This is a genomic window from Microcoleus sp. Pol12A5, from assembly GCF_036701435.1.
Classification (GTDB): Bacteria; Cyanobacteriota; Cyanobacteriia; order Cyanobacteriales; family Microcoleaceae; genus Microcoleus.
On sequence record NZ_JAUBQU010000054.1, the window covers coordinates 1 to 41,735 of the forward strand.

49 protein-coding genes and 2 pseudogenes are annotated in these 41,735 nt (G+C 46.4%); 10 read left to right on the plus strand and 41 right to left on the minus strand.

Going from position 1 to position 41,735, the window contains the following annotated elements; translation table 11 throughout:
- Positions 1–296 precede the first annotated feature (296 nt).
- The gene (locus QUA45_RS15775) at positions 297–842 is read right to left on the minus strand and encodes a phosphatase domain-containing putative toxin (RefSeq protein ID WP_333100637.1); all 546 of its coding nucleotides are present in this window, start codon (positions 840–842) and stop codon (positions 297–299) included.
- 57 nt (positions 843–899) lie between these two features.
- On the opposite strand from QUA45_RS15775, the gene QUA45_RS15780 reads away from it, so the two are divergent.
- Positions 900–1,538, plus strand: coding sequence for a pentapeptide repeat-containing protein (locus tag QUA45_RS15780; protein WP_333100636.1), 639 nt, complete (start codon positions 900–902; stop codon positions 1,536–1,538).
- Positions 1,539–1,551: 13 nt separating this feature from the next.
- Here QUA45_RS15780 and QUA45_RS15785 read toward each other — a convergent pair whose 3' ends face one another.
- Together QUA45_RS15785 and QUA45_RS15790 are read right to left on the minus strand one after the other, a co-directional pair.
- Positions 1,552–1,770: a hypothetical protein gene (locus tag QUA45_RS15785; protein WP_333221475.1), complete on the minus strand. Its 219-nt coding sequence runs from the start codon at positions 1,768–1,770 to the stop codon at positions 1,552–1,554.
- Between the two features lie 623 nt (positions 1,771–2,393).
- Positions 2,394–2,759, minus strand: a complete 366-nt coding sequence (locus QUA45_RS15790; RefSeq protein WP_333149641.1) for a helix-turn-helix transcriptional regulator — start codon at positions 2,757–2,759, stop codon at positions 2,394–2,396.
- Between the two features lie 227 nt (positions 2,760–2,986).
- Here QUA45_RS15790 and QUA45_RS15795 point away from each other — a divergent pair, with 227 nt between their 5' ends.
- Complete coding sequence (locus tag QUA45_RS15795) at positions 2,987–3,424, plus strand: hypothetical protein (protein ID WP_333095873.1); 438 nt, start codon at positions 2,987–2,989, stop codon at positions 3,422–3,424.
- Positions 3,425–3,439: 15 nt separating this feature from the next.
- On the opposite strand, the gene prfA is transcribed toward QUA45_RS15795, so the two are convergent.
- The 31 genes from prfA to rplC all read right to left on the minus strand — a co-directional run bounded on the left by prfA (position 3,440) and on the right by rplC (position 22,905).
- Positions 3,440–4,534: a peptide chain release factor 1 gene (gene prfA / locus QUA45_RS15800; protein ID WP_333095874.1), complete on the minus strand. Its 1,095-nt coding sequence runs from the start codon at positions 4,532–4,534 to the stop codon at positions 3,440–3,442.
- 344 nt (positions 4,535–4,878) lie between these two features.
- Positions 4,879–5,187 carry a 50S ribosomal protein L31 gene (gene rpmE, locus QUA45_RS15805; RefSeq protein ID WP_333039633.1) on the minus strand — a complete coding sequence of 103 codons (309 nt, stop codon included), beginning with the start codon at positions 5,185–5,187 and terminating at the stop codon, positions 4,879–4,881.
- 317 nt (positions 5,188–5,504) lie between these two features.
- Complete coding sequence (rpsI, locus tag QUA45_RS15810; protein WP_006634975.1) at positions 5,505–5,918, minus strand: 30S ribosomal protein S9; 414 nt, start codon at positions 5,916–5,918, stop codon at positions 5,505–5,507.
- Entirely contained in the window at positions 5,918–6,373 is a 456-nt protein-coding gene (rplM, locus tag QUA45_RS15815) for a 50S ribosomal protein L13 (protein ID WP_015178725.1), read from the minus strand. Before rplM ends, rpsI begins: the two co-directional genes overlap by 1 nt.
- Before the next feature lie 150 nt (positions 6,374–6,523).
- The gene (gene truA, locus QUA45_RS15820) at positions 6,524–7,366 is read right to left on the minus strand and encodes a tRNA pseudouridine(38-40) synthase TruA (RefSeq protein ID WP_333221477.1); all 843 of its coding nucleotides are present in this window, start codon (positions 7,364–7,366) and stop codon (positions 6,524–6,526) included.
- 29 nt (positions 7,367–7,395) lie between these two features.
- Positions 7,396–7,746, minus strand: a complete 351-nt coding sequence (rplQ, locus tag QUA45_RS15825) for a 50S ribosomal protein L17 (protein ID WP_333095876.1) — start codon at positions 7,744–7,746, stop codon at positions 7,396–7,398.
- A gap of 125 nt (positions 7,747–7,871) precedes the next feature.
- Positions 7,872–8,816, minus strand: a complete 945-nt coding sequence (locus QUA45_RS15830; protein ID WP_202798589.1) for a DNA-directed RNA polymerase subunit alpha — start codon at positions 8,814–8,816, stop codon at positions 7,872–7,874.
- Between the two features lie 174 nt (positions 8,817–8,990).
- Positions 8,991–9,389 carry a 30S ribosomal protein S11 gene (gene rpsK, locus QUA45_RS15835; RefSeq protein WP_006634980.1) on the minus strand — a complete coding sequence of 133 codons (399 nt, stop codon included), beginning with the start codon at positions 9,387–9,389 and terminating at the stop codon, positions 8,991–8,993.
- A gap of 84 nt (positions 9,390–9,473) precedes the next feature.
- On the minus strand, positions 9,474–9,857 hold the full coding sequence (rpsM, locus tag QUA45_RS15840; RefSeq protein ID WP_006634981.1) for a 30S ribosomal protein S13: 384 nt from the start codon (positions 9,855–9,857) through the stop codon (positions 9,474–9,476).
- A gap of 83 nt (positions 9,858–9,940) precedes the next feature.
- Positions 9,941–10,054, minus strand: coding sequence for a 50S ribosomal protein L36 (rpmJ, locus tag QUA45_RS15845; protein WP_015178722.1), 114 nt, complete (start codon positions 10,052–10,054; stop codon positions 9,941–9,943).
- A gap of 368 nt (positions 10,055–10,422) precedes the next feature.
- Positions 10,423–10,647, minus strand: a complete 225-nt coding sequence (gene infA, locus QUA45_RS15850) for a translation initiation factor IF-1 (protein ID WP_006276978.1) — start codon at positions 10,645–10,647, stop codon at positions 10,423–10,425.
- A gap of 293 nt (positions 10,648–10,940) precedes the next feature.
- The gene (locus QUA45_RS15855; RefSeq protein ID WP_333221479.1) at positions 10,941–11,516 is read right to left on the minus strand and encodes an adenylate kinase; all 576 of its coding nucleotides are present in this window, start codon (positions 11,514–11,516) and stop codon (positions 10,941–10,943) included.
- Between the two features lie 5 nt (positions 11,517–11,521).
- Complete coding sequence (gene secY, locus QUA45_RS15860) at positions 11,522–12,826, minus strand: preprotein translocase subunit SecY (protein ID WP_190745438.1); 1,305 nt, start codon at positions 12,824–12,826, stop codon at positions 11,522–11,524.
- 102 nt (positions 12,827–12,928) lie between these two features.
- The gene (rplO, locus tag QUA45_RS15865) at positions 12,929–13,375 is read right to left on the minus strand and encodes a 50S ribosomal protein L15 (RefSeq protein WP_333070037.1); all 447 of its coding nucleotides are present in this window, start codon (positions 13,373–13,375) and stop codon (positions 12,929–12,931) included.
- Positions 13,376–13,521: 146 nt separating this feature from the next.
- Positions 13,522–14,067: a 30S ribosomal protein S5 gene (rpsE, locus tag QUA45_RS15870; protein WP_015178718.1), complete on the minus strand. Its 546-nt coding sequence runs from the start codon at positions 14,065–14,067 to the stop codon at positions 13,522–13,524.
- 162 nt (positions 14,068–14,229) lie between these two features.
- Complete coding sequence (rplR, locus tag QUA45_RS15875; RefSeq protein WP_333095878.1) at positions 14,230–14,592, minus strand: 50S ribosomal protein L18; 363 nt, start codon at positions 14,590–14,592, stop codon at positions 14,230–14,232.
- A 2-nt stretch (positions 14,593–14,594) separates the two neighbouring features.
- The gene (gene rplF / locus QUA45_RS15880; RefSeq protein WP_190737229.1) at positions 14,595–15,143 is read right to left on the minus strand and encodes a 50S ribosomal protein L6; all 549 of its coding nucleotides are present in this window, start codon (positions 15,141–15,143) and stop codon (positions 14,595–14,597) included.
- Between the two features lie 122 nt (positions 15,144–15,265).
- Positions 15,266–15,667, minus strand: coding sequence for a 30S ribosomal protein S8 (gene rpsH, locus QUA45_RS15885; protein WP_190737227.1), 402 nt, complete (start codon positions 15,665–15,667; stop codon positions 15,266–15,268).
- A gap of 22 nt (positions 15,668–15,689) precedes the next feature.
- Entirely contained in the window at positions 15,690–16,235 is a 546-nt protein-coding gene (gene rplE, locus QUA45_RS15890; protein WP_333070033.1) for a 50S ribosomal protein L5, read from the minus strand.
- Between the two features lie 99 nt (positions 16,236–16,334).
- Complete coding sequence (rplX, locus tag QUA45_RS15895) at positions 16,335–16,697, minus strand: 50S ribosomal protein L24 (RefSeq protein ID WP_333045759.1); 363 nt, start codon at positions 16,695–16,697, stop codon at positions 16,335–16,337.
- 1 nt (position 16,698) lies between these two features.
- Positions 16,699–17,067, minus strand: a complete 369-nt coding sequence (gene rplN, locus QUA45_RS15900; RefSeq protein ID WP_006634991.1) for a 50S ribosomal protein L14 — start codon at positions 17,065–17,067, stop codon at positions 16,699–16,701.
- A gap of 108 nt (positions 17,068–17,175) precedes the next feature.
- A complete protein-coding gene (rpsQ, locus tag QUA45_RS15905; RefSeq protein WP_006634992.1) occupies positions 17,176–17,424 on the minus strand; it encodes a 30S ribosomal protein S17 in 249 nt (82 codons plus the stop codon).
- Between the two features lie 38 nt (positions 17,425–17,462).
- Complete coding sequence (rpmC, locus tag QUA45_RS15910) at positions 17,463–17,756, minus strand: 50S ribosomal protein L29 (RefSeq protein WP_333095879.1); 294 nt, start codon at positions 17,754–17,756, stop codon at positions 17,463–17,465.
- A 159-nt stretch (positions 17,757–17,915) separates the two neighbouring features.
- A complete protein-coding gene (rplP, locus tag QUA45_RS15915) occupies positions 17,916–18,335 on the minus strand; it encodes a 50S ribosomal protein L16 (RefSeq protein ID WP_333095880.1) in 420 nt (139 codons plus the stop codon).
- Positions 18,336–18,450: 115 nt separating this feature from the next.
- A complete protein-coding gene (gene rpsC / locus QUA45_RS15920) occupies positions 18,451–19,179 on the minus strand; it encodes a 30S ribosomal protein S3 (protein WP_006634995.1) in 729 nt (242 codons plus the stop codon).
- A 107-nt stretch (positions 19,180–19,286) separates the two neighbouring features.
- Positions 19,287–19,646, minus strand: coding sequence for a 50S ribosomal protein L22 (gene rplV, locus QUA45_RS15925; protein WP_190657986.1), 360 nt, complete (start codon positions 19,644–19,646; stop codon positions 19,287–19,289).
- Between the two features lie 96 nt (positions 19,647–19,742).
- Positions 19,743–20,024, minus strand: a complete 282-nt coding sequence (rpsS, locus tag QUA45_RS15930) for a 30S ribosomal protein S19 (protein WP_006634997.1) — start codon at positions 20,022–20,024, stop codon at positions 19,743–19,745.
- A gap of 113 nt (positions 20,025–20,137) precedes the next feature.
- The gene (gene rplB / locus QUA45_RS15935; protein ID WP_015178705.1) at positions 20,138–21,001 is read right to left on the minus strand and encodes a 50S ribosomal protein L2; all 864 of its coding nucleotides are present in this window, start codon (positions 20,999–21,001) and stop codon (positions 20,138–20,140) included.
- A gap of 158 nt (positions 21,002–21,159) precedes the next feature.
- A complete protein-coding gene (locus QUA45_RS15940) occupies positions 21,160–21,468 on the minus strand; it encodes a 50S ribosomal protein L23 (RefSeq protein ID WP_006634999.1) in 309 nt (102 codons plus the stop codon).
- Positions 21,461–22,093, minus strand: coding sequence for a 50S ribosomal protein L4 (rplD, locus tag QUA45_RS15945; protein WP_190657994.1), 633 nt, complete (start codon positions 22,091–22,093; stop codon positions 21,461–21,463). The genes QUA45_RS15940 and rplD overlap by 8 nt, the downstream gene beginning before the upstream one ends.
- A gap of 176 nt (positions 22,094–22,269) precedes the next feature.
- Entirely contained in the window at positions 22,270–22,905 is a 636-nt protein-coding gene (gene rplC, locus QUA45_RS15950) for a 50S ribosomal protein L3 (protein WP_190657996.1), read from the minus strand.
- 431 nt (positions 22,906–23,336) lie between these two features.
- Between rplC and QUA45_RS15955 the strand changes: the two genes are divergently transcribed.
- From QUA45_RS15955 to QUA45_RS15965, 3 genes are all read left to right on the plus strand, one after another.
- Positions 23,337–23,813 (plus strand): NAD(P)H-quinone oxidoreductase subunit N, encoded by a 477-nt coding sequence (locus tag QUA45_RS15955; RefSeq protein ID WP_333095882.1) that lies wholly within the window; start codon positions 23,337–23,339, stop codon positions 23,811–23,813.
- A 122-nt stretch (positions 23,814–23,935) separates the two neighbouring features.
- The gene (locus tag QUA45_RS15960) at positions 23,936–24,541 is read left to right on the plus strand and encodes a VWA domain-containing protein (protein ID WP_333057785.1); all 606 of its coding nucleotides are present in this window, start codon (positions 23,936–23,938) and stop codon (positions 24,539–24,541) included.
- A gap of 72 nt (positions 24,542–24,613) precedes the next feature.
- The gene (locus QUA45_RS15965; protein ID WP_333095883.1) at positions 24,614–25,099 is read left to right on the plus strand and encodes a salt stress protein, Slr1339 family; all 486 of its coding nucleotides are present in this window, start codon (positions 24,614–24,616) and stop codon (positions 25,097–25,099) included.
- Between the two features lie 240 nt (positions 25,100–25,339).
- Here the strand turns inward: QUA45_RS15965 and QUA45_RS15970 are convergent, their stop codons facing one another.
- From QUA45_RS15970 to QUA45_RS15990, 5 genes are all read right to left on the minus strand, one after another.
- A complete protein-coding gene (locus QUA45_RS15970; RefSeq protein ID WP_333039601.1) occupies positions 25,340–25,879 on the minus strand; it encodes a dCMP deaminase family protein in 540 nt (179 codons plus the stop codon).
- A complete protein-coding gene (locus QUA45_RS15975; protein ID WP_333221481.1) occupies positions 25,876–27,405 on the minus strand; it encodes a thymidylate synthase in 1,530 nt (509 codons plus the stop codon). Before QUA45_RS15975 ends, QUA45_RS15970 begins: the two co-directional genes overlap by 4 nt.
- A gap of 98 nt (positions 27,406–27,503) precedes the next feature.
- Positions 27,504–28,835, minus strand: coding sequence for a response regulator (locus QUA45_RS15980; RefSeq protein ID WP_333221483.1), 1,332 nt, complete (start codon positions 28,833–28,835; stop codon positions 27,504–27,506).
- Positions 28,828–31,635 (minus strand): ATP-binding protein, encoded by a 2,808-nt coding sequence (locus tag QUA45_RS15985; RefSeq protein WP_333095887.1) that lies wholly within the window; start codon positions 31,633–31,635, stop codon positions 28,828–28,830. Before QUA45_RS15985 ends, QUA45_RS15980 begins: the two co-directional genes overlap by 8 nt.
- 52 nt (positions 31,636–31,687) lie before the next feature.
- Positions 31,688–31,858, minus strand: a complete 171-nt coding sequence (locus QUA45_RS15990; RefSeq protein ID WP_333221485.1) for a hypothetical protein — start codon at positions 31,856–31,858, stop codon at positions 31,688–31,690.
- 1,884 nt (positions 31,859–33,742) lie between these two features.
- Here QUA45_RS15990 and QUA45_RS15995 point away from each other — a divergent pair.
- From QUA45_RS15995 to QUA45_RS29190, 3 genes and pseudogenes are all read left to right on the plus strand, one after another.
- Positions 33,743–33,898, plus strand: a pseudogene (locus QUA45_RS15995) (transposase domain-containing protein); the annotation flags it as partial.
- A gap of 515 nt (positions 33,899–34,413) precedes the next feature.
- Positions 34,414–35,556, plus strand: coding sequence for a GTP-binding protein (locus QUA45_RS16000; RefSeq protein WP_333149669.1), 1,143 nt, complete (start codon positions 34,414–34,416; stop codon positions 35,554–35,556).
- Positions 35,557–37,496: 1,940 nt separating this feature from the next.
- A complete protein-coding gene (locus QUA45_RS29190) occupies positions 37,497–37,748 on the plus strand; it encodes a DNA cytosine methyltransferase (protein WP_445243256.1) in 252 nt (83 codons plus the stop codon).
- A 59-nt stretch (positions 37,749–37,807) separates the two neighbouring features.
- Here QUA45_RS29190 and QUA45_RS16010 read toward each other — a convergent pair whose 3' ends face one another.
- Entirely contained in the window at positions 37,808–39,055 is a 1,248-nt protein-coding gene (locus QUA45_RS16010; RefSeq protein WP_333095889.1) for a hypothetical protein, read from the minus strand.
- A 581-nt stretch (positions 39,056–39,636) separates the two neighbouring features.
- Between QUA45_RS16010 and QUA45_RS16015 the strand changes: the two genes are divergently transcribed.
- Both QUA45_RS16015 and QUA45_RS16020 read left to right on the plus strand, forming a co-directional pair.
- Complete coding sequence (locus QUA45_RS16015; protein ID WP_333221487.1) at positions 39,637–40,545, plus strand: tetratricopeptide repeat protein; 909 nt, start codon at positions 39,637–39,639, stop codon at positions 40,543–40,545.
- A gap of 257 nt (positions 40,546–40,802) precedes the next feature.
- Positions 40,803–41,264, plus strand: a pseudogene (locus QUA45_RS16020) (Uma2 family endonuclease); the annotation flags it as partial.
- Between the two features lie 6 nt (positions 41,265–41,270).
- On the opposite strand, the gene QUA45_RS16025 reads toward QUA45_RS16020, so the two are convergent.
- Positions 41,271–41,735: IS1 family transposase (locus QUA45_RS16025; RefSeq protein ID WP_333221489.1), on the minus strand; the 465-nt coding region annotated here is incomplete at its 5' end.

Here is a 41,735-nt window from a genome sequence, read left to right on the forward strand (position 1 = left end):
CCGTTCTTGTTTGACTGACAATATATTAGATTCTTCTGAGTCCTTTTGTCAAGCGTGATTGAGATGCTCTTACCCTGATCCGCAAGAATCGAGTTAACGCGCCGTTGCTTTAAGGATCTTGCGCTGCTGTAAGTGCATTATTTGTTCTGTAATATTCGCAAAAACGCCAGGGGATAGGCTAAGGGTGACAGCCAAAACACTCATTTGTGCGATGCCTGAGTTCGATCGTAGGAAGCTGAGTCTTTTAAATCTTTTAGGAGTTACTCAATTGGCACATATATATAGTTGGTATAGTGCTATATATCATTTCTCGCAGCAAGGCGACAATCATCTAATAGAGCATTAAGTTCTTCAACCACTAGCCAGGGGTTTCGACCTTTCAAACAAGCTACGATCGCTGCTTCATAGGGATTTCTGCCGGTTTTTTTTACTGCTGCGATCGCCTGTTTGTTAGACAATCCCCGCCCGCTGACCAACCAAGCAGCCAAAACCTGACCTGTACGTCCGATCCCCCCAGAACAGTGAACTACCACCCGTTCGCCTTTGCTATTTGCAGATTCCAAAAACGGTAATATTCGATCGATTAAAATATCGCGATCGACCAATTCAAAGTCTGGAATCGGTGCCCAGCAAACTCGATCGCACCCAAAGATGTTCCTATATGTTCCCAGTAAGTCAGTGTAGCGGATGAGTTGGGTCTGAGCCAGCAAGCAGCAAACTTGCTTGATATTATGCCCCTGCATAAATTCAATCCAGCGAGCAATTTCTGCATCGCGGTATCCTGGTCTGGCTGCACCAAACACAATTAATTCATTCTCTGAAGCCGCCGCGAATTTGTGCATACTGTTTTCAATATTTTTACCTATAATTAAGAAAGACACACCAATCCTGAATCTACATTGAAAAACAAGAGTTCGATCGCCTTAATTAATTGGCTGCAACCCAAACCCGAAACCGTTTTGCTATGCGACTCAAGTGCAGCAGCTTCTGAGATGGCATTCATGCTCAACGGTGAGTGGGATGGGTGCAATAGTTTGGTGCTCCCTAAATGCGACAAGGTAGCAATTGAAGCAGCCGCCCGTTTGCTGGAGACATCGTGGTGCTACCAAAATACTTGCGAACCTGTTTTAATTCGGCTGGAAGCTGACCAATTGCTGCGCCGTTATGCGATTGGAGACAGATTTTTTATTAATGCCAACTTGCGATGCGCGCAATTGAGCCAACTTTGCTTGGAAAACATTGATTTGAGTTATGCTAAATTGAATTTGGCTAACCTCAGCGACACTAATTTAAGTAAAGCTAACTTAATAGCAGCACAGATGCAATCGGCAAATTTGAGTGGCAGCAATTTGAGTAAATCGCAACTTGTGAGGGCGAATTTATCAGGAGCGAATTTATCGGATGCTAATCTCAGAGGTGCTGATTTGAGTTATGCAGATTTAAGCAATATTTGCTTAACAGGTGCTGACTTAAGAGGTGCAAATTTAGCGAGAACAGATTTAAGAAAAACAAGCTTAGATGGGGCGATAGTTGAGTAATACCAAATCCCCCTTAAATACTCCCTCTCACACCCGGTGGGTAAATCATGTCAACATTTATCTGCGTTAATTCGCGTACATCCGCCACCATATCGGGGATAACCTCTCCTTTTTCCCAATACTGAACAGCAGCCCCAAAGGCTCCCAATAACCTACCAAAAGCGCTAAAACTCAGGTCGCCACGCTCTAGCTTCACAACTTTGCTCAATTTTTTCCTAGCTTCAGCGTCCACAGTATTACTCGTCAGATAAACACAACTCCTAGTTTACAGATAAATTTATCTAATACTCATTTCCCAGCAGCTTCAGCCGATGCAGCGAATCTATCCGCTTTCAGGGGGCGACAAGCGCCCCCAAACCAAGATGAATTAAGGGTTATAGGACTCAGACAAGGTGAAAAAATTCCCAGCTTATTGACAACAGACTTTTTTCGCCAAAAAATAAACCTTAATTCAGCCTCCAGATTATGGTAAAAAATAAGGTCTTATTATTTCAACAAGACCGCGATTAAAATGCTGCCTCAATTCTACCAAACCCACCTGCAAAAATACTTGAGTTAATCGCAACTGATTATACCAATTTACTATGAAGATACACTAAATGAGGTTGATGTCTTTCTGGTTGGAACTATATCCTTAGCGTTATATTAAATGCAGCTTCATAGTGAATTGGTATTAGACTCATTTCTCTGGGTGGCCAGAGGCAAAAGTTTAATCATGGTTGATCGACCGGACATGATATTACTCATTGTTCCGCGAGCAGTTTTGATGATTTCGCTAAGTTTTTGTCTATTTTGGATGTTCACGACTCGAAGGTTACTCAACCGTATCTACCAGTCTACTTACGAAGTGATACATCAACTATATTTCCCAGACGACTCAGCCGCCGCCGCGAGTCTATCCATCACCGCTCTACCAACCACGGCTAACTCACTAATTGGTATACATTGAATTTTTTTCAGCAGATCGTTAGTATCTACCGGTTCAAGCATGGGTTTGCCTTCCAGATGAGCGAGCAGCTCTTCAAGTGTAAACCCGGCCCTCACAGCAATCTGAGCCAAATTTTCTGTATCTGGGATGCTCTGACCTTTTTCCCACAACTGAACCGCAGTCGCAGAGACGCCCAGAAGCTTGCCGAATGCCCGCTGACTCATCGAACCGCGAGCTAGTTTGACAATCTCGATCAATTTTTTCTTAGCTTCTGCGTTCACAACTGCCGTCACTACTTAATCCCACATAACTCAGTTTACTTCCCAACTCCTAAATTTTCCACTTGCAATTCATAATTATACTTGACACAAAAGAGAATTGCAAGTACACTAATAATTACAACTTAACTTTTGATAGACCCAAGGAGTCGCTAAACAAATGGTTCTGAGCGAGGAACCCAACATAAGGGGACAGCCCGATCAAACTTTGAAACCGAAGACAGACATCAGGGAAAGTAAAAATGACCAAGAGACGCAATCTAAAAACTCACAAGCCCAGCGGCACCCGTCAAAGCCTCACAGCCTCCGGTTGGCTAAAACCCCAGTGCTGGCAAATCTCCAACATAGAAGCAGCCGAAGCCCTGAGAATGCCTGTAAAACACATAGTGAAAGTCTACCCCAAACAACATCAAGTAATAGTCGTTTACCTGAACAAGAAAGGACAAAAATGCAGTTCCTTTTTCAGCTACAGACTATTTGCCAGATGGCAACAAGAGGCGATCGCAGCAATTGCCAGTTGTCGAAAGCAGCAAATCCTAGCACCTCTAGAAGTCATTGTACAATACGACCTCGAACATTTCAAATATCCAGTGGCGATCGCCGACGCAATTTGGGAGGCTCTACTCAACCATATCTCCCGCGTAACAAGGGAACTGAGGCTGAGCAAACAATGCGCCTAGTCCCCCATCACTCCATCAATTAGTAGAAGCAGCCAACTCAGCCAAACGTTCCTGCTGATCCTGAGAAATGCAAGTTTGAATAATCGCCTCAATATCCCCTTCCAAAACACTATTGAGCGAGAAATTCTCCCCCAAACGGTGGTCCGTAGCCCGATTGTCCTTGTAGTTGTAAGTGCGAATCTTCTCGGAGCGTGAACCCGTACCAACCTGAGCCAAACGCCGCGACTTCACCTCATCCTGCTGCTCCCGCAACTTCATCTCATAGAGCTTAGCCCGCAAAATCTGCATCGCCCGCTCCTTATTCTGCAACTGACTGCGCTCCTCAGTACAGAAAATCCGAATTCCCGTCGGCTTGTGAAACAAATCCGCAGCAGTTTCAACCTTGTTCACGTTTTGACCGCCAGCACCGCCCGATCGAGCTGTACTCATCTCAATATCCTTCGGATCGATGTGAATCTCCACATCATCCACCTCCGGCATCACAGCCACCGTCGCCGTCGAAGTATGCACCCGGCCGCCGGCCTCAGTCACAGGCACTCGCTGCACCCGGTGTACTCCAGCCTCAAACTTCAGCTTGCTGTAAACGCTGTCACCTGTAATTTCCAGAATCACCTCTTTAAAGCCGCCCATTTCCGCCAGCGACTCGCTCACCAACTTCACCTGCCAGCCTTGAGTTTGAGCGTAGCGTGAATACAGCCGCAGCAAATCTCCAGCCCAAATACTAGCCTCATCTCCGCCAGTACCCGCCCGAATTTCCAGCATAATATTCTTGTCATCGTTCGGGTCGCGGGGTAGCAGCAAAACCTTCAAACGACTTTCCAAATTCTCCAGCTTCGCCTCAAGTTCCTGAACTTCCAGCGCCGCCATTTCTTGCATATCTCGATCGCCCGCGGCTTCCTTGAGAACCTGTCGCGCGCCCACCAAATCTTCCTGAGTGGTTTTCCACAGAGCAAAAGTATCGACCACTTCCTCCAAGGACGATCGAGCTTTCGCTACCCGTTGAAACTCTTGATTGTCCCTAGCCACATCCGGGTCAGCCATGCGGCGAGTCAACTCATTAAAAGTTTGCTCTACCGACTTCAATTTATCCAGCAAATAAGATTCAGCCATTGTCAGTTGTCCTTTGTCAATCGATTTTAGATTTTAGATTTTAGATTTTAGATTTTAGATTTGAAGAACAGTTGGGATAGACTCTCGATCGAACTCAACTGCCTGCATAGCAAGTCTTCAATCTAAACTCTCCAATCCGAGGGCGGATCGATTTTAGATTTTAGATTTTAGATTTTAGATTTTAGAACTCAAGAGCAGTTAGGATAGATGTCGATCAAACTCTACTCGATCGAACTCAACTGCCAGCCTTAGCAAGTCTTCAATCTAAAATCTAAAATCCGAAGGCGGTAAGTTGCCAGTAGAAAGAACTACTCTCAACAAACTGCGGACAAATGACAATCCGGCTACTTCTTCTTTTTGCCTTTACCAGCAGCCTTAGAAGCATCTGCTTTGGGTTCTTCCATTTTCAGGGGTCCAGAGGAAGCATCTGCCTTCGGCATTTCTACCTCGCTCATGCCGTATTTCCGCATAAAGCGCTCGACACGACCTTCAGTATCAATAATCTTCTGAGTGCCAGTATAAAAAGGATGATTTCCCGACCAGACATCAACTTGAAGCTTTGGTCTAGTTGAACCCACAGTCATCACCAGTTCCCCGTTGCAATAAACCTGAGATTCGGGATACCACTCAGGGTGAATGCCATCTTTTGCCATTGTTTTTTACTCTCTAATTTTTGACTTTACAACCATTTTAGCTGCCGCAGGACTTCTAAACCAACAACAGCACCAATTTTGTCTTATACCTTTTGTAACCAGGAATTAGGAATCGGAAATAAAATTGAAAAAAAGGCAGATAAAATCTGAATGATTCTTGCCTTTTCTTTCTACCTTCTTCCGTCAATCCGTCAATCCGAACTTCCGTTACATCCGTTACATCCGTTACATCCGTTAAAAAATCCGTTGCCGAACTTCCATTACATCCGTTACATCCGTTACATCCGTTAAAAAATCCGTTGCCGAACTTCCCTCGATTACCGCTTCGAGTATTGAGGAGCTTTGCGAGCTTTGCGCAAACCGTACTTTTTCCGTTCTTTGGCCCGCGGGTCGCGAGTCAAATAGCCCTCAGTCTTCAGAGGCTTGCGGTTGTCAGGGTCTAATTGACAAAGTGCTCTAGCGACACCCAAGCGAATCGAGTCAGCCTGACCTGTCAAGCCACCGCCTTCGACTTTTACCAAAATGTCGTACTCATTTTCCAGACCCAAAGTTTCCAGAGGGGCCTTAGCGAGAGCCAAATAAGTAGGGTTGAATTGCAGGTACAAATCCCCCTCTTTACCATTGACAGTCAGTATGCCAGTGCCGGGAACCAAGCGCACCCGCGCTACGGAACGCTTGCGGCGGCCGGTACCCCAGTACACAGCGCGGCCCGATGTATCTGTTGCTTGCATTACTCATTTCCTCCCGGAATCGTGTGAACAATTAATTCTTCTGGTTTTTGAGCTTGGTGCGGGTGGTTGGGGCCAGCGTACACCTTCAGTTTAGTAAACAGTTGTCTGCCCAGAGAAGTGTGAGGCAGCATTCCTCGTATAGCTTCTTCGACAATTCTTTCGGGCAAACGTGCTTGCAATTTGGCAAAAGTTTCTGTTTTCATGCCACCCGGTCTTCCAGAATGGCGGCGGTAGATTTTCTGGGTGCGTTTTTTGCCAGTAACAGCGATTTTGTCAGCATTGATGACTATTACGAAGTCGCCGGTATCCATAGAAGGAGTGTAAGTCGGTTTGTGTTTCCCCCGGAGGTACATGGCAACTTCAGTTGCCAGACGGCCCAGCCGCTGGTCGGCGGCATCGACCACGTACCACTTGTGCTCTAGGGAGTCTTGAGTAGGGACGTAAGTTTTGTTCATTGTTTGTTGTTAATTGTTAGTTAACTGTTGTTAGTTAGTTGTTAGTTGTCAGTTGTCAGTTGTCAGTTGTCAGTTTTTAATTGTTAGTTGTCCTTAGTTTTTTATTAGTAGTTACCTAATGACTAATGACTAATGACTAATGACTAATGACTAATGACTAATGACTAATTTTGGCTGAGTGTCGTACCAGACATCTGGGGGAAAGGGAAATTCTGAATAGCCAACCCGCAGCAGGCACAAACCTTGAGCGGGAGCGGCATATTTTACCATTTCTCGGCGTTCGTTGACCCAGATATCGGTGAAATTCTCGATCGGCCTTTCCCCGCGACCCACCTGCACCAGCAACCCCACCAGCAGCCGCATCATCCCGTACAGAAACCCGCTCGCCTGAACCTCAATATAGATAAGAGGCCCAGAACGCTGACACTCGGCTGCTTGCACGTCCACCCACGAATGGGGGCGGGCAGAACCCGCGCGGTGGAAAGCAGCCAGGTGATGCCGCCCGATTAGCGGTGTCAAAGCTGTCTGAATCAAAGATTCATCCACAGGGGCGTGATAGCAGTGCCAAGCCAAAGGACGCACAAACAAGTTAGGGGTCGGGTCTGTATAAAGGGTGTAGCGATAGCGTCGCCAACTGGCTGAGAACCGAGCGTGCCAGGTAGGTTCCACCTTTGCCGAAGCTCGAATTAAAATATCTTTTGCCAGTCGAGAGTTAAGAACACTTGCCCAGCGGTGAGCCGGAATTGGGCCGCGGGCATCAAAATGCGCTACTTGAGCAGCAGCGTGAACTCCCGCATCGGTTCTCCCAGCAGCGTGCAGCGTTACCGGGCGTTCCAGAACAGTCGATATTGCTGTTTCAATTTCTTCTTGTACTGTACGCTGGTTCGGCTGTCGCTGCCAACCGTGAAAGTTAGTGCCGAGGTATTGGATCACCAGAGCAACGCGCTGTATCGATTGGGGATTTTCGATTGGGGATTTTGGATTGTCAGTCATAAATCACAAATCTCCAACCCAAAATTGAATTAAACCAGTTCAACGATCGCCATTTCGGAATTGTCTCCTTGACGGGGGACAGTTCGCACTACGCGGGTGTAACCCCCGTTGCGCGAGCCGTACCGTTCTTGGGCTGCTTCAAACAAAGCGTGTACTAACTGTTTGTCGTAGATAAAGCCCATAGCTTGCCGGCGAGCGGCCAATGAGCCATCTTTTGCCAGGGTAATCATTCTGTCAGCCTCTGGGCGCAGCGCTTTGGCGCGGGCGAGAGTGGTAGTAATTTTACCGTGGCGGATTAATTCGGTAGTCAGCGAGCGCAGCATAGCGCGGCGCTGGTCAGCCGGTTTGTTGAGTTGGGGAACGCGACAGCGGTGACGCATGGCAGTTGGTAATTGGTAATTGGTAATTGGGCGCCGGGATAGTCCGAGAGTTTTGAGCGGTGAATTCTTTAACTTAAAAACTCACCTACTTAAAATTCAGAACTTTTTTACCCGTTACCCGTTGATTAACTTTTAGCTGATTTTTCCTGTGGCAAGGTAATGCCCAAGCGTTTTTGTAAAGCTTCAATCACTTCTTCGGCAGACTTCTGCCCGAAGTTCTTGATCTCGAGCAAGTCTTCTTGGGTATAATCCAATAAGTCTGCGACTGAGTTGATCTGAGCCCGCTTGAGACAGTTGTAAGCCCGGACTGACAACTGCAATTCTTCGATCGGAATTTGGCTAGTAGGATCTGCTTCACCTGGATACTCTGGTTTGAGAGAATCTTGGGTGATGTCTTTGAGAGGTGCAAATAAATCTACCAGGATGTTGGCAGATTGACTCAAAGCTTCTTGAGGAGTCACGCTGCCATCAGTCCAGATTTCCATAATCAGCCGGTCTTTCTCGACCGTGCCGCCTACCCTAGCATCTTCAACGCTGTAGTTGACTCTGCGAATCGGCATAAAGATGGCGTCTATTTGGAGGAAATCCAAAGCCGAGCCATCATCGCGACTGCGGTCTACTGCTCGGTATCCGATGCCTTTTTCAATTCTGAATTCCATTTCCAGAACTGAGCCCGGGGAGAGAGTTGCAATGTACTGGGAGCGATCTATCAATTCGACCTCGGAGGGCAAATCGAATCGATCGGCAGTAACGGTGACAGGCCCCTCAATCCGCAACCTGCCGATTTGCGGCTGCTGAGAGTGAGTTTTGAGGACGACCTCTTTCATGTTCAGGAGAATTTCTAGAACATCCTCACGTACCCCTTCGATCGTGGCAAACTCGTGATTGACACCCGCGATGCGGACTGAAGTTACTGCCGTCCCTTCCAAATTTGACAGCAGAACTCGCCGAAGCGCATTCCCAACAGTTGTTCCCTGACCGCGATCGAGCGGTTCCAGGACAAATTTTCCGTACTGACTGCGGTCTTTGTCAGTGTTAGACTCTATACATTCAATTTGAAACTGCGCCACGGAGTGACCTCCCTTTTCCACTTTGGATTTTTGATTTTGGATTTTAGATTGCAGAGCATACCCCTGAACGGATTTCGGATTTTGGATGGACGGGGCAACAGTTAGAACCATTAGTTTTTGACTTTAAGCAGTTAGCCATTATCCAAAATCTAAAATCTAAAATCTCAAATCGTTTTAGACTCTACGCCGCTTGGGAGGGCGACAGCCGTTGTGAGGAATTGGGGTAACATCTCTAATCAGGGTGATTTCCAGTCCCGCCCCTTGCAGCGCCCGGATTGCAGTTTCTCTACCTGCTCCAGGCCCGCTCACCATTACTTCTATTTGGCGCATTCCTTGGTCGTTGGCTCTGCGGGCAGCACTTTCTGCTGCTGTTTGAGCTGCAAAGGGAGTTCCCTTCTTAGCTCCTTTAAAACCGCTGGAACCTGCCGATGCCCAGGAGATTACTTCGCCGTTGAGGTCGGTAATAGTTACAATCGTGTTGTTAAAGGTAGACTGGATGTAGCCTACCCCATTGGGTACATTTCTTTTCTGCTTTTTTGCACCAGATTTCTTGCCTGTTTGTTGTCGCGCCATATTAGTCTCTTTAACGTTTCTCTCAACTAATGTCCCGAAGCGCTAGGAGCGAGCAGCCCCCAGCGTATTTTTCCCAAAAAGATGTTACTTCTTGGAAGGTGCCTTTTTCTTGCCCGCAACTGTTCGGCGGACGCCACGACGTGTTCTGGCGTTGGTACGGGTTCGTTGTCCCCGCACTGGCAGACCCAAACGGTGACGCCGACCGCGATAAGTTCCGATGTCCATCAGGCGCTTGATGTTCATTGACTCCCAGCGCCGGAGGTCTCCTTCGATTTGGTATGTGGTTTCTACATGAGCCCGCAGAGCTGTCACGTCGGCCTCTGTTAAATCCTTAACGCGAGTGTCAGGATTTACGCCTGTTGCAGCGATAATTTTTTGGGCCCGCGACAAGCCTATTCCGTAAATGTATGTCAGACCTATTTCGACGCGCTTATCGCGTGGAAGGTCTACCCCGGCAATCCGTGCCACACTTTTTGTCTCCCTAGTTTTCCTATTTGGCTACAATGTTCAATTAGGATGCACCTGCGTGCAGTGCCCAATTTTCGTTTTTTCTAACCTTGGCGCTGTTTGTGTTTCGGGTTAGTGCATATCACCATCACTCGACCGCGACGGCGGATGACGCGACATTTCTCACAAATTTTTTTGACAGATGCTCGAACTTTCATCTTTCTTCCTGCCTGGAGAACCCCGCTCTAGCGGAGAACAGGCACGCTGGGACTGCCCGTAGAGCGGTGGGAGGAGAGGCTGGGCAAGGTGTAGACCTCTCCTCGATTAAATTGTATAAAGTGCGGGTTGTTTCATGAAGGAGCCCGCTTGCACCCACTCCCATTGCTGGGTAAAGTTCGCCTGCGCCAGAGTTTGGCCCAGCGATACTTTTACGGTGTAACAATGACTTAACCCGGTACACCGGTGGGTTGTTGACGCCCTTCTCGGCAACACTACAAACGTAGCATTATAGCATAAATTTGAAGCTTTTTACCAAATTCTCTCTAAATTAAACTTAGAATTAGTTTTTAGAAAGTTTTATCTAAGCCTATTTTTTCCGAAGGCGATAAGTAATCCTGCCTTTGGTCAAGTCGTAGGGAGTCAATTCGACTTTGACGCGATCGCCAGGCAGAATTTTGATGTAGTTGCGGCGGATCTTGCCGGAAATGTGAGCTAGGACGTTAAACCCATTATCTAGGTCAACGCGAAACATCGCATTGGGCAGGGATTCCGTCACTGTCCCTTCCATTTCAATTAAATCTTGCTTAGACAATTTGGTATTTACCTCAACTCTACATTTGATTAACTAGGAGTGTCCCGGCGTTGGTCTCAAAACCTATTTACTGGTAGGAGTCAAACGAGAACGGGGGGCAAGAATTCGGGCGACTCGATCGACAACTTTACTCAACCAACCGCTTGCTTTAGCTTTACTTGATTAAAGTTGTGGCAATTAGTATCGAGTTCAATCCGGTCTCTAGCAACCCTCACAAAACCTGATAGCACAAAAAGCTCCTAGTTAACATATCTTAGCAAAAGCTTGTGAGTAACAAGCTGTATTGAGAGGGTTCAAGAGTCGCGCGAGAGAGATTGTTGCAGTTCTGCGGTGACTAATTCCATTGGTCGATCGCCATCAACCGCAACTAACTGTTCGCGGTTTCTGTAAAACTCAATCAAAGGTTCAGTTTGCTCGCGGTAAACTTGCAAACGCCGACGAATCGTCTGCTCGTTGTCATCCTGACGCCCCCGCGACAGCAGGCGAGCCACCAAAACATTGTCAGGAACGTCCAAATTGACAGCTCTGAGAGCGCAGTCCTTTCCAGACGTACTTCCTTCAACATCGCAGAGCAGTTTGTCAAAAAAAGCTGCCTGGGCGACTGTGCGGGGAAAGCCGTCGAGAATCCAGCCAGCACGAGCATCTGGCTGATTCATACGTTCTTGCACGATATCCATTAATAACTCGTCAGGAACCAACTCACCCCGATCCATGTAGGCTTGCGCCTTTTGACCCAAGTCTGTTTTGGCAACTACGCAGGCGCGCAGGATGTCACCGGTAGAAATGTGAGGTATTTTCCAGAGAGCGGCTAAGAGCTGAGCCTGAGTTCCCTTTCCCGCCCCTGGAGGCCCCATAAAAATCAATTGCATTGCGATTACTTCACCATTCCTTCATATCGTTGGGAGATGACGTAAGTTTGAATTTGCTTAGCAGTTTCGATCGCGACACCTACTAAAATCAGCAGGGAAGTTGCACCAAAACCTCTAAAAGTTTGCACTCCGATCGCGCTTTCTACAGCAGTTGGTACAATTGCCACCAGACCGAGAAATATCGCTCCCAAGAAAGTCAAACGGTTCAAAACCTTCTCCACATAATCGCTGGTTTTCTGACCGGGACGAATTCCAGGAATGCTGGCACCCATTTTCTTCAAGTTCTGAGACATATCTACGGGGTTGACAATCAACGAAGCGTAGAAATAGCTGAAGAACAGAATTAAAGTCAGATAAAACAGCGCGTAAGCCCAAGGCGTCGGCCCGTTCGGACTCAAAACATTAGCAACTTGAACCAAAAACGGGTTATTGAGAGACTGAGCGAGGAAAGAAGGCACAATCAAAACCGAAGATGCAAAAATAATCGGCATCACTCCGCCTTGATTCAAGCGCAGGGGCAGATAGCTCCGGCTCTCCCGATAAACTTTGCGGCCGACTTGGCGACGAGCCGAAATAATCGGAATGCGGCGAGTACCTTCCTGAACAAAAACAATCCCGACAATCGTCACCAAAAAGACCAGCAGCAGAACGACTACACGGCCGACAACTTGCGTGTCGCCACTTTGAGCCAATTCAAAAGTTTGTCCCAAAGAGCGTGGCAATACCGACACAATGTTGATAAAAATCAGTAGCGACGCTCCGTTCCCGATACCTCGTTCAGTCACTACTTCCGATATCCACATTACAAACATTGAGCCTGCCGTCAGAGCCAAAGCAGTTTGTGCTATGAATAAAGGCGATGGAGATTGAGCAAAAGGGCTGACCCAAATCCCAATGCCAATACTTTGGAGAATTGCCCAGCCCAAAGAAACGTAGCGAGTAATTTGAGAAATCTTGCGCCGCCCTGCTTCTCCTTCATTTTTCTGCAAGTCTTCTAAGCTTGGCAGAGCCGCAGTTAGAAGTTGCACAATAATTGAAGCATTAATGTAGGGCAAAATCCCCAACGCGAAAATCCCCAAAGCTGACAAGCCGCCTCCTGAGAACAAATCCAAAAAGCCGATTAAAGGGCTATTTTGGACGTTTTGGGCAAAGGCGACTCGATCGATACCGGGGACTGGCAAGTGGACACCCAGGCGTACTAAAATCAGTAAGCCAATGGTTACGAGGATGCGGCCTCGTAAACCAGCAGCTTGAGCCATCTGCATGAACGTCTCTTGTGCAGTTGGCGCTTTCTCTCTACTAACGTCCATAGTTACGATTTTGGATTTTAGATTTGGGATTTTCGACTAAATCATTTTCTGATAGCAAGCTTGAGGATTTGAGATTTGGACAAACTCTCAAACCCCAAATCTTCACGCAACTAATTCGCAACTTCCGCCTGCGGCTTCAATTTTGGTGCGAGCACCTGCGGTAAAAGCCGAGGCGCGCACTTGCAAAGGTACATTCAGTTCGCCATCTCCTAAGATTTTCAGCGGCCCGTTGTCAGTATTGACAATTTTCGCTTGCATCAAAGAGGTGAGAGTAACTTCTGTGTTTGCTGGCAGCGATGCTAATTTACTTACATTAATGGTAGTGTACTCTTTCCGGTTCACTAGAGGGAAGCTTTTCAACTTGGGGAGACGGCGGTAGAGAGGATTTTGACCTCCTTCAAAACCCGGTCTAGTGCCGCTACCGGCTCTAGATTTTTGACCGCGCATCCCTTTGCCGGAGCTCGCGCCTTGACCGGCAGAAATACCTCTGCCCAAGCGTCGGGGGCGCTTTTGGGAGCCTGCTTTGGGTCGGGCGTCTTGCAATCTCATAGTTTTAGTAATTGGTAATTGGTATTTGGTATTTAGAGAGAGGGTACCCAGTAGTTTTGAGTGCGTGAGTTTTAAGTTGCGGATTTTTTTATTTTCACCGCAAACACTTAACACTCAAAACTTACAGTTTCCCATTCTCGCGTGCCCTAACCGTAGAGATTTTCTACTGGAATTCCGCGCTCTTGAGCAACTTCGGACAAGGTGCGGAGGGTGGACAGGGCATTGACTGCGGCTCGGGCGTTGTTTAAGGGATTTCCGGAACCTAGCTGTTTGGCTAAGATATTGCGGACTCCTGCTAATTCGAGAACAGTTCGCACTGCTCCCCCTGCAATTACCCCGGTTCCCGGAGCGGCCGGCCGCATCATGACTTTAGCTCCGCCACCGTCACCGTTGATGGGGTGAGGGATGGAGTTAGATTTGGTGAGGGGAACTTCAATTAGGTGCTTTTTGCCGTCAGCGACGCCTTTTTTAACTGCACCAATTACGTCGCTAGCTTTGCCGACTCCTACTCCAACTTGACCGCGTTCGTTGCCGATAATGACTATGGCGCGGAAGCTGAGTTTTTTACCGCCTTTGACTACTTTGGTAACGCGCCGGATCTGAACGACCCGCTCTTGCCATTCGGATTCTTTTTCCCGCGTTTTGTTGCTGCTGCTTTTTTTCTTGGTGCGCTGTTCTTTTTGTTCTGCCATAGTTTTGTCCTGTGGGAATTAGTAATTGGTGAAAGGCGATCGGCAAGTGGTAATTGTTTGAGTAAAAAGTAAAAATAGAAGAAATCTGGATTTTGCCTTTTAACTTTCAACTTTTGACTTTTTACTTTTTAATTACTCATTACCCGCTACCCATTACCCCCTCTAGAAGTCTAACCCCGCTTCGCGAGCTGCTTCTGCGAGGGCTTTGACACGACCGTGATAGAGGTTGCCCCCCCGATCGAATACGACTTTGACTATGCCAGCGCTGGAACAGCGTTTGGCAATCAACTGACCGACTTGCACGCTCGCGGAGCAGTTGCCGCCAGAACTGAGATTTGACTTCAATTCGGGATCGAGGGTTGACGCAGCGGCCAAAGTGTGCTGGGCGGTATCGTCTATTACTTGAGCGTAGATGTGCTGCTCTGAGCGAAATACCGCTAGTCTGGGACGTTCGGCGGTGCCAAACACCTTGCGCCGAACACGGCGGTGTCTGCGCTGGACTGATTCTTTGCGAGTAAGCTTCATTGTTACTTCTTACCTGTTTTGCCTGTTTTACCAGCTTTGCGCCGGACGACTTCGCCGCTGTAGCGAATGCCTTTGCCTTTGTAGACTTCGGGCGGACGCACTGCGCGAATGCGGGCTGCTGTATTGCCTACGAGTTCTTTGTCAATGCCGGAGACAATGACGTTGGTGTTGCCTTCAACTGCCATTGTGATGCCTTCTGGAGGGGGCATTTCAACGGGTTTGCTGTAACCGACGTTTAAAATAAGGTTCCGTCCTTGAACCTGTGCCCGATAACCTGTGCCGATAATTTCGAGACGCCGCTGAAAACCTTGGGATACACCTTCGACCATGTTGGCGACTAGGGTGCGGCACAAGCCGTGTAGTTGTCTGGCGACGCGAGATTCGTCTCGGCGGGTAACGAGTAAAGTCTCGCCTTCAATTCCCATGAGGATTTCGGCTGGGATTACTCGAGAAAGTTCACCTTTAGGGCCTTTGACGGCTACTTTTTGACCGTCTAGGGTGATGGTGACTTTATTGGGAATGCTAATCGGACGCTTGCCAATTCGCGACATAGTTTTTTGTCCTTTGTTTTTAGTTATTAGTCCTTGATTATTAGTGCTTAGTTATTAGTCCTTAGTGATTGATTTTTGAGTCTGTTGCCAACGACCAGTGACTAATGACTAATGACTAATGACTACCAAACATAACAAAGCACTTCACCGCCCAAACCTTGGCGTCGAGCTTCTCTATCCGTCATAATGCCACTGGAGGTAGAAATAATGGCTATGCCAATTCCGCCTAATACTCTGGGCAATTCTTTACGGTTCGAGTAAACGCGCAGTCCTGGTTTGCTGACTCGCTTCAGTGCCGTGATAATGGGCTTGCGAGTTTTACCTTTGTACTTTAGAGAAAGCACTAAATGTCGCTTGACCCCTTCTTCTGCTTCTTCAAATTCGCCGATGAAGCCTTCACTTTTGAGGACTTGGGCGATGCTGCGGGTCATTTTTGTAGCTGGAATTTGCGTTGTTTGGTGGCGCGCCATGCAAGAATTGCGAATGCGCGTCAACATATCTGCTATGGTATCGTTAGCTGCCATCTTTTGCTTCTTACTCTAGTGCTTAGTTGTCCCGGAACGGCATTCCCATTTCTTTAAGCAAGGCGCGTCCTTCTTCGTCGGTGTTTGCTGTGGTGATAATTGAAATGTCCATGCCTCGAATTTGATCGATGCGGTCATATTCTATTTCTGGAAAAATTAGCTGTTCTCTCAGACCCAAGCTGTAGTTGCCGCGCCCGTCGAAGCTTTTGGGGCTGATGCCGCGGAAGTCGCGGATTCGGGGGAGTGCGAGGTTGATCAGCCGATCGAGAAAATCGTACATCCGATCGCCGCGCAGCGTCACCATAACGCCTACGGGTACTCCTTTGCGGATTTTGAAGCCTGCAATCGCTTTTTTCGCCCGCGTCACCACTGGTTTTTGCCCGGTGATGATGGCAATTTCGTTGATCGACGAATCCAGTGCCTTAGCGTTTTGAGATGCTTCTCCCAAACCGCGGTTCACTGTGACTTTGACGAGTTTGGGAACCTGATGGATATTAGTATATTTAAACTGATCCATCAGTGTGGGAACGATTTTTCCTTGATAAAGAACCTTGAGTTTGTCCGGCATAGTTTTTGTGTTTCGTTAACTGTCCCTGGGCTTGGTCAGGGAATTGTTCTTTGTCATTTGATAGTTGTCCGTTGTCTGTTAATGACTAATGACTAATGACTAATTATCGAGGATTTCTCCAGTTTTTTTGAGCTGTCGCAGTTTCCGGCCATCTTCGCTAAATGTATAGCAAACGCGGCTAGCTATTTTTTCTTTTTCGGAATAGTGCATGACATTTGAGCTGTGAATGGGAGCCTCAAACGTGAGTATTTTCCCTGACTCTCCCTCTTGCTGGGGCTTGACGTGCTTGGTTCTGATGTTTACACCTTTAACAACTACTTTGCTGACTTTAGGATATGTCTTTAAGATTTCTCCGACTTTTCCTTTCTCTTTGCCAGTAATTATTTGCACCGTGTCGCCTGCTTTGACGTGCATTCTGTAGCGCTGCGGTTCGCTAGTTGGTTTACCCTTTTTTCCGTACATTTTAAAGTACCTCCGGGGCTAAGGAAACGATTTTAGTAAAGTTTTTGTCGCGCAATTCGCGGGCGACGGGACCGAAGACGCGAGTGCCTTTGGGGTTGCCGTCTACGTTGATAATAACGGCGGCGTTATCGTCAAAACGAATGCTCATGCCACTGTCGCGGCGCAGACCTTTGCGAGTTCTGACAATGACTGCCCGAACGACATCTGATTTTTTGACGGCCATATTGGGGATGGCATCTTTGACGACGGCAATGATGACATCGCCGACTCCGCCGTAGCGACGGTTGCCGCCTCCCAATACGCGGATGCACATCAGTTTGCGGGCTCCGCTATTGTCGGCGACATTGAGGTATGTCTGGGGTTGAATCATGGTGATTGTTGAGTGTTAACTATTGACTGTTAACTGTTAACTGTTGACTTTTGACTGCTAGTTGATTGTTAATTTTCGATCGGGAGATCGCGATGTGGCAATTAACTGTTAGCCGTTTTTTGTCCCAAAAATCTCAGCAACCGTCCAGCGTTTGGTTTTGCTCAGGGGGCGAGTTTCAGTGATGCGGACACGATCGCCCGATTTGCACTGATTTTCTTCGTCATGAGCTTTGTAGCGCTTCGTGCGGACTACGATTTTGCCGTATTTGGTGTGGGAGGAGCGGTTTTCGATTGCTACCACGACGGTTTTATCCATCTTGTCGCTGACTACTACGCCAACTCGTTCTTTAATTGCCATAGCTACCTATTTTTGTTGTGCAATTGACTTTTTTTTAGCTACTGTGCGATCGTCGGCTCGGCTGCTGCGGTGGGAGCAGGCTGTGCTACCTGTTTAGATGCGGCTAATTTTGCTGCCGCAGCTTCTTTCTCAGCAACGATTTGGCGCTCGCGTTCAACTGTCATCAATTGAGCTAGCCGGTGTTTGGCGTGCTTGAACAGGTGAGGCTTTTCCATGCGGCCGGTAGCTTGCTGGAGCCGCAATTCCATTAGTTGGCGCTTGACGGCTAAAATTTGCTCTGCTACAGCAGCATCGCTTAATTCTCTAGCTTCTTTAATCTTGGTCAAAGACATAATTGTGTGCTTTCTCGTTAGCGAGCGGTATGACAGAAGACAGAAGTGTCTCTTAGGCTGAAGGTCGAAGGAAAGAAAAGTTATGAAAGCCAGATTTTAAATTGCTGTAGCAGTTTAAAATGCTGATTAATACAGACCTAATTCTACCTTCGCTCTTCGCTATGACTGGCCTTCTTCGCGAGTGATGAACTTGGTTTTAATTGGTAATTTGAAAGATGCCAAACGCATTGCTTCGCGGGCAATTTCTTCACTTACGCCGCCAATTTCAAACATTACCCGGCCCGGTTTGACCACGGCCACCCAAAACTCTGGTGAGCCTTTACCAGAACCCATCCGGGTTTCTGCTGCACGCTCGGTGACTGGTTTGTCGGGAAAAATGCGAATCCAAATTTTGCCACCCCGGCGGATATAGCGGGTCATGGCGCGGCGTCCGGCTTCTATTTGGCGGGAAGTAATCCAGGCGGGTTCGACGGCTTGGAGCGCGAAATCGCCAAAGCTAACTGTATTGCCGCGGGTGGCAATACCGCTCATTCGCCCGCGCTGTTGTTTGCGGAATTTCGTTCTTTTAGGGCTTAACATGGCGAAAGGGAGTTGGGTAATTGGTAATTGGTAATTGGTAATTGGTGATTGCTAATTGCTAATTGGTTTGGAACAACTCACACTTAACAAATGACAACTAACAGTTAACAATTAGCTAGCCTTCGTTCGATCGATCTTCAAAGTTCTGGCGGCGGCGCTTTTGTTTGGTGCGGGGCACTGCTGCATTTGGTGCAGCCTCTTGTTCCTGTCCGGGAATAATTTCGCCTTTGAAAACCCAAACTTTAATGCCCAGAATACCGTAGATGGTTTGAGCAGTGCAGTAGGAGTAGTCGATGTCTGCCCGCAGCGTGTGCAAGGGGACTCTTCCTTCGCGGGTCCATTCCGTACGGGCAATTTCTGCACCGTTGAGGCGTCCGCTGACTTGAATTTTGATTCCTTGGATGCCGACTTTTTGGGCGCGGGTGATTGCTTGGCGGACTACTCGGCGGAAGGATACGCGCCGTTCTAGTTGCTGAGCGATGTATTCCGCAATCAGTGTGGCATCAGCGTCTACTCGCTGGACTTCGACGACGTTGATGCGGATTTGACGGTTGCTACCGAGTTGCTGCTGCAAACCGACGCGCAAGGTTTCGATGCCTGCTCCGCCGCGGCCTACGACAACACCTGGTCTGGCGGTGAACACTTCTAGGTCGATTTGATCGGCTTTCCGCTCAATTTTGACCGAAGAAATGCCAGCATTGCTGAGCGTTTTACGAACGTACTTGCGAATTTTATAGTCTTCTTGCAAGAGTTCTGGATAGTTTTTGGGATCGGCAAACCAGCGAGAGCGGTGCTCTTGGGTAATGCCGAGGCGAAAACCAATTGGATGTATTTTTTGGCCCATAATAGTTGATGAGTTAATTGGTATTTGGTAATTGGTAATTGGTAATTGGTGATTACCCCTTTTCTTCAACTTTAAGCTGTTTATTACCTATTACGTTTTTCCCTGGTTTAGTTTTCTACGAGCGGAGCTACTACTACGGTAATGTGACAGGTTGGCTTGCGGATTTGGTAGGCACGACCTTGAGCGCGGGGTCTAAAGCGTTTGAGGACTGGGCCTTGGTCTGCGTAAGCTTGAGACACTACTAGCTTGGATTTATCCAATCCTGCGTTGTGCTCGGCGTTGGCTACTGCCGAGCGCAAAACCTTGACGATTGGTTCGCAGGCGCGGTAGGGCATGAATTCGAGTAAAATCAGCGCTTCTTGGTAGCTTTTGCCACGAATTTGGTCGAGGACTCGGCGCACTTTGAAGGGCGATGTCCGGATGTAACGGGCGATCGCCTTAATTTCGGATGTGGTATCTATAGCCATTTCGATTTCGGTAATTGGTAATTGGTAATTGGGCAAAAGGTAATTGGTAATTGGTAATTTTTTTTCCGACTACCTATTACCTGTCACCTAATTCGGCTATCTTTTCGCCTTTTTATCACCACTTTTCGCGTGACCTCTAAAGGTGCGAGTGGGGGAAAATTCTCCGAGTTTGTGACCTACCATTTGGTCGGTGAGGTAGACGGGTACGTGCTGTCTGCCGTTGTGAACGGCGATCGTGTGACCTACCATTTGGGGCAGGATTGTGGAAGAGCGCGACCAAGTTTTAATTACTTGTTTTTGGCCGGCGGCGTTGAGTTTTTCGATTTTTGTCATCAGAGCATCTGCGACAAAGGGGCCTTTTTTTAGCGATCGAGACATGATTTTTTTAGTAATTCAGGAGTCATTAGTCAGAATTAAGCAGTCATTGGTCATCAGTCCTCAGTCATTAGTTAGCAGTTAATAACTAAGCACTGAAGACTGCTGACTGATGACTAGCTTTGTCTGCCGCCCTTGCCGCGCTTGGAAGCTTTGCGGCGGCGCCGGACGATTAAAGCGTCGCTGCGCTTGTTTTTGCGTCGAGTTTTTGCACCCAATGCTGGTTTACCCCAAGGAGTGACAGGCCCCGGACGTCCGATGGGAGCTCTGCCTTCGCCGCCGCCGTGCGGGTGGTCTACCGGGTTCATGACGCTACCGCGAACGGTGGGTCTGCGACCTTTCCAGCGGGTACGGCCTGCTTTACCCAGGCTGATGTTTCTGGCGTCGGTGTTGCCGACTTGACCGATGGTGGCGTAGCAGTCGGCGCGGACTTTGCGCTGTTCGCCGGATGGCAGTTTGAGGGTGACGTAGCTACCTTCTTTTGCCATTAGCTGAGCGCTGGAGCCGGCGGAGCGAACGATTTGTCCGCCTTTTCCGGGTACTAGCTCGACGTTGTGGATGCTGGTACCGAGGGGAATGTTCTTGAGGGGGAGGGCGTTGCCGATTTCGATCGGCGCGTCTGGGCCTGAGACAATTACTGTACCGACGTTTAAGTTAAGCGGGTGCAGTATGTACCGTTTTTCGCCGTCTTTGTAGAACAGGAGGGCGATGCGGGCGTTCCGATTGGGGTCGTATTCGATCGCCTTGACGGTAGCGGGAATGCTGTGTTTGTCGCGGCGGAAGTCGATGTCTCTATAAAGCCGTTTGTGACCGCCTCCCCGGTGGCGACAGGTGATGACGCCTCGGTTGTTGCGGCCTTGTTTGGTGTGCTTATTACTGGTTAGAGACTTTTCTGGCTCTGATTTGGTAATTTCAGCAAAGTCCGAGACGGTTTGTTCTCGGGTGCTGGAGGTATAAGGTCGGTAAGAACGGATGCCCATAATCGATTTTAGATTTTAGATTTTAGATTTGGGATGCAAGGACTTGGCGGTTTTGGATTTTAGATTTGGGATTATCAGTTAACTTGGTAACTTTCTGGGTTTGGTATTTTGACCAGTTAACCGCAATCTAAAATCTAAAATCTAAAATCCAAAATTGGCTAAACTTCTGGGAATAGGAGTTTGCGGATCGAGTCTCCGTCGGTCAGAGTTACGGTTGCTCGCTTGTAACAAGGTTTAAAGCCGACGAATTTGCCAACTCTACGCTTTTTACGCGGCGGGTTTTGGGTGTTGACGCCGATGACTTTGACCTTAAATAGTTCTTCGATTGCAGCTTTGATTTGAGGCTTTGTCGCTTTGGGGGCTACGTCGAATGTGAATTGATTTAATTCCATCATTCGGGTAGCTTTCTCGGTGAGAATCGGACGCTGGATCAAATCTGCGTAGTCGCGGGGGTCGATTTTACTCACCGTAAATCTCCTGAATTTTAGCTATGGCTGTAGATGTGACGATAATTTTGTCAGCCGCGAGAACGTCGTAAACATTCAGGGAAGTTGCCAAGATGACGTTTACTAATTCGATGTTGCGTCCTGATAAGTAGACGTTTGGTTGCGGTTCTGGCAAGATTAACAGAACTTTTGTATCGGGTTCGATGCCCCAGCGGGCGATCGCACTCAGCAATTCTTTGCTTTTCGGTCTCGGAAATTGCTCTGCAAATTCTTCAACCACAATGATGTCTTCGGTGCGACTTTGGAATGCTGTCCGCAAAGCGAGACGGCGTTCCTTTTTGTTCATTTTGACTTCAAAGTCTCTCGGTTTTGGTCCGAAGATGACACCGCCGCCCCGCCACAGCGGAGAACGGATTGAACCTGCTCGGGCTCGGCCGGTGCCTTTTTGACGCCAGGGTTTGCGGCCACCGCCTCTAACTTCCGATCGAGTTTTGGTGCAAGCATTTCCTTGACGGGCATTATTCAGTTGCCGCGTCAATGCTCTGTGAACGATGTGAGACGCATTTTCTTCTTTGGCTACGCGCAGTTCTAAAGTTGTTTCCCCAACTTCTTCGCCTTGCCAATTTCGGACTACACAATTAACCATATCTTTTGTCCTTTGTCTGTTGTTAGTTGTCTGTTGTTAGTTGTCTGTTGTTAGTTGTCTGTTGTCTGTTCTCAGGTCTTAGTTTTCAGCTCTTAGTTTTCAGCTTTTAGTTCTTAGTTATTGCTTGCTACTAATGGCCAACCACTATCTACTGACTGCTGACTACTGACTACTGACTAACGTCCTACTTTTTTCTCAGGCACAACATTGACTAAGGCGCCAGCTTTGCCGGGAACTGCTCCCTTAATTAGCAGCAAATTCTGCTCTGTATCCACCCGGACAATTGTTAGTTTGCGGACGGTGACTTGAACGTTGCCCATACGTCCTGCCATTCTTTTGCCGGGATAAACGCGACCCGGAGTAGTTCCAGGTCCGATCGATCCAGGTTCGCGGTGGTTCTTGGAACCGTGAGACATCGGGCCTCGTTTAAAGTTGTGGCGCTTTTGAAAACCTGCAAAACCTTTACCGATGCTTGTACCGATGACATCTACTATTTGTCCCGGTGTAAAGGTATCTGCTTTTAGTTGTTGACCTAATTCAAATGAACTGGTGTCTTCCAATCGGTATTCCTGCAAGTGGCGCAGTGGATTCGCCCCCGATTTGGCAAGGTGTCCTAGTTCTGGCTTGTTGAGAGCCTTTGGTTTGACTTCGTTGTATCCAACTTGAACGGCACCGTAGCCGTCAGTTTGTTTTGTTTTGATTTGAGTTACTGTACAAGGCCCTGCTTGTATGACGGTGACAGGGATTGCTCTCCCTTGGTCGTCAAACACTTGAGTCATGCCTAGTTTAGTGCCAAGAATGCCTACAGACACGGATTTTTTTCCTTTTATTTACGCAAGAGGTTTCGGATTGCGAAAGTTACGTCAATCCGCTTGCTCTTGTGCAGAAACATTTATTTCAGTGTTCCTGCAATTAACTGTTATCAACCAACAGCCTTCCTCGGTGTTTAAAATTTGAGTTTTAAATTTGGGAGCGAGCTTGTGGAAGTCTTGCAAGGGTTGAGATTCGCGGCTTTTTACCGACTCTATCTCCGAGTTTTGTCTCGGTCTTGCTTGTTTGTGCCAGGACTTGAGCAGCAAACTACTCAGTATCCTTTACGGCGACAATTCACAATAGTACATGAAGTGTTTGCCGTTTGTCAAGGGCGCAATGAGAATTTTTCGCCTCAACTTTAGGATTTATAATATTTCCAGCTCGCAAGCAGCGATCGACCAAATTTTGATACAGCAGGAAACACAAATTTATGGGACTGATTACGACGGGATCTGATCTGATTCGGGATTTGGAAAAGTCGGGGTCGCTGGCCCTGTACGTTCCTTTAGAGGGAGGATTTGAGGGGCGCTACCTCCGCAGGCTGAGGGCTGCGGGCTACGGTGGATACACGATTTCGGCGCGGGGTTTGGGCGATTTGGCGATGTATTTAACGGGGGTTCACGGCGTGCGGCCGCCGCATTTGGGCAAGAAAACTACTGGCAACGAAGCGTCGGTTGGTTATACATACTACGTGCCACCGATGTTGAAAACTCAATTAGACAATTTGCCACCGAAAGCAAAAGGATTGGTGCTGTGGATTATTGAAGGGCAAATTTTGTCGAGTCAGGAGATTGAGTATTTGACTGTTTTGCCGACGTTAGAACCGCGAGTTAAAATAGCAGTGGAGATGGGGGGCGATCGAGCTTTTAGCTGGAAACCACTTAAAGACGCTTTAGTTGCAGCTTAAATTCCGCTATTTGCGATCGCAAATTAACTAAAAAACGCAGCGAGCAACTAAAGCTCAACAGCTTCTGCTCGCTGGTTTTGATATTTTTGGGAAAAAGTTAATTAACTAACAGGAAAAATCTTATGCTTCAGAATCGCGATTATACGATAATCATTGACAAAAGCGGCAGTATGTACACAAAAGACCAGATGGGCGGTAAAAGTCGGTGGGCGCTCATGCAAGAATCGACGATCGCATTGGCGAATAAATGCGAAGAACTCGATCCTGATGGCATAACAGTTTATGTGTTTTCCGGTCGCTTCAAGCGATATGACAACGTAACATCAGCTAAAGTCGTGCAAATTTTCCAAGAAAACGAACCTTCCGGGACTACGAATTTAGCTGCTGTTCTGCAAGACGCCCTGAACAGTTATTTTCAGCGAAAAGCATCCGGTAAGACCAAGCAAAATGGGGAAACAATATTAGTGGTGACGGACGGGGAACCGGACGATCGCAAAGAAGTGATGAAAACTATTATAGAGGCTTCTCGGAAGCTCGATCGAGATGAAGAGTTGGCGATTTCTTTCATTCAAGTAGGGAATGCGCCGGAAGCTACTAAGTTTCTCAAGATATTGGATGACGAACTGCAAAGCGCTGGGGCTAAATTCGATATCGTTGATACTGTCACGATGGATGATATTGAAGGAATGACCCTGACAGAGGTATTGCTGAATGCAATAACTGATTAAGGAGGCGGGCGAAGTTTCCGTGATTATATTGGGGCCAGTTAGCCCAGCAGCATTTTTTAGGGGGTTTAAGTTATGGAATCGATAGAGCGCCTGTTAGGTGAACTTAAGGCAGAGTATCAAGCATCTCAAAAAATTGCTGAGTTGAAAAGTCAGGCGCCGGCGCAAGCACAAGCGCCGTCAAATCCAACATTTAAAACATCAGATATAAATTTGTATGCTAGTCCTTTGGATAAGGATTTAGCTCAAATTAAGGCTGAGTACGAATCGCAAAATACAGCTCAGGGAGTGTCTGCACTGCAACCGCTTAAGGCTGAGCAAGAAGCGCAAAATAAAGCTCAGGAGGTCGCTTCACTGCAACCGCAACCCGCAGAAAAAGTCGCGGAACCACAGTTGGACGTACAAACGCACAAACAGAAAGTTAGGCAAGCTCAGGTTTGGCTGAAAAAGTTGGATAAAAATTCCGATGAGGGATATTGGTTCGATCAGTTTGCTTTTAAGTATTCTTCGAGGATAGATGCCGCGATCGACTATTTGCAAGCGGTGAATGAGTTTGATTGATTGAACTGCAGAGTATTCACAATTTTTAAGGCCGTTTTTTGGTTAATTGCCCTCTCTATTTGTTGTAAGGACACGGCAGTGCTGTGTCTTTACAAAGCGTAAAATAAATATCATTTGTATCACGAGGGATTTAGGATACAGCAGTGCCGCATCCCTACAAATCCCCAGCAAATAAAAATCATTATAGGAACACAGCACAGTTATTTCCTGTGGCTTTCATAACCACGGGGAGGATTGCTCCTATACTAAATTTTTGGACACTGATGTAGGATGCAACAAAAACAAAGCCGCCTTTTTTGCTGTATCTTCAGAGAGCTGAATTTGTTTTAACTCAACAATACCTTCACTGATAAAAGTATCTCTCAAAGCAGCTTTTTCTCCACTGTTAAAAGTCGTTTCGTAAAACACTTCTCTAATTCCAGCAGCAATGACTAATTTCAAACAATAGATGCACGGTTCTAAAGTGACGTAAATACTAGCACCAGCAGTAGATATACCGTGTTTAGCAGCTTTGGCGATCGCATTTGCTTCAGCGTGAACCGCCCTTGATGGCAAAGTTTTACTGGCGTCGCAGCTACTCAAACCAGGATAGCAGAAGCCTTGAGTAGTACAGTGTGCCGAACCAGACGGCGAACCGTTATAACCCGTTGCTAAAACTTGCCTGTTTTTAGTTATCACCGCGCCTACAGGAAAAGCCAGACAAGTCGATCGAGTAGCGGCTAATTTGGCTAACATTAAGAAGTATTCGTCCCAATTCGGTCTTTCTTCTTCTAGATTCATCGTCTATCCTGGATGTATTGCTTGCTCGTTTTGAGACACTCGGCAGCCTTCTGCAATTCTATTCCCAAATAACCAATATGCTCGCCTTTAATAGCGGGGGAAGCCGCACAAATTTCTCGCACTAACTTGAGAGGGTTTTTTCCAGAATAACAGGTGACAACTTCGCCGCTGCCGGGGGTGGTTTGCGTGACAACTATTTGATTGTCGGCTACTTCAACTAAAAAATTGCCCGCTGCGTCGAAAAAGTCTCGCTCTTCGCAGATTTTAGCATATTGGGTTTGAATTAGTCGATCGGCATTTTCAAACGTATCGTCATACAAGTGAGCCGATTGACTCAGCGTTACCAACGGGCCCATTGTCAAATTATAATCGGAACGCCTAGCAATTTCATCTCGAATGTGCTGCTGCAAAGCCCGCAAACCCATTGCATTGGCCGGCCAAGCCGCAAACATATCGTTACTGCGGAGAGTTGCAGTTAGGGAGATTTCACCGTCAACAACTCGCACCCAAATGTGATTTAAACAAGGACTGCCGCTGTGCTGATGATCTGAGGAACCGTCAGACCTTCTGTTAATATTTCCCCCAGCATCCCACAAACTAATTACAGCACTTGCCGCGTCAATTTCTTTAATTAGTTTGGCAATAACTTCTTCAATTTGATCGCGACCAAACCAAGAGCGCATCCGCTGTGCGTAGGTATATTTAATGCCTTCGTTATACGGGGCATCTTCCAGCATTTGCGGTTTGTACTGTTCGAGGAAATCGCGGTCGATTGGTAAGTAATTCGGTTCGGGAAAATAGAACTCGGCAGGTTCATCTGTAATCACTGCCATTAAGTCGATTAATTCTTGCCACTGTCCGTCGTAACCAGTCGGCCGTAAGGTGCCAGTGGTCTTAATTCGGTGGATGATTTTTACCCAAGTTTCGGCGATAGTTTTGCCTTCGATTCTGTGTCCGTATTTCTCACCGGGGAGTACAGTTGGGACGATTTCGACTAACGGAAAAGTTACGGCTTCTCCCCAAGGTTCAACAGATTTTTTTTGGGCAAAAGAATTGACAATAGTCACTGTTTCGGCTATACTTTTTGCTTCTTTCCATTCTATTGAATAACGCAATAGTTCTAAGGCTTCTGTTGCTATTTCAATATCAATGTAGCCAAATATTGAAGATTTAATTAGCCAGCAATCTCTACCAGTATCGCTTTTTCCTGCTTCAAAGCCGTTGCTAAAAAAGTCGAGCAAGCACGCTGCCGCGCCCGAATTGCGGTCTTCTTTGGTAGCGTTGAGAATTACTAAAAAGCGGACGTGGGGATTGCACAGCAAGTTTCTAATTAAGAAGTTTATGCCGCGAGTAGGAGAGTACAGTTGTCCGATGACAGCAAATTCGTTGGGTTGTAATTTTTTGCCGATCGCACTTTTTACTGTCCAGCCGCTGACAATGGCTGTTTGCCCCGTTCCGCAAATTAATTGATTTGGTTTGTATAGGGGTTTGTACTCAAATTTATTGACGAGATTTGTGGCTGTCATGGTTTACCGTTTTTTGCACCGCGTACTACTATATCAATAGTTTGGATGGTTTGAAGGGGCGCTATCAATCATCTTTATGCTGCCGCTGCAACGATTTGTTATGCTGCGTCAACGCAAATCTTTGCCTGAATGTCTTTTACCGCGATCGCCTTCAGCGGAATAGAAATGACAAACTCTGTACCTTGACCTAAAGCTGAGGTGACTTCTAGAGTTCCAGAGTGTTTCTGGACTACGATTTGATGAGCGATCGCCAATCCTAGGCCTGTTCCTTGCCCCACGCCTTTGGTGGTAAACAGATGCTCAAAAATTTTTGGCTTCACTGCATCCGTCATGCCAATCCCATTATCCTGAATTCGGATCACTGCCTGAGATTCCGACAATTGGGTTTTGACAGTAATCTGGTTGGGTTTGGTTTTGATCTGAGCAAAACTGCGTCCTTGATTTGATTCCTCAAGCGCATCGATCGCATTTGCCAGCACATTCATAAATACCTGATTCAACTGTCCGGCAAAGCATTCTACCTGGGGCAGATCGCCATAGTCTGTGATGACTTGAATTTCCGGGCGGGAGTCATTGGCTTTGAGGCGATGTTTGAGAATCAACAGCGTGCTGTCAATGCCGTCGTGGATATTGCAAGTAATTGGGAGTTCGCAATCCGAACGCGAGAAGGTTCTTAAACTGGTGCTGATGGTGCGAATGCGATCGACTCCTTCTTGCATCGAATCGATTAACTTGGGTAGATCCTCTTGTAAGTATTCCAAGTCTATTTCCTCCACGAATGCCTGAAGTGTGGCACTTGGATAAGAGAGTTCTTTTTGGTAGAGAGCGATCAGTTGAAAGAGGTCTTTAATATAGTCCTTAGCGGGATTCAGATTGCCCGCAATAAAGCCAAGCGGGTTATTAATCTCGTGCGCGACACCCGCCACTAAATTGCCTAAAGCAGACATCTTTTCGGTGTTGACTAAGTGACACTGAGACTGTTGGAGTTGTATGAAGGCTGCTTCTAAATCAGCCGTTTGCTCAGCTACCCGCTGTTCGAGATTTTTAGTTAACTGCCGTAGTTGCAAATGAGTTTTCACCCGTGCAAGAACCTCCTGTTCTTGAAAGGGTTTAGTGATGTAGTCCACAGCACCCAAGTCAAATCCTTTCACCTTACTGTCAGCATCGGACAGAGCAGTCATAAAAATGATCGGAATGCTGGCTGTGCTGGGATCTGCCTTCAGACGTTGGCAGGTTTCAAAGCCGTCAATTCCTGGCATTTGAACATCGAGCAAGATCAGATCGGGAGGATAAGCTTGGACTCTCTTAAGAGCGCGATCGCCGTTGATTGCGGTTACTACTTCATACCCCGCATCACTTAATGTTTCACAAACCACTTCTAAGTTTGCAGGGGTATCATCCACCACCAGAATTAATTCAGGACTAGACATCGGCTTTTTTCTCTGTGAGGTGTTGTTGTAGCAACTCTTCAATTTCTTCGTCTTTAAATTGCTTGGCAAGCTGAAGAATTTGTGATGCAAAATCAGCGTAGCGAGGGTTAGAGCGAGCAAGATGCTCTGTGTGTTCTCGTAGCCGTTTTAAGTTGCCTTGCTCTGCCAGTTGTAGTAACGCCCTTAACTCTAAACTCGAAGGAATAATCCCTTCAGGCTTCTCTAATGCAGTCGTTAGAGTGGATGGCCCAGAGTCATTTGAGGCTGTCATTTCATATTTCCACTTTAATTCCAAATGAGTGGCTAAGAGGTTAAATAATTCACTGACTTCCACTGGCTTGGCCAGGAAATCATTTCCCCCTGCATCTAAACTCATCTGTTGATAGGCTTGTGATACTGATGCAGAAGAGACAAGGATCTTCTGGTGTTGCAACTCATTTGCACTGCGAACCTGTTTGAGCAGTTCAAAGCCATCCATGACTGGCATTGCCAAGTCTGTAATCACTAAGTCAGGTTGAGACTGTCGTATTTTTTCCAATCCTTCTTGTCCATTTTCAGCTTCAGTAAGTTGGAATCCTAGTGGATATAACAAGTTGACGAGAACGGCTCGGTTTTCCCAACGATCGTCTACAACAAGAATGCTGCGTCGTTGTCCTTCGTAACCAATAATTTGTTTTCCAGTTGTGAGGGAGTTTTGCTCGACCCAATCGGTGGCGATCGCCATTTCCACCTCAAAAAAGAACTCACTACCGACTCCGGGTTGGCTTTTAACTTGGATTTTTCCGTTCATAAGTTGGACAATCCTTTGGCTGATCGCGAGTCCTAAACCCGTACCCTCGACTTGGCGCTGGCGATCGCCCACTTGTTCAAAAGCCTGAAAAATTTTATCCCATTGATCGGGCGCAATTCCTACGCCGGTATCCTCAATTTGAAATTTGAAAGAGCGACTGGACGGATTGGGAGAATTCTCAACTACGGCAACCTTGAGCGTGACAGAACCTTTGTCGGTGAATTTAATCGCATTTCCCACCAAGTTGAGTAACACCTGACGCAGCCGTTTTTCATCGGCAAAAATCCCTTCAGGCAACTGCGGATCTGGCTGGTAAACGAAGTTAATGCCTTTTTGGTCGGCACGAATGCCGCAGATTTCAGCGACACCTTGGAGGAATGAGGGAAAGTGAATCCCTTTAGGTGTGAGTTCTAATTTGCCGGCTTCAATTTTGGACAAGTCCAACACATCGTTAATCAGCGTCAGCAAATGAGAACCACACTGGTGAATGATTTCTACCCCATGACGTTCTTTCGCTGGCAATGCGCTGCTGCGGTTGAGGATTTGAGCATAGCCCAAAATACCGTTGAGAGGAGTGCGAAGTTCGTGGCTCATGTTGGCGAGAAATTCGCTTTTTGCTTTGTTGGCATTGTCTGCAGCTTCCTTTGCATACTTGAGTTCGGCGGTGCGTTTTTCAACTCGCTGTTCAAGCTGCTGGTTAGTTTGCTCTAGGGCGGTGAAGGAATCGCGCAACTGCTGCGCCATTCGGTTAAAGGATTGAGCAAGTACACCCAGTTCTTTAACGCCAGAGGTTTCGACGTTTTGGTCGAGTTTTCCTTCGGCGATCGCTTCCGATGCGTGACTGAGCAGCAAAATGGGTCGAGCAATCCAGCGCGAGGTGTAGATACCCAAAACGGTTGCCAGTCCTAATGCGCCTAAACACAGCCAAATCGTGTTGACTGTATTGGCATTAATTCGTCCCATGAAATCTGATTCCGGCATGGCTACGACTACGAGCCAGTCCAATCCCCATTCGTCCTGCCAGGGAGTTACTTGAACAAACTCCCGCTCACCTTGGATCTCAAAGTCTAGGCGCTGGATGGTTTGAATAGTTTTCAGATCGCCGAAGCGATCGCCGAGATACTTGGACGTGGCTTGAATTAGGGCGTCCTTACTCTCAAAGCCGCGCAGTCGCTGAGGTTTGCCGTTGGTCACTGAAAACACCGGCGCATCGCTAGAGCTGGCAACGATAAATCCGTTGCGCTCCAGAATGAACACCTTGCTGGATTGACTAACCTTAATTTCACGTAAAAAGTCACTAATTTGCGAAAGGCGCTGCTCGACCCCCACGCTGCCGATCAACTCACCATTCTTTTTATAGATGGGGCGACTCGTCGCGATCGACAACGGGTAGTTATTAGTCTCCCATTGATAGATCGCGCTCCACCCTGGTTTGCCCGTCTCGACACCTTTGGCGTACCAGCCTTCTTTCTGGAACTGATACGCTTTGGTGATTTCAAACATTTTAGTAGGCTTGCTTTGGTCATTCGTCATGTAGTTGTACAAATCAGGATTGCCGTACCGCTTCGGTAGCACCAGGCTAATGTCAGGATTGCCGTGGTTGGGAATGGTTGACTCGCGGTAATATCCCGATGCGATAAAGTCGCCCGTTTTAGAGCCGTAGAGGATATAGCCAACGTTATAGGTTTTTACCTGCTTGGCAAAGAATTGAGCCAGGCGATCGGCATCCTGTAAGTTCAACAATCCCAGGTCAATTTGCTCGCCGTTGATTTGGGTCAAATAGCGGGTTGCAGCGGCATAGCTGTCGAGGTGCTGATCCACACGGTTACTCACCTCTGTTTGCAAGTTAGTCGCGAGTTCATTCACTGCTTTCTGTCCATTTCGCAGCGACAGATACCCTGTTAATCCTACGGCCGCGAAGATTTGCAGGATGAATGGAACAACCAGACCTGTTCGCAGGGGAACCTTACTAAAGCCTTTAGCAACAACAATTGTGGACTTTGATAGCATAGCTTTCAAAACAGTAAAGATAGGTACAGGGCTGAGAGTTCCCAAACAAGGTTTAGAGCCACCTGATTTTATCTGCAATAAACAGGGAAAATATCCGATCGGGTTGGATTTCTAAACAAGTATTGCGGTTCAAGTTTTCTAGCGTCAAGTTCCCCACCACTTGGTAGCTGAAATACGCATCGACGCTAACAATTAATGTCGTACCTCTAACAACCAATCGCATCAGCAAGTTGCGAGTCGTTTTCTCTTGTTCACGGAGAGCAACAAGGACTGAGTTGCTTGATGTGGCGTTGCTTGGTGGAGTGGCTGGGAGGCTGCGATCAACTCGGATCTTTTAGCCGACTGTTTTTTTAGTAGATCGGGCGATCGTTCTGGCTCAAATTTAAAGGCGATCGCCCTCCACCAAAAATCTCTCAACCCAATTACAATCGAAGACTACCGCTTATACAAAACCCCATAGAAAGCGAGGGCTTCTACTCGTAGGAGGAATCGGCTGACCCTTTAGGGTCAGTCCTTTTAAGTTTACGCCTCATTCCCCTAATCAGAGTTCTTAGCACCACTGGTTTGATTGCTCACTTCGGATTCGTAATTTTATTTAGTAATTATTTCTCTTATTGAGTGACGCCAAACGTAATAAATACATCGGGCTGGGGCATGGACAGATACCACAGTTAGAGATACCTTAATTATAGTGGTTAAGGTATTGAACTACTTTAGCCTCTACAAACAAGTCAGTATTTGTATGTTCTGGAGAAAAAGAATTAACTGTGAGGCCCCGGCTCAGATCTCTTTTGGCAGCACCCCTGTTAACAACTATCGCTCTTCTGTCACTCTGAGAGGAGTATAATAGCCTAAAATCCTCCAAACCGAGTTGCTATCTATGGATAAAGCCCGTCCACCTCGACCTACCATCAATTTTATCGATAAATATTGTGCGTCATAAAGAAATTTGTTTTCAGATGTTAGGATTTTTGAGACCTTGGAGCAACTATACGTAGGAATACTCTCCACAATCGAACGTAAAACTTTACCAGCGATTGCCGAAGTAGTTGGATTAGCTAATTAACAATAAACATCTTGCAAAAAAATATGTGTTATAATTAAAAGTTTACTCAAGTTTAGGTAAAACTTTTAATTATTGGGTGGATGGGCATCTCTTTCAAATTGCCCAGCTTGCTAGATTTAAAAATAGTCTAAGTTTTTATTATATAATATAAAAAAATATTTTGCAAAAGCTCTAATCCTGACATTAATTTTTAATTAAGTATCTAAGTATTAAACCAAAAATTAATAAATCCAAGACTATTTATCACTTTACAAGCCTTAAAAAACACAAAAACTCTTGTAATGTTTGATAAAACCCGAGATGAAAATAAAGGAAGAAATACCGATTATGTGAGTCGGGAGTATTTAGGGAAACTCGGATAGATAATAGAATTGTCGCGATTATAGCCGGCGAGGTAATTGATAATATAACTTTTACGTTAAAATTTGCAACTGATAAACCAAAATTACGCCTAAAGTTAGGTAATTTATTATTATAAACCTGAGATTGCAGCGAGGTTAAGAGAACAGATTCACCACAGGAAATTTCAACTAGATTTAGTATTAGATAATGGCTTATATGGAGAAAGTGATATAAATTTTTGAGGATGCTTAGAGCAATTAAAAATTAATTTTATTTTAGGGATTAGAAGCAATTATGGGGTCTAGTTACGAGCATGGCAGAGGGTTCGGTAAAATAAATGGCGCAAATTTAATCGCATTTTTATCAAAATGATTCAATAAGATCACTTTATCAGATCATTTTAAAAAATGATATTGAAAATATTGGGAAGTTACCATAGACCCAGAAACTTTACCGCAGAACTCTACTTGGTATGTGATGACAAAAATTACCGAACTTAGCTATAAAGATGTCGGGAATCTATACGGCTGTGGAAATTGGGTAGAATATGCCCCAATACGGTTCATTTAAGGCTCAAACTGTGGTAAATTAGGTATGGTGTCCAAAAATGGAGAGCAAGTTAGCGTGCATCTCAAAAAATTCTCATGAGTATCTCCCTACATCCCAAGTACGGAGATACTAAAAGCAATAGAGATAGCGATGACCGCATCTGTAGTCGAACAAACAATTACTAAAATTAATGTTGAAGAGAAACGTTATCGCACCCTGCCAGCACAACTGTTAGTGGGTCTGGTAATCGCAATGAGTCTATGGTCGAAAGATTCAACGCGGGATGTACTAAAAAATTTGATTGATTGATGGTCTTAAGCTATCGCGCATTTAAATTGCATATTCTGGGCGGGTGGCACGCCCACCCCCCTAATTCTTTGATTGTTTGCAGGAGTCGTAAATTTTTTACCCCACCTCAACCATCCCAGAACCCGCTCGCTCGGTAGTAAAAAATTCAAAAATGATGCGAAGATGGCGCTACAAAGTAGCCGGAATTAGCCGATCCAGCTCAGCTTGATTCTGTCCCTAATTTGTCGCTGCTGAAATTACCCGGAAAATTGGTTGCAGGCAAACTACCACAGGTACTCGGAACAAAAAATTTATCAAAAGAATAAAAAAATGCGATCGACCGCGTTAGCAATTGCCAATAATTAGCGACGCACTTATTTTGCATTATCGGGCTAATTGCCGGTTGATGCGTAGATACCATGCCACCACACCCAACAGTTCTCTGAGAAACTGGATTCACGAAGCCTTGTCCTAATTAAGATACAATAAGAACCATAAAGAAAGTGCGATCGACATTATTTGACAGTCAAGCTATGCAATCTACAACTCAGTCCGAGACAGAACAGGCGATGGACGCTCCCAAACACGGATTGCCCGTTACAATCATTACAGGATTTCTCGGCAGCGGCAAAACAACCCTGCTCAACCACATCCTGACTAACCAGCAGGGTTTGAAAACAGCAGTTTTGGTAAATGAATTTGGCGAAATCGGTATCGACAACGAACTCATTGTCACTACCGACGACAACATGGTTGAGCTGAACAACGGCTGCATCTGCTGCACAATTAATGAAGATTTAGTTAATGCAGTTTATAAAGTTCTGGAACGTCAAGAAAATCTCGATTATCTGGTAGTCGAAACAACCGGACTCGCCGATCCGCTACCAGTAGCAATGACTTTTTTAGGCACAGAACTGCGCGATCTTACTCGTCTCGATTCGATAGTGACAGTAGTAGACGCAGCCAACTACAGCTTAGATTTGTTCAACTCTCAAGCAGCTTACAGTCAAATAGCTTACGGCGATATAATTATCCTCAACAAAACTGATTTGGTCGAAGAAGCAGATTTAGATTTGTTGGAAGTTAAGATTCGGGATGTCAAGGAAGGTGCTCGAATTCTGCGAACGGTAAAATCGCAAGTTCCCCTACCACTGGTCCTCAGCGTCGGATTGTTTAAATCTGACAAATATTTCCAATCTGAGGAAACTCCTAGCAGTCACGAACATCACGACCATCACGGTCACGAACATCACGACCATCACGGTCACGAACATCACGAACATCACGACCATCACGGTCACGAACATCACGAACATCATAACCATCACGGTCACGACCACTCCGACCATTTAGAAAATGACGGATTTACCTCAATTTCTTTCCAGAGCGACAAGCCATTTTCTCTGAGAAAATTTCAATATTTCTTAGACAACCAACTGCCAACAAACGTGTTTCGCGCGAAAGGGATTATGTGGTTTGAAGAAAGTCCCAAACGGCATATTTTCCACTTGAGCGGCAAGCGATTTACGATGGATGACGACCAGTGGAAAGGCGAGCGGAAAAACCAGCTTGTTTTCATCGGTCAGGGTTTGGATACCGAGACTTTGCGATCGCAACTCGAAAACTGTCTTTGTATGCCTTCAACCAATCGCGGCAAAGGTTTTGGGAAGAACTAACAGTAAAATATTCTTTTCACCTCAACCAAAGAGCGTCGCGGTCTTATTGTTTCCGCGATCGCGATTTGGATCTTAGTGGGGACAAGGAAGGGCGATCGCCCTCCAAGAAAAAGAGTGCCATCCAAGAAAAACAGCGCCCTCGAATAAAAAGAGCGATCGACCTATTTTATTGTTGCTAACAAAAACATAGTCGCACACTTATACTGTCCGCCGATCTCAAAAGCACGATCGCCAGTGATTTCAACGGTGCAGAGTTGGGTTGTTTTTACCTAATCTCTGCATCTTTATGCTGTTCGCACCCTGACAGGGTGACAACCCCGTCAAAACCCGGATTGAATCAAGAACATAGCCCTCAAACCCATCTAAAAAAATGGTAGTTTGTTAGGTCTAGCTCTCATTAATTTAGCAACTATTTCTTGACAAAGCTCCATTCCAATCACCCAAGATTGAGGCGAATAAACCCGTCCAAAAGCTACTATGACGGCGTTCCGATCGCCTGCACTCATTCCACTGACCAATACACTTATGAACTCTTCCCAGCTTATGTTTTTGACCTTGGATCGCAGCACAAGTTTAGGCACTGGGAATAACTAAAATTAAAAATTTTAAACGCCGATCGTTGCCGCGACTCTTCTCGCTTATTATAACCGCCTGTCTTGCAGTCCTCAAACGTCGCTTCAATCCCACTACGACATTATTTAAAAGTAGCGATCGCTCTCTTAAAATTCCCTAAATTACCTAAGAGGTACTAACCTTCATCTTCCCCGTTGCTGCGCTATTAGGATTTACGCATTGACAAAATAACAAAATAGTGAATTGATAAAGAGGGAACGTCTCCCATGATAGTATTAATCGCTTTTTGCTTAGAGACAATAGTCCCGACAGTTTTCAATCAATAACGGCATAGTTGGGGTTTTAGCCTGCTCAGGGAGGTCAAATCCTAACGGTAGAATGAAAGTTTCAGCCTCGGTTTCAAAAACTGTCCGCGGTATTGTTAGAGATATGAACCGAAAGATTTATTCGAGATGACAGAAAAATTTATCAACTTAGAAGGAGGTATATTAAATGTTGACGATAGAGTTATGGAAAAGCTGTATGGTGAACCAAAACCTACGAAATTAATTATTTATTTTGGGTCAGGTAAATACCAGAAGCAAATCAGTGTATTGAACTCGATCGCGCTATACTCTAGTGATATTTATGGTAATTTAGAGCCAACAAATTAAACAGTTAACTATAAAATTAAATGTCAAATCAAAAAAAAATTATAAAAATGGTGAGTAAATTCCGATAATTTGGAATCCAAGCAAGAAGATTAACGGGAGATAATTGGTATTAAATAGTAGAAAAGTTAAATGTTATAAAAAACATAGACTGGTTTTTATTCGTAATTAAAAAAATGTCTCCAATGAGCCACAAAAGTATTGCCAAGTAAGCACCTTAGAGATGGCAAATGAAGCATTAGTGACTCATATAAAATAATTTAGATTTATAAACTTGTTGAGAAAAGACTTTCAAAAAGAAGACTCTAGACGTTATATGTTATATCTGCCAGAGCCGGGCAAGCTTAAAGAGACAAGTCGAAGTGGTTTGAGCGCAATTCACGATGTTCATTGGGGAATTGAAACCTTTCATAGAGCGCTCAAACAAGTAAGTGGAATTTGTCGGTTCATGGTGAGAGAAACCCATGCAATCGAGACTCACATATTTTGCTCACTTCACGCATTTATCAAATTGGAGTTAGTGCGCTCTAAAAAGATAATTAGCAATTGGTATGAAGTCCAAAGGAATCTATTCACTTTAGTTGTCCGTGAGCATATTTTGGCAAACCTTAGCAGTGATGGCACGATATAGAATTCATAGATAATGTTTTTTGTCAATGCGTAAGTCCTAATGCTAGCGTGTATGGTCGTATGAAGTAGGACGCCCCAGCTCCCACGATCGCAACCCAATGCTTCGACTACGGAAATGGTCGGTTCGGACATCCGGAAGAGGCTTGTGCAATCTCTCTAAGAGAGGCCACTATCCTTGAGATTTTTCCCAAAAACTACCGCTTCCTAACTCCTGGCGAGCGTGTCTCTTTCAGCAAACTGGGTAGTTTAATCGGAAACGCTGTTCCTGTCCAAATTGGCGAGGTGCTAGCGCAGAGCCTACTCGCTTATGTACAGAAGTACCATAAGCAACTAAAGTAAAAATGCAAGATTAAAGGTTAAAAAAACCTTTAATCTTGCATTTTTACTTTGACTATTTTTTATTCCTCGATCGGCTTAGGCTTCTTAACCGGCTTAGGAAGAGGTTCCTTCGGGACAGGCGGTGGTGCTGCTGCTGCGGACTTGATGGTAGGACGCCCTACAGGAGCACCGTCACCGCTGGGCCTAGGAGTAAACGGACGCTTCCCTCCTCCTTTGAAGCCACCGGGCGGCTTGCTGCCAGGGGGGAATTTCCGCTTTTTAATCGGCAGCGCCCCAATATTATTAGCCTGCTCAATAATCAGACTGTCAGCTTTCAATTTGACGTGGAAATCCCAAAAAAACCCGATCGCTTTTGTTGCTAAATCTCCCTTGAGTTTCAGTTTAAAAAACTTCATCTTGTCGTCATTCTTGCGGGGAGCTTGCTTGATTTTGACGATGACATACTTTTCTTCGTCTTGGGATTGATAAATCACCTCACCTCTAATCGAAAAATAGCCATCTTCAACATCAGGTTCCGAGGGCGGCAAAGATGGGGTCGATGCTTCGCCGCTAGCCTGAATCTCCGCTGCTTCCTGATTTTCCTCATCAGAGGACGGTTCGGGAGGTTTCTTGAGCGTTTCCGGCTCCCAAACTCCCATAATCTGGGCGTGCAAGTTGCCGTCTTCTTGCCTGGTGCGGGGATAGACCACCCACAAGTGTTCTTGTTCCAGCTCCAGGTGATTTTTGACTAAACTCATGACTCTACCCAGCAAAACTGCATCAATGGCAGTTCCGTCGGCAGCTATCAGCATACCCCGGGTGAATTGCTCTTCTGATGGCGTGTAGCGGCCCCGCACCAAACCAACAGCTCGGTACTGTCTGGGTTCGCTGGGGGGGGGAATGGGATGTTGGCGCATGACGGAGGGTATGTCCTCAGCGGCCTGACTTTCGTTAGCGGCAGGCTCGGCCTTTGCGGGCGGTGCGACTGCTACGGCTGGAGTATCGCTGACAGGTGTCGAAGACGCTGCAGGCGCCGGGGGTGCAGGAGCATTGCTGGGCTGGTCTTGTGGCTTTGTTTTGTCCTTGTCGGGGGCAGAACTGTAGCGTGGTCGTTGCAGCCTATCCTTGGACGCTGGGGCGTCTGTTGGCGTTGCCGGTTGATTTTGGTCAACAGGTGCAGCCAACGCAGAAGGCACCGAACTTTCGTCTGGTGTCTCAGCAATGGAATCTGTATCTGTAGGCGGATTCACGGCCGGTTCGCTGGGCTGAGCCTTGCGATTTGAAGTAGATTTGGACGATTTGGAAGACCGGTTGGGAGAGGGGTTCATAAAAACTCCTTGCAGCGGAGACACATCCCTTAAGGGAAATTAGGAATAAACTGAAGAAACTGCTTTAAAAACTACTAGCACCTGACTTGGGGCTTGCGCCCCGAGGTCTGGTTGTGACCCGTCAACGCCAACTTTCAACGCTACGAGTGCCGATCGGTTCGCGGGCTGCTAAAATCCTTGCGAGCAAGGACTTTGGGAGTTGCTGACCGATCGATCGCAGATCGCGCTGAGCTGGAGTTGCTGGCTAATAGCATTTAGGATATTCAGCTTGCCTATTTTACTTAATCCAATTACCTAACGGCCTGATCCGCCATATTTTCGGTAATTTTTAGCTTGACCAGACTAAATTGGACAGACACCACAGTCCTTGGGCCTGTGGGTCTGAGTGTCCAAAATTGTTTAGCTAGCATAGAGTTATGGGTCTGTTACCATATTAGCTGCAAGTAAAAGGCTGCTTTGTCCGTTCGGACTTTGAAGTTAAGAACTTTTATGGTTGCATGGATCTAGTTAAATGGCAGATGCCCCCGGGCGATGCGTTAATTCTTAGAAAATAGTAGATTTTAAGCTGGGATAGTTGAATTATGGAAAAAGCAAACAAGCGTCGTGGGTTGATTACTGTAGTGGTGGTGCTATCGCTCATCGCTTTTTTGGGATTTTCTCTGGTTCCCATTTTGGACAGTATTCTTAAGGCCAGCCAAGCGCAAAGTACGTCAACTCCAACACCTACTCAGACGGCGCAGTCAGGGGAGAAGCAATCAGAGTTGCTGCAAGCTCAGGCTAGGGGATACGAATTGGTTTTGCAGCGGGAACCTGACAACGTAACGGCTTTGCGGGGATTGTTGCAGGTGCGACTGGAGTTGATAGGGCAAGGAGTGGGCGACATTAAGGATGCGATCGGTCCTTTGGAAAAGTTGGCTTCGCTGAATCCTGAGACTACTGAATACGGTATTTTGCTAGCTCAGGCTAAGGAACGCACGGGCGATCGCGAAGGGGCTGCTCAGGCTTACAGGTCAATTTTAGCGTCTAAGCCAGGGGAAATTAAGGCTTTGCAGGGGTTGGTGAATTTGCTGCTGGTGCAGCAGCGGCCGGAAGCTGCGATCGGACTCCTGCAAGATACGCTGAAGGCGGCTCCGGCTGCAAATCTGGCGAAACCGGAAAGTGTTGATGTAACTTCTGTACAGTTGATTTTGGGGCAGGTTTATGCTGTGCAGAAGCGCTACGAGGAGGCGATCGCCATTTACGACGAATCTGCTAAGGCTAATCCAAAAGATTTTCGCCCGACTTTAGGAAAGGCGATCGTGCTGAAGGAACAGGGCAAAAATGATGAAGCAAAAACGCTGTTCGATCGAGCTACTGAGTTAGCTCCTCCTAACTATAAAGATCAAATTAATCAGTTAGCTAGTGGCACTCCTTCGCCTTCTCCAGCGGCTGCAACGACTCCCGAACCGGCTGCTTCTCCTAGTCCTGAAGGTGCGCTACCGAAACCTTAAGGAAAGTTTTTAGTGAAAGAGTTGGGGGTCTTAAGTGAAAGAGTTTGAAGTTAAAAACTTAATAATTTAAACTCAAAACTACTCGCTTTATTCCTAATTACGCAGGACTTACGAAAAGAAATCCGGTTTCTACGATAAATCTTGGTTGAACGACGACAGATACATGAAGAAACCGGGTTTATAAGTCCTCGCGCGGAGCGTCCTGTTACCGATTACCAATTACTAATTACCAATTATGTAAGACCTCGGAGGGAATTATGACTACTAGCGTTGACCGCGTTGTTCTACCTCCTGCTTTTCCCGACCACACTCAATTACCTGACTCCGACGGTATTTTTGTTAAAAATTTTCAGGAGCATCCGCAAAGTTTAATTTTAACTGATTCGATCGGGCAAATTTTGCAACAGCAGCATCCTGACGGACAATATGCGATCGGTCAAGACTGCGGCATTTACTGGCGAGAAACTGAATCGGCTGAACAAGGTGCAGAAGCTCCTGATTGGTTTTATGTTCCCAATGTACCTCCTAACATTGACGGTCAAATTCGGCGTTCCTACGTGCTGTGGCGGGAACACATAGCACCATTGTTAGAACTCAATCAGCGCGGTCATTTTCCCATTGCACCTTTAGGCGTAGAATTGGGACTTTGGCAAGGCAGTTATCAAAATCAAACCATGCTTTGGCTGCGTTGGTGGGACGAGGAAGGTAATTTGCTGGTAGTGCTTTTATGTAAAGGATGGAGAAAATAGAGGCGGTTGAGCCTTCAGAATTGCTAATCGGATTTGGTGATTGTAGTCATGAATAAAATTCCAAATAGCGCCCTGATGATTCTCCAACTTCTTAGAAAACGATAATGTCTTCCTGACTAATCGCGAAATTCGCTGCCTAAGAGTATTATTTAATCGTTCAATGTAACTCGTCAATCCGCTTTCTTTCGCCACAGGCTGATGTCGTTTAGTCGGTAAAACCGCAGCATATGCCTCCCAATGATCGCTATAAATCTTGGCACATTGGCGATAGACACTCGGTAGGGAATCCCATAATGCAAGAGCCGACTTTAAGGAACGGTCTCCAATATGACATCCGATCACTTCCCGAGTCTTGGCATCCATCGCTAACCAAACCCATTGTTTATTCCCTTTGTTGTCTACAAAAGACCATAGTTCATCCATTTGGACGGTGTGTTTTCC

What these genes read in the sequence shown, in the direction of transcription:
- QUA45_RS15795 (WP_333095873.1), top strand. Translation starts at nt 2,987, where the DNA reads ATGACCAAGAGACGCAATCTAAAAACTCACAAGCCCAGCGGCACCCGT.
- rpsS (WP_006634997.1), bottom strand. Translation starts at nt 20,024, where the DNA reads ATGTCTCGATCGCTAAAAAAAGGCCCCTTTGTCGCAGATGCTCTGATG.
- rpsC (WP_006634995.1), bottom strand. Translation starts at nt 19,179, where the DNA reads ATGGGCCAAAAAATACATCCAATTGGTTTTCGCCTCGGCATTACCCAA.
- truA (WP_333221477.1), bottom strand. Translation starts at nt 7,366, where the DNA reads ATGACTGACAATCCAAAATCCCCAATCGAAAATCCCCAATCGATACAG.
- QUA45_RS16000 (WP_333149669.1), top strand. Translation starts at nt 34,414, where the DNA reads ATGCAATCTACAACTCAGTCCGAGACAGAACAGGCGATGGACGCTCCC.
- rplX (WP_333045759.1), bottom strand. Translation starts at nt 16,697, where the DNA reads ATGTACGGAAAAAAGGGTAAACCAACTAGCGAACCGCAGCGCTACAGA.
- QUA45_RS15975 (WP_333221481.1), bottom strand. Translation starts at nt 27,405, where the DNA reads ATGACAGCCACAAATCTCGTCAATAAATTTGAGTACAAACCCCTATAC.
- rpsE (WP_015178718.1), bottom strand. Translation starts at nt 14,067, where the DNA reads ATGGCAGAACAAAAAGAACAGCGCACCAAGAAAAAAAGCAGCAGCAAC.
- QUA45_RS16010 (WP_333095889.1), bottom strand. Translation starts at nt 39,055, where the DNA reads ATGAACCCCTCTCCCAACCGGTCTTCCAAATCGTCCAAATCTACTTCA.
- rplQ (WP_333095876.1), bottom strand. Translation starts at nt 7,746, where the DNA reads ATGCGTCACCGCTGTCGCGTTCCCCAACTCAACAAACCGGCTGACCAG.
- rplO (WP_333070037.1), bottom strand. Translation starts at nt 13,375, where the DNA reads ATGAGATTGCAAGACGCCCGACCCAAAGCAGGCTCCCAAAAGCGCCCC.
- prfA (WP_333095874.1), bottom strand. Translation starts at nt 4,534, where the DNA reads ATGGCTGAATCTTATTTGCTGGATAAATTGAAGTCGGTAGAGCAAACT.
- QUA45_RS15965 (WP_333095883.1), top strand. Translation starts at nt 24,614, where the DNA reads ATGGAATCGATAGAGCGCCTGTTAGGTGAACTTAAGGCAGAGTATCAA.
- QUA45_RS15990 (WP_333221485.1), bottom strand. Translation starts at nt 31,858, where the DNA reads ATGCGATTGGTTGTTAGAGGTACGACATTAATTGTTAGCGTCGATGCG.
- QUA45_RS15960 (WP_333057785.1), top strand. Translation starts at nt 23,936, where the DNA reads ATGCTTCAGAATCGCGATTATACGATAATCATTGACAAAAGCGGCAGT.
- QUA45_RS16015 (WP_333221487.1), top strand. Translation starts at nt 39,637, where the DNA reads ATGGAAAAAGCAAACAAGCGTCGTGGGTTGATTACTGTAGTGGTGGTG.
- rplV (WP_190657986.1), bottom strand. Translation starts at nt 19,646, where the DNA reads ATGGCTATAGATACCACATCCGAAATTAAGGCGATCGCCCGTTACATC.
- rpsQ (WP_006634992.1), bottom strand. Translation starts at nt 17,424, where the DNA reads ATGGCAATTAAAGAACGAGTTGGCGTAGTAGTCAGCGACAAGATGGAT.
- rpsK (WP_006634980.1), bottom strand. Translation starts at nt 9,389, where the DNA reads ATGGCGCGACAACAAACAGGCAAGAAATCTGGTGCAAAAAAGCAGAAA.
- rpmC (WP_333095879.1), bottom strand. Translation starts at nt 17,756, where the DNA reads ATGTCTTTGACCAAGATTAAAGAAGCTAGAGAATTAAGCGATGCTGCT.
- rplM (WP_015178725.1), bottom strand. Translation starts at nt 6,373, where the DNA reads ATGAACAAAACTTACGTCCCTACTCAAGACTCCCTAGAGCACAAGTGG.
- rplP (WP_333095880.1), bottom strand. Translation starts at nt 18,335, where the DNA reads ATGTTAAGCCCTAAAAGAACGAAATTCCGCAAACAACAGCGCGGGCGA.
- rpmE (WP_333039633.1), bottom strand. Translation starts at nt 5,187, where the DNA reads ATGGCAAAAGATGGCATTCACCCTGAGTGGTATCCCGAATCTCAGGTT.
- rpmJ (WP_015178722.1), bottom strand. Translation starts at nt 10,054, where the DNA reads ATGAAAGTTCGAGCATCTGTCAAAAAAATTTGTGAGAAATGTCGCGTC.
- secY (WP_190745438.1), bottom strand. Translation starts at nt 12,826, where the DNA reads ATGGACGTTAGTAGAGAGAAAGCGCCAACTGCACAAGAGACGTTCATG.
- rplF (WP_190737229.1), bottom strand. Translation starts at nt 15,143, where the DNA reads ATGTCGCGAATTGGCAAGCGTCCGATTAGCATTCCCAATAAAGTCACC.
- rplB (WP_015178705.1), bottom strand. Translation starts at nt 21,001, where the DNA reads ATGGGCATCCGTTCTTACCGACCTTATACCTCCAGCACCCGAGAACAA.
- rplR (WP_333095878.1), bottom strand. Translation starts at nt 14,592, where the DNA reads ATGAAGCTTACTCGCAAAGAATCAGTCCAGCGCAGACACCGCCGTGTT.
- rplD (WP_190657994.1), bottom strand. Translation starts at nt 22,093, where the DNA reads ATGGTTAATTGTGTAGTCCGAAATTGGCAAGGCGAAGAAGTTGGGGAA.
- rpsH (WP_190737227.1), bottom strand. Translation starts at nt 15,667, where the DNA reads ATGGCAGCTAACGATACCATAGCAGATATGTTGACGCGCATTCGCAAT.
- QUA45_RS15855 (WP_333221479.1), bottom strand. Translation starts at nt 11,516, where the DNA reads ATGCAATTGATTTTTATGGGGCCTCCAGGGGCGGGAAAGGGAACTCAG.
- rplN (WP_006634991.1), bottom strand. Translation starts at nt 17,067, where the DNA reads ATGATTCAACCCCAGACATACCTCAATGTCGCCGACAATAGCGGAGCC.
- QUA45_RS15970 (WP_333039601.1), bottom strand. Translation starts at nt 25,879, where the DNA reads ATGAATCTAGAAGAAGAAAGACCGAATTGGGACGAATACTTCTTAATG.
- QUA45_RS15985 (WP_333095887.1), bottom strand. Translation starts at nt 31,635, where the DNA reads ATGCTATCAAAGTCCACAATTGTTGTTGCTAAAGGCTTTAGTAAGGTT.
- QUA45_RS15775 (WP_333100637.1), bottom strand. Translation starts at nt 842, where the DNA reads ATGCACAAATTCGCGGCGGCTTCAGAGAATGAATTAATTGTGTTTGGT.
- rpsI (WP_006634975.1), bottom strand. Translation starts at nt 5,918, where the DNA reads ATGCAAGCAACAGATACATCGGGCCGCGCTGTGTACTGGGGTACCGGC.
- QUA45_RS15980 (WP_333221483.1), bottom strand. Translation starts at nt 28,835, where the DNA reads ATGTCTAGTCCTGAATTAATTCTGGTGGTGGATGATACCCCTGCAAAC.
- QUA45_RS15955 (WP_333095882.1), top strand. Translation starts at nt 23,337, where the DNA reads ATGGGACTGATTACGACGGGATCTGATCTGATTCGGGATTTGGAAAAG.
- rplE (WP_333070033.1), bottom strand. Translation starts at nt 16,235, where the DNA reads ATGCCGGACAAACTCAAGGTTCTTTATCAAGGAAAAATCGTTCCCACA.